The organism is Stenotrophomonas capsici, from assembly GCF_034961085.1.
GTDB classification, from domain to species: domain Bacteria; phylum Pseudomonadota; class Gammaproteobacteria; order Xanthomonadales; family Xanthomonadaceae; genus Stenotrophomonas; species Stenotrophomonas capsici.
On record NZ_JAYFUH010000249.1, the window covers coordinates 320,568 to 378,238 of the forward strand.

Genomic DNA, 57,671 nt, shown 5'->3' on the forward strand with positions numbered 1-57,671 from the left:
TGACTCGATCAGGGCGTGGATCTGTTCGATGCTTGGGTGTGTCACGGCTGTGTGTTCTTCGCGTTGGTGTGTCGGGCCCCTGCGGCGCCCTGCTGGGCTTCGTCCGGGGTGAAGTGATCTGTCAGGACGTTGCGGGGATCAGGTTGACGTGCTGAAAACGGTTGGCGTGCTCAATTCCATGCTTGTCTATCCCGTGAAGTCCGTCGGTGCGGTCAGCAGCTACAAATTGCATCTGACGGACTGGCCCGAGGTCTGCCTGCCGGGTTCGGAGTACTCCAGGGAGAAGCTCAACGCGGCGCTGAGGGCGGCCGTACGCGAGCACATGCGGGTCGGAAAGCTCATCCCGCTGCCACGGAGTCGGCCACGGGACGGTATCGACGCGCGCCTGTCGGCAGCTGAGTCGATGAAGGTGCTGGTCCTCAATGAAATGGTGAGAAGCGGTGCCTCCTGTCATTCCCTGGCGCAGACCCTGTGCATGCCCGTGGATTTCATCAGGGCCGGCCTGGACATCTCGCAGCCGTTGAACATCGACCTGCTCGAGAGAATCGTCGGTGCACTGGGGCGGCGTTGGGTGGCCTACATCGCGTGAGACCGGTGGTCGGGCACGCTGTGCTTGACGCTCCGGATACCACCGCCGGATCATGCGCGGACGCGGGTGTGTCAGGGTTTCGGGGATATCGCTCCTGGCGGGAACTGGGGCGGCTTTAAGCTACAAAAGCGGGTCATTGAATACACGCATCGTTTGTCACCGCGGGGGTGATAAACGGTGAGGAATGGCCTTTGTGTCTGTTCTGTTTCGGTGCCTGGGGAGCGCGCGGCGATGACCGGCGCCGCGCCAGGCCGGTGGATGCCAGGAGACTCCCATCAAGTACGATTTTTTCCTCGGTCGGGTCCGGCGCTGGTTGTCGAACATCCCTGTCGACGATCCGGTTGATCGTCGCAATGCCCCCTTCGTGCAGGTGCTCCTGCTGTTCCTCGGGGTGTTCATCCCGCTCAACAAGTCGCTGTTCCTGTATGCCGTGCTGAGCGGTCGCTGGACGCGGGTCGTGCCGGATGCAACGGCGCTGGCAGCCGACCTGGCCACGGACGTGTTGATGACCTCCGCCGCATGGACAGGCGTGTGGTTGATCCGGCGGGGTCGTTTCCGCCAGGGCGTGCACCTGTTCCTCGGCGTGGTGATGCTGTCGATGGCGATCATCTACATCACCACCGGCATGGCGGGCGTGGGGTTCGATCCCATGCCGATGATCCTGCTGGCGTTGGCAGGCCTGATCCTGGGGCGCCGGACACTGTGGATCACGCTGGCCACGTTGCTGGGGGTCATCGCGGCGACCCTGGTCGCCGACCTCGTGCGCGCGGCGCTCGGCGGCGGGGCGGTCTCGGTCACGGGTCTGGGCAAGGCCGTGTCGCTGGCCGGTATCTGGTTGCTCATCGCCATCGCGCTGGACCGCACCGTGGCCGCACTGCGCAACAGCCTGGAGGAATCCAACGCCCGCGGGCAGGCGCTGGCGCTGGCCTACGAACGGCTCCAGGAAGAAGTCCGCGAGCGCGAACGCACGCGCGACCAGCTCGTCCACGCGCAGAAGATGGAGGCGGTGGGCCGCCTGGCCAGTGGCGTGGCCCACGACTTCAACAACGTGCTGGGCATCATCCTGAGTTATGCCGCGCAGCGGGAACGGTTGGCCGACAGGGGGGCGCCGGCACTCTATGAGGCGCTGGGCGACGTGGACCTGGCCGCCAGGCGGGCGTTGACCATCAGCCGGAAGCTGTTGAGCTTCAGCCGGCAGGAAGTGGCACGGCCGGAGGTGTTCGATGCGGCGGCGTCACTGCGCGAACTGATGCCGATGCTGAAGCAGCTGTTCGGGGCGCGGGTCCGCCTGCAGCTGGAGTGCGCCGATGGCGCGTTGCCGGTGCGGATGGACATCGATCGCTTCGGTCTGGTGATCATCAACATCGCCGCCAACGCGAGGGATGCCATCACCGATACCGGCACGTTCCACATCCAGGCAGGCAGGCTGGACGGGGCCTGGGTATGCCTGGACCTGACCGATGACGGCAAGGGCATGCCGGAAGACGTGCGCACGCAGGCCTTCGAACCCTTCTTCACCACCAAGCCGAGCGGGATGGGGACTGGCCTGGGCTTGTCCGTGGTGCGCGACATGCTGCTGGAGGCAGGCGGAAAGATCGACCTCGTTGGCCCGCCGGCGCAGGGCACGACGGTGCGGATCCTGCTGCCGCTGGCCGTGGATGGGGAGACCGCTCAGCTGGCGAGCACGTAGCCCTTTCCGCGGACCGAGAGCAACGGCAATGGCGGGGCATCGGGCGCGGCGGCGGCGGCCTTGCGGCGGACGCGGTGCACCAGGGCTTCCAGGCGATGCGGGTCGAAGTCCGAAGCGTCATCGGTCAATGCGTCGATCAGCCGCTCCCGCTCCACGGTCTGGCCGCGATGACGGGCCAGCAGGGCCAGCAGTGAACGCTCCGGGGTGGTCAGGGCGATGATCCTGCCGGCGGGCGTTTCCAGGCACCAGCCATCGGAGAGCAGCCGCCACGTGCCGGGCGTTTCCGTTGGCACCGTGCCGGTTGCCGTGCGCGGCAGGCGGCGCGACAGGCTGTGCAGGGTGACGGCGATGATCTCGACGTCCACGGGCTTGGCCAGATAGATGTCCGCCCCGTCGCGCAGGGCGCGCAGGTGGTTCTCGCGGCTCCCGGTGCCAGTCAGCATGACGATGCCCAGCCCGGGCTGGATGCGGCGCAGGTGCGAGGCGATGCTCAGGCCGTCCTCGCCCGGCAGGGCGATGTCCAGGATGACCACATCGAATGCCTCGGCCAGCAGGCCCCGATACAGTTCCGTGGCATCGCCATACCCCTGGACGTTGAACCCATGGTCGCGCAGGCCGGGAAGCAGGACGCGATCACGCAGCAGCGCGTCGTCCTCCGTGACCGCGACCTTCAGCGGTGGTTCCGGAAGGACGGGCGTGGGCGTGGTTCTGTCGTTCAAGTGGGGGCGTGATCGTTGACCGTCGCGCCAGCCTACTGCAGTCACCGGGGCTTTTGTAAGCGACCCGGTCGGCGACCGCGGCAGGCCGGTCGCCGGAGGCGGCGATGACGCCGCGGGGTACCGCGCGTGCCGGACCGGTGGCCGGTCAGCACTCGATGACGTTGACGGCCAGGCCGCCGCGGCTGGTTTCCTTGTACTTGTCCTGCATGTCGCGGCCGGTGTCGCGCATGGTCTTGATGACCTTGTCCAGCGACACCTTGTGCTTGCCGTCGCCACGCATGGCCATGCGGCTGGCATTGATCGCCTTGACCGCGCCCATCGCGTTGCGCTCGATGCAGGGGATCTGCACCAGCCCGCCGATCGGGTCGCAAGTCAGGCCGAGGTTGTGCTCCATGCCGATCTCGGCGGCATTCTCGATCTGGCCCGGGTTGCCGCCCAGCGCGGCCATCAGCCCGCCGGCCGCCATCGAGCAGGCCACGCCCACTTCGCCCTGGCAACCGACCTCGGCGCCGGAGATGGAGGCGTTCTCCTTGTAGAGGATGCCGATCGCCGCGGCGGTGAGCAGGAAGTCGAACACGCCCTGCTCGGTGCTGCCGGGGCAGAAGCGGTCGTAGTAATGCAGCACCGAGGGGATGATGCCGGCCGCGCCGTTGGTGGGCGCGGTGACCACGCGGCCACCGGCGGCGTTTTCCTCGTTGACCGCCAGCGCGTACAGGTTGACCCAGTCCAGCGTGGTCAGCGGGTCGCGCATGGCTGCTTCCGGGCGCGCGGACAGCTCGCGGTACAGCGTGGGGGCGCGGCGGCTGACGTGCAGGCCGCCGGGCAGGGTGCCCTCGGAGCGGATGCCGCGCGTCACGCAGGACTGCATGGCGTCCCAGATCTCGCGCAGGCCGGCGCGGATCTCGTCCTCGCTGCGCCAGCACTTCTCGTTCTCGAACATCATCTGCGCGATGCTCAGGCCGCTGCGCGCGGCCTGCGCCAGCAGCTCGTCGCCGCTCTTGAACGGGTAGGGGATGGGCGTCTGGTCGGGGACGATGCGGTCATCGGCCGCATCGTCCTCGTTGACCACGAAGCCACCGCCGACGGAGTAATAATCGCGGGTGGCGATGATCTGGTCGTCGGCGTCGTAGGCGGTGAAGCGCATGCCGTTGGTGTGGTACGGCAGCTTCTGGCGCTTGTTCATGGGCAGGTCGCGCTTCTCGTCGAAGGCGATTTCGTGCTGGCCCATCAGGTGGATGCGCTTGGTGGTGCGGATGCGCTCGAGCGCGGCCGGGATGATGTCCGGGTCGATCAGGTTGGGACGGTGGCCTTCCAGGCCGAGCAGTACCGCCTTGTCGGTGCCGTGCCCCTTGCCGGTCAACGCCAGCGAGCCGAACACCTCGGCGCGGATGCGCACGGTGTCCTGCAGGCGGCCCGGGTCGAGCAGCCAGCGGTGCACGAAACGCTCGGCCGCGCGCATCGGGCCCACGGTGTGTGACGAACTCGGGCCGATGCCGATCTTGAACAGGTCGAACGTGCTGACGGACATGCGTGCTTCTGCGTACTGCGTGGAGAGGGCCGCTATTCTACGTGCTGGCGGCGGCGGGCCATGCCTGCAGCGCAGCATTCCAACCACAGGGCAGCGGCATGAGCGGATTGGTGTTGTTCCAGCGCGATGATTGTCATCTGTGCGACCAGGCGCTGGCGGTGCTGGCGCAGGCACGCGCACCGGCGTTCGAAAGCGTGTTCATCGATGACGACGCGCCGCTGGAGGCGCGCTACGGGACGCGTGTGCCGGTGCTGCGCGATGGCGCCGGGCGCGAACTGGAATGGCCGTTCGACGCGGCCAGCGTGCAGCGTTGGCTGAAGCAGTAGCGCGCAGCCGGGCCGATGAGGCCCGTGCCGGGCGTGGCTCGGCACGGACAACAGCGGCGCGATGGCCGGCAGCGCGGAGCCACGCTCCGCTGCACCGGCACCACGCAGGGGCGTGGCTTACCTGGCGTTGAGCTTGACGATGGTGCTGATCGCCGTTTCGTTGGGGATGGTCTTGGTATCGGTCCAGTCGCCGCCGCCCACGCCGAAGTCCAGGCGCTTGACGGTGGCCTTGCCGGTCAGCACCGGCTGCGCGCCCGGCGCCCAGGTGAAGGTCAGCGTGACCGGCTTGCTGACGCCCCGCAGTTCCAGCGTGCCATCGGCGGCGAACTGGTTGTTGCCCAGGGCGCGGAAGCCGTTGGCGGTGTAACGGGCCTGGGCGAACTGGGCCACGTTGAAGAAATCCGCCCCCTGCAGGGTGGAGTCGCGGTCGGTGTTGCCGCTGCGGGCGCCGGCCAGCGGGATGCTGACATCGAGCTTGCCGGCGGCCGGGTTGGCCGGATCGAAGCTGACCTGGGTCTGGAAGCCCGGGAAGGTGCCGGTGAAGACTTCGCCGTCGTACTTGGTGGCGAATACCAGGATCGAGCCGGTCCCCGGTGCCTGCACGTAGTCGGCGGCCATGGCCGGGGCGACGGCCAGCATGCCGGCCAGGGCGGCGGCGACGGCGGCCGGGGAGGTGAGTTTGATGTTCATGCGGATTCCTTTTGCGGGGTGCTGAGCCAGCCTTGCGGCAGCATGCGGGTGAGGGTGGCGTCACGCTGGTGAACGTGATGGAAAACGGCGGCGCCGGCATGGCCAAGCACCAACAGGATCAAGGCCCAGAAGCCCCATTCATGGATCAGGTGCGAGACCTGCGCGGCCGATTCGCTCGGCGCGACCAGCTTGGGCATCTCGACCAGCCCGAACAGCTTGAACGGGCGCAGGCCGCTGGCCGAGTCGTACAGCCAGCCCGACAGCGGGATGGCGAACATCATCACGTACAGCAGCCAGTGGGTGAGGCTGGCCACACGCTCCTGCCAGCCCGGCGTGCCCGGCACCGGTTCGGGTGCGCCGGCGTACAGGCGCCAGCCCAGGCGTGCGGCGACCAGCACCAGCACGGTGATGCCGATCGACTTGTGCATCGTGTAGATCCAGAAGTACTTCGGGGTCTTGGGAAACTCGCCCATGACCAGGCCAACGATGCCCAGCGCCAGGATCAGCAGGGCGATCAGCCAGTGCAGGGATTTGCTGACGCTTCCCCATTGCTGGGCGGTGTTCTTAGTGGTCATGGCGTGGTTCCGTCTGTGTGGCGTGTTTCAGCGCGGCATCGGCCGCGTCCTGGAGGGAAGTGTCCTGCGCGTCGGCAGGGGTGTCGGTGTCCGGCGCGGGCGCGGAGGCGTTGTCGTCACGCACCGCTTCGGCCTCGATGCGCAGCTCCACGCGGTCGCCGATGACCGACTTCCATGCGTCGATGCCGAAGTCGGCGCGGCTCAGCGCGGTGGTGGCGGAGAACCCGGCGGTGCGGCGGAATGGCGGCAGCGGGTGACGCTTCACCGCATTGAGGGTGACCTCCAGCACCACCGCGCGGGTGACGCCGTGCAGGGTGAGCTGGCCATGGACGCGCGCATGGGTGGCGTCAACGGCCTCCACGCGGTCGGAGACGAAGCGCGCCCGCGGGAAGCGCTCGCCGTCGAGCAGGTTGCGCGCCAGCGTGGCCTGGTTCCATTTCGCATCCCCCAGGTCGACCCGGGTGAGTGGCACGGTGACGTCCAGCCGGGCGCTGCTCCAGTCCTGCGGGTCGAAGTGCAGCACGCCCTCGCTGCCCGAGACCGTGCCCAGCGCCTGCGAGAACCCGGCGTGCTCGATCGCGAACAGCACCCGCGTATGCACCGGGTCCAGCCGGTACGGCTCGGGTGCCGCAGCGGCCGCCAGCGGCAGCAGCCCCAGTGCCAGCATCAGGATGGGTCGCAACAAGGTCCCGGCTCCCCGGTTTCGGAATGGGCATGATTCTAGGCACAGTTGGGCGGAGGTTTGTGCGTACACGCTGCAACGGTTTGTTACAGCTGTCTGTGGTTCCGGCGGTGACGGGAGGGGAACTTTTTTGCTCCGCCTCCGCATGGACGCTAAAGTCGCAGCCTTGCGCGGGGCTGGGACGGCGGGGAGTGGCCGTTGCAGGGGCGCAAATGGACAGGCGAGGAGCAACGGACGTGTGATGAAGCGGTTCCTGGGAATTACCGGGCTGGCACTGCTGCTGTGGCTGGCCGTCGCGCCGGCGATGGCCGCGGTACTGGCCGAGACGCCGAACATGCGCCGGCTGGGGGTCGCCGAAGGCCTGCCATCGCGGATGGTGCTGGCCCTGGCGCAGGACCGCCAGGGATACGTCTGGGCGGCCACCGATGATGGCCTGGCCCGCTACGACGGCCACCAGCTGCGGGTCTGGCGCCAGGACCCCGACGATCCGGACTCGCTGCCCGGCAACGTGCTGGAGACCCTGCTGATCGACCCGCAGGATCGGGTCTGGCTGGGTGCCAACGGCGCCGGGCTGATCATGCTCGATGCCCAGCGCAAGGCGTTCCAGCGTTTCCAGGCCGTCGAGGAACGCTGCACCGAACAGGTCTGGGCACTGGCCTCGGTGGAGGGCGAGATGTGGGTGGGCAGCTCCGGCACCGGCATCTGCCGGCTGCATGCCGATGGCCGCGTGACCCAGTACCGGCATGTTCCCGGTGACCCGCACAGCCTGCCCGACGACACCATCTATTCGCTGCTGCTCGGCAAGGACGGCGCGTTGTGGATCGGCACCGCCGATGGCCTGGCCCGCCGCGCGCCGGGTAGCGAGCAGTTCACCCGCATCGTCGCGCCGCTGCTGGCCGGCAAGACCATCATCCGCATGAGCGCCGACCGTGACGGCGGGTTCTGGGCCGGCACCGAGAGCGGGCTGTTCCGCGTGCTGGACAATGGACTGGTGTTCCCCGCGCCGTGGCCGCAGGCCCAGCAGTCGCGGGCAGCGGTGCTGCTGCACGACCGCGACGGCGGGTACTGGATGGGAACCTCCAACGGCCTGTACCGCGGTGATGGCAAGCAGTTGACGCTGCTGGCCGGCGGGCGCGGCAGCGACTTCCTGACCGAGCACAGTGGCGTGCTGGACCTGCTGCAGGATCACGAAGGCGGTGTCTGGACGGCCCTGCTGACCCAGGGCCTGGCCTACCTGCGACCGGACTGGAAGCGCTTTTCCACTGTCTCGCGGCTGGACGGCAAACCGCTGGAAAGCCTGTACATGCGCAGCGGTGCGGCCGATGGCGACGGCTTCCTGGTCGGTGGCGCGCACGGGGTCTACCGGCTCGATGGCAGCGGGCAGCTGCAGCAGCTGGCCGACGAGGCGCGGTTGGGCGTGGGCGGGATCTGGTCGGTGCTGCGTGGCGCCGATGGACAGGTCTGGGCGGGGCGGGCCGGCAGCCTGGTGCTGTTCCGGCCCGAAGGCCAGGGGCGCCGGGTCGTGGACCTGGGCGTCGGCAGCGATCCGCAGTTCCGCGCCGACCTGATGCGCCGCGCCGCCGACGGCAGCGTGTGGTTGTCGATCATCGGATACGGCCTGCAGCACCGTGCCGCGAACGGTGAGCTGTTGGCCACCTATCCGGCCGGCGCGTCGCCGGGCCTGCCCGACAAGCTGGTCGAGCAGTTGCTGATCGACCGCAACGGCACGGTGTGGCTGACCGGCGCGGCCGGCGTGCTGTACTTCGACGGCACCCGCTTCATCACGTTGCAGGGCGTGTCGCGGGGGGGCGTGTATGACATCGCCTTCGTCCCGGACGGAACGGTCTGGTTGGCGCGCGACGGCGCGCTGGAGCACTACCGCCGCGAAGGCGACCGCCTCGTGCTGCAGCAGCGGCTGGGCAATGCGGAGGGCGTGCCGGCGGTGATGATGGGCGGGCTGGTACTGGGGTGCTCCGGACAGCTATGGGCCACCACCCCGCGCGGCCTGCTGCTGTGGCAGCCGGGGGCGCGGCGCGTGCGCTTGCTCGGCGGTGCCGATGGCCTGCCGGACGCGGAGTTCTCGCCACGCCCCCCGGCGATGGGCGGTTGCGACGCAGCGCTGGCGGTGCAGGCCAGTGGCCTGGTGGTATTCAACCCGGACCAGGTGGCGCAGCCGCTGCCAGCCTCCAAGCTGGTGATCGGTTCGGTGCATGTGCGCCGCGATGACGCGGTCAGCGAACAGGCGCTCAGCGGGGAGGTGATCCACCTGGGGGCCGGCGACCGTGACCTGCGCGTGCAGGCACGGCTGATGTCCTTCGCCGATCTGGCCAGCCACCGCTTCCGCTTCCGCGTGGAGGGCTACGACCAGAACTGGGTGGAGGTCAGTGCCGAAGGCGAGCGGGTGCTGTCGCGGCTGCCGCCCGGGCACTATCGCCTGGAGGTGCAGGGCGCGGCCGGCGACAGCGGCTGGACGCCGGTGCAGGCATTGACGGTGGAAGTGGCCTCGCCCTGGTGGCTCAGCGGTACGGCGATCGCCGCCTGGGTGGCGGTGATGGCCCTGCTGGTCAGCGCGGCGCTGCTGGCCTACCGTCGCCGCGTGCGCCGGCGTAGTGCATGGCAACTGGCCCTGCACAAGCAGGAGTTGGCCGAACAGGCCTCCCTGGCCAAGACCCGCTTCCTGGCCACGCTGGGCCATGAGGTGCGCACGCCGATGACCGGCGTGCTGGGCATGAGCGAGCTGCTGCTGGACACCGACCTGGATCCCCGCCAGCGGCGCTATGCCGGTGCCATCCAGCAGGCCGGTTCGCACCTGTTGCGGCTGCTCAACGACGCGTTGGACCTGGCCCGCGTCGAGTCGGGCAAGCTCGAGCTGGACAACCAGCCGTTCAATTTCAGCAAGGTGCTGGAGGAAGTGGTGGCGCTGATGGCGCCGATGGCCGAGCGGCGCGGCCTGGCGTTCGAGTACGCGCCGGGCTTCGACGGCACGGTCGAGGTGACCGGCGATGCCATGCGCCTGCGCCAGATCGTGATGAACCTGCTGAGCAACGCCATCAAGTTCACCGAGCAGGGCAAGGTGCGACTGGAGGTGGCATTGCTGCCGGACAACACCGGCCTGCGCCTGACCGTCAGCGACACCGGGCCGGGCATCAACGACGAGCAGCAGGCGCGCCTGTTCCAGCGCTTCGAGCAGGCCGATGGCTGGCGCACCGCCTCGCGTTATGGCGGCAGTGGCCTGGGGCTGGCGATCTGCCAGGAGCTGGCGGCGGCGATGGGGGGCAACATCCGTGTCAGCAGCCGCCTGGGCGAAGGGGCCAGCTTCCAGGTGGAGCTGCCGCTGCACTGGGTGCAGGGCGTGCAGGCCCCGCAGGAGGGCGACGCGGAGGCTGCGGCCGGCAGCGAGCCGCTGCGGATCCTGCTGGTGGAGGACGACCCGACCGTCGCCCAGGTCATCGCCGGCCTGTTGCGCGCGCGCGGGCATACCGTGGTGCATGCGCCGCACGGCCTCGCCGCGCTGGGCGAAGTGGCCGAGCAGGCGTTCGACATCGGCCTGTTCGACCTGGACCTGCCCGCGCTCGATGGCATGGCGCTGGCCCGGCAGTTGCGCGCGTCCGGGCACCTGTTCCCGTTGATCGCGGTCACCGCGCGTTCGGATGGCCAGGCCGAGCAGTTGGCGGCGGCGGCGGGGATGGAAGGGTTCCTGCGCAAGCCGGTCACCGGCCAGCTGCTGGCGACCACCATCACGCAGGTGTTGTTACGCTCACGCGCCCAACGTGGTGGGGGACCGGCCCTGGCCGGGTTGCCGATGCACGAGGAATGACGGGAATGAAAGGGTGCGTACGCGCCGTGCTGCTGGCGCTGTCCGTGTGCCTGCTGGCGCCGGCCAATGCCGAGGTGCCGGCCACGCCGCAGCCGCGCCAGCTCACCGTGGCCGACGGGCTGCCGTCGAGCACCATCAATGCCTTCGCCGAGGACCGCACCGGTTACCTGTGGCTGGCCAGCCGCGATGGCCTGGCGCGCTATGACGGGCGCAGCTACCGCGTGTGGCGGGCCGAGGACGGCCTGCAGGACAACCAGGTCTGGAGCCTGCACGTCGACGCCGCCAACCGCCTGTGGATCGGCACGCAGAATGCCGGGCTGGTGATGCTGTCGGCGGACCGCCGCAGCTTCACCTTCTACAACCGGCGCACCCACCCGGAGATCGGCAGCAACACGATCTGGTCGATCGTCACCACCGCCGACGGCAGCACCTGGTTCGGTACCGCGACCGGCGGCCTGCACCGGCTCGATCCGGACGGGCACATCACCCGCTTCATGCCGATCGACGGTGACCCCAACAGCCTGCCGGCGGCGGCGGTGACCTACATGGCGGTGACACCGGACGGCACCCTGTGGGTCGGCACCAAGGGCGGGCTGGCGCGCTGGACCGGGCATGACTTCGAGCAGGTGGGGGAGTCGGTACTGCCGTCCGAGCGCATCAATGGCCTGAAGGTGGACCGCGAGGGCCGGCTCTGGATCGCCACCAACCTCGGGCTGGTGGTGCGCACCGCCGACGGACGGTTCCAGCGTTCGGTCTGGCCGGGCATGCAGGCCGGCGACGTGCTCAACATGCTGCAGTACTCCAGCGACGGCGATTACTGGCTCGACACGCTGGCCGGGCTGGGGCGTTTCCGCGCCGGCCGCGTACACAACGTGGGCCTGTACAGCATGCAGGAGCGCGGCATGGTGCGGCCGAACTGGTCCAGCGCCTACGAGGACCGCGAAGGAGGCCTGTGGTTCGCCAGCACCAATGCCGGACTCTGGCACCTGCCGCCGAGTTGGCGCCAGTTCTCGGTGCTGTCGCGGCACCTGGACGACCCGGCCTCGCTGCGCAACCCCAACCCGCTGGCATTGGCACCGTCGGCTTCCGGCGGCATCTGGGTGGTGGGCACGCGCGGCGCGCTGGACCGCCTGGATCCGGCCACCGGCGAGGTCGAGCAGCACCTGGAAAAGATCAGCGGCATGAACTGGCCGCAGTCGTTGACCGAAGACAACAAGGGCCGGGTCTGGATCGGCAGCCTGGACGAACTGATCCGCTATACCCCGGCCAGCCACGAGGTGCGCCGCTGGCAGGCCGGCGATGCGTCGGATGCGGCGATGACCGGTGATGCGGACATCGTGCGGCAGTGCGCGGGCGGGCGGATCTGGGTGTATTCCGAGGACGGCGGCATCCAGCAACGCGACGGGGACGGCCACGTGCTGCTGCAGATGCAGCCGGGCACGCACGGGTTGCCGCCGGCGATCGTGGAGGACATGTACTGTGGCCCCGGCGACGACCTGTGGCTGGCCACCGGTGCCGGCCTGTTGACCTGGCAGACGGCGCAGCAGCAGTTCGTGCAGGTGCCCGGCGCCCCCACCGACCGCATTTCCAGCTTCAACCTGACCGACAGCGGCGTGGCCTGGCTCGCCGGCCTGGGGCGGATGGACCGTTACCTGTGGGATGGCCGGCGCATGACCCTGCTCGATTCGGTCGGCCCGGCGCAGGGCTACCCGATGCTCGGCGCGCACGGGTTGGTGGTCGACCCCCAGGGCGTGGCGTGGGCGACCAGCGCACGCGGCCTGATCCGCATCGACCCGGCCAGCCGCTCGGTGCGCATGTATGGCGTGCACGATGGCCTGCCCAGCCAGGAGTTCCGGCGCCGCACGCTGGTGCAGGCGCGCGGTGGGCAGATCGCCGGCGGCACGCCGGATGGCGTGGTGTTGTTCGACCCGCAACGCGTGCGCCTGTCGGCGCGCCAATCGCCGCTGGTCATCGAGCGGGTGAGCGTGCGTCGCGCCGAGCAGGAACAGGACCTGACCCACCAGACCCCGCTGCAGATCCTGCCCGGCGACCGCGACCTGCGGGTGTCGGCGCGGCTGCTGTCCTTCGCCGATTCGGCGATCAACCTGTACCGCTTCCGGCTGGAAGGCTATGACCCGGACTGGGTGGAAGTGGGCGCATCGGGCGACCGGGTGTTCCCGCGCTTGCCGCCAGGCAGCTATCGGCTGCAGGTGCAGGCGGCGACCTCGGACAACGTCTGGTCGACGGTGCAGACGCTGTCCTTCCAGGTGCAGCCGCCATGGTGGCGCAGCACCGGTGGCCTGGCCGGCCTGATCGTGCTGGGCGTCGCGCTGCTGTTGCTGGGCGCCTGGTTGTACCGGCGCCGGTTGGCGCGGCGCCACGAATGGCAACTGGCCAAGCACAAGCAGGAACTGGCCGAACAGGCCTCGCTGGCCAAGACCCGCTTCCTGGCCACGCTTGGCCACGAGGTGCGCACGCCGATGACAGGCGTGCTGGGCATGAGCGAACTGCTGCTGGCCTCGGAGCTGGACGACCGGCAACGCGGCTACACCCAGTCGATCCGCCGTGCCGGCGAGCACCTGCTGCGGCTGGTCAACGACGCGCTGGACCTGGCGCGCATCGAGGCCGGGCGGCTGGAACTGCAGGTCCAGCCGCTGGACCTGCAGCAACTGCTGGACGACGTGCGCGGGCTGATGGAGCCGCTGGCGCAGCGGCGTGGGCTGGCGTTCTCGCTGCACAGCGGGGCCAGTGCGCGCACGCGGGTGACCGGTGACGTGCTGCGCCTGCGCCAGATCCTGCTGAACCTGCTGGGCAATGCGATCAAGTTCACCAGCGATGGGCAGGTGCGCCTGCGGGTGGAGATGGGCGAGGGTGGCAGCGGCATCTGCTTCGATGTCTGCGATACCGGGCCAGGCATCAATCCGGAGCAGCGCAAGCGCCTGTTCCGCCGCTTCGAGCAGGCCGACGGCGCGCGTACCGCGGCCCGTTATGGTGGCAGCGGCCTGGGCCTGGCGATCTGCCACGAACTGGCGGTGGCCATGGGCGGCACCATCGAGGTGGAAAGCACGCCCGGGACCGGCAGCTGCTTCAGCGTGCGCCTGCCACTGGCGTGGGAGGTGGTGCCGGAGACGGCGGCCGACGGCGTCGGCGTGTCGTCGTGGAAGTCACTGCCGCCGTTGCATGTCCTGCTGGTGGAGGACGACCCCACCATCGCCGCGGTGATCCGTGGCCTGCTCGAAGTGCATGGGCACGGCGTGGTGCATGCCGCGCACGGGCTGGCCGCGCTGGCCGAGGTGTCCAATGCGCGCTTCGACGTGGCCCTGCTGGACCTGGACCTGCCCGGCATCGACGGCTTCGGGCTGGCCTTGCAGCTGCGCACGATGGGCTACGAGATGCCGTTGATCGCGGTGACCGCGCGTTCGGATGCCGAAGCCGAGCCGCAGGCACGCAAGTCCGGTTTCGATGACTTCCTGCGCAAGCCGGTGACCGCGCAGATGCTGCTGGAAGCCATCGCCGGGGTGCTGGACGCACACCAGCGCCGTGCGCAGGGACTGGCCCCGCGCGGCTGAGCTCCGGCAAGCCGGGACCGGGATCGTGCGCGGGGCCACGCATGCTGCTCCCGGGGATGTGCCACTGCATGCGGCGCGCTGGCGTGCGCGGTTACTCGGCGACTTCCTCGACCGCCTTGGGATGCGGGCGGTTTTCCGGCAACTGCCAGAACACCAGCGTGGAGCTGAGCGTGATCGCGCCGACGCAGATGAAGGTGGCGTGCAGCGCGGCGGTCGCGCCGTGGCCCACCAGGTGCGTGCCGAAGGTGGCCAGCAGGCTGCCGGCGGTGGCCGCGCCGAAGCCGGTGGCCAGCATCATCACCATCGACAGCAGGCTGTTGCCGCTGCTGGCCTGCTCCATGTCCAGGTCGCGCAGGGTCACGGTGTTCATCACGGTGAACTGCATCGAGTTCACCGCGCCGAAGGCGGTCAGCAGCACCAGCTGCACCCACACCGGCTGGCCCCCGTCGATCAGCGCGAAGCCGGCCATCGCCACGCCCACGCAGACGGTGTTGATCATCAGGATGCGGCGATAACCGAAGCGCTGCACCAGCGACACCGCCGCGCGCTTGGCAGCCATGCCGGCCAGCGCTACCGGGATCATCATCATGCCCGCCCGCATCGGGCTCATGCCCAGGCCGACCTGCAGCAGCAACGGGATCAACAGCGGCATCGCCCCGCTGCCGATCCGTGAGAACAGGTTGCCGAGGATGCCGATGCGGAAGCTGGTCACATGGAACAGCGTCAACGGGAACAATGCATCACGGCTGTTGGCCGCATGCAGCCAGTAGCCCGCCAGTGCGGCGATGCCGATCACCGCCAGCAGGATCACCAGTGCATGCGCCGAGCCCAGCCCGGAGACGCCGTCCAGCGCCAGCGACAAGGCGACCATGCCGAAGGCCAGCATCAGGTAGCCGGCCAGGTCGAAGCGGTGCTTCTGCTGTCCGTAATGGTCGGGCATGATCCGCAGCGCGGCGACCAGCCCGATCAGGCCGATCGGCAGGTTGATCAGGAAGATCCAGTGCCACGACGCCACTTCCACCATCCAGCCGCCCAGCGTCGGGCCCAGTAGCGGGCCGATCAGCGCGGGGATGGCGATGAAGCTCATCGCCGACAGGAATTGTTCGCGCGGTACGGTACGCATCACCGCCAGCCGCCCGACCGGCAGCAGCATCGCCCCGCCGATGCCCTGCAGCACGCGCGCGGCCACCAGCCATTGCAGGCTGGGTGACAACGCGCAGGCCAGCGAGCCCAGGGTGAACAGGATGATCGCCGTCATGAAGGTGCGGCGGGTGCCGAAGCGGTCGGCGATCCAGCCCGAGGCCGGGATGAACGTGGCCACCGCCAGCGCGTAGCTGAACACCACCGACTGCATCTGCAGCGGGCTTTCGCCAAGGCTGCGGGCCATCGCCGGCAATGCGGTGTTGACGATGGTCGAGTCCAGCATCTGCATGAAGATGGCCAGTGACACCAGCCACAACAGCGGCTTGTGGGCGTTGCCGGTGGGCAGCGGGCTGGAAACGGCGTTGGACATCAGGACGGCTCGCAGGGGCAGGCCGTCATTGTCGCTCCTGGCGCGTGCAGGTCACGCGCAGATCGCGCCTGGCCCTCAATCACCGCCGCCGTAGCTGTACAGCGAATGGGCCGGGTTGTCCGGGTCGGCGGCCAGGGTGGCGGTGGTGTTGAGCTCGCCCAGGGTCAGCCTCCAGGTGCCGTCATCCGCTTCCATGGTGCATGTCGGCACCGCGCTGGGATTGACCCTGTGGGTGGGCTCGCAGTCCTTTTCGATCCGCGGGCGCAGGGTCTGCAGCAGCTGTTGCAGCGAGGCGTCGATGACGTAGGTCCGCAGGATATGCATCTCGCCGGCATCCTCGTCGTAGCGCAGCACCGGCAGGTCCAGCAGCGTCACCGCACCCGGCTTGAAGGTCGCGCTGGCCGCATAGGACAGGTAGCCGCTGCCGTCGTCGTAGGCCTCGCGCGTGCACGAGGTGAGCGAGAGCTTGGCGATCACCGCCGACCAGCGTGGGGACAGCTCGTCCTGCTTGACCAGCCGGAGCTGGTCGCAGCGTTGCGGGAAGTCGCCCATCCCGGTGCTGAAGATCGCCAGCTGGGCCAGCGCTTCGTTCGAGGCCAGGCTCGGGAAATCCTCGGGCTGGATCTTCAATGTGCTGCTGGCCGCGTCGGTGGCCAGCACCGCTGCGCCGGCGGCGGCCGGCGTGGCAGCCGGTGCCGGTGCCGGCGTGACATCGGCCGTACAGGCGGCCAATGCGCACGACAGCGGGGCGCACCACAGGATCGGGCGGGGCAGGGGCATGGCGTTCCTCCTTGAAACGGTCCGGGGCCGGCCAGGCCGGCCGCCGGGATCAGCGGCGGCTCAACCGGTGCACGGCGTCCACCAGCACCGCGACGTGGTCCGGGTTCATGTCCGGCGACATGCCATGGCCGAGGTTGAACACATGGCCCTCGCGCGAGCCGCCGTTGCCGGCGGCGTAGCTGTCCAGCACCTTGCCCACTTCCCGGGTGATCGCCTCGGACGAGCCGTACAGGGTGGCCGGGTCCAGGTTGCCCTGCAGCGCGACCTTGCCGCCGGCCGCACGCACCGCGTCCTCCAGGCTGATGGTCCAGTCCACGCCGACGCCGTCGGTGCCGGTGGCGGCCAGTTCGGCCACGTACTGGCCGGTGCCCTTGCCGAACAGGATCAGCGGGGTGCGCTCGGCGCCTTCGCCACGCGGCAGTTCGGCGGCGATGCGCGAGAGGTAGCGCAGCGAGAACTCACGGTACATGGCCGGGCCGAGCACGCCGCCCCAGGTGTCGAACACCTGCAGTGCCTGCGCGCCGGCCGCGCGCTGCGCCGACAGGTAGGCGATGACCGCGTCGGTCACCACGCCCAGCAACTGGTGCAGGGCCCTGGGCTCGTTCAGCGCCATCGCCTTGATGCGCGCGTAGTCCTTGCTGCCGCCGCCCTCGATCATGTAGCAGGCCAGCGTCCACGGGCTGCCGGAGAAGCCGATCAACGGCACCTTGCCGTCCAGCTCGCGGCGGATCAGGCGCACCGCGTCCATCACGTAGCCCAGCTCGGTCTCCATGTCCGGCACCGCCAGCCTGGCGATGGCGGCGGCGTCACGCACCGGGTCCTTGAACTTGGGGCCTTCGCCATCGGCGAAGTACAGGCCCAGGCCCATCGCGTCGGGCACGGTGAGGATGTCCGAGAACAGGATGGCCGCGTCCAGGTCGAAGCGCTCCAGCGGCTGCAGGGTGACTTCGCAGGCGACTTCGGGGTTCTTGGCCATGCCCAGGAAGCTGCCGGCGCGGGCGCGGGTGGCGCGGTACTCCGGCAGGTAGCGGCCGGCCTGGCGCATCAGCCAGACGGGGGTGCAATCCACCGGTTCGCGGCGCAGGGCGCGCAGGAAGCGGTCGTTGCGGAGGGGGCTGGTCACGGTGGAGCTCCTTGGCAGTGGGCGGCGCGGGCGCATCGCGCCCTGCAGGGTCCGCTCAGGGTTGTGGCAGGCCGCTGGTGAACATCACCTGGAAGCCGCGCTTGATCTGTGCGTCGCGTGCCTTCTCGAAGGCGTCGCGGGCTTCGTCGTGCTGCAGGAACAGTTCGCGGCGAAGCTGCACGCGGCCTCCGGTCTGGCCGCTCTCGCGCAGCAGCTCCCAGCCGCCGAGCAGGTCCGGCACCAGGGTGAGCTGTACGTAACGGGGGGCTTCTTTGCCGCTGGGCGGCTGTTGCAGTAGGACGCGCATGGCGGCGATTGTAGCCGTTGCGCGGGATTTGGGCCGCTTTCCGGCGGCATGCCCCGGCATCGCCACGGCGTGTGCTGGTCCTCCGTCCCCGTGGCCGCAGGCCAAGGGGACGGGGAAGGCGCGGGTGCCTCAGCCCTGGCGCAACACCGCCAGCACCGCGGCCTCGTCCACGTCGGCCACGACCTCGGCCTTGCCGATGCCACGCCACAACACCAGGCGCAGGCGCCCGGCGATGTTCTTCTTGTCCAGGCGCATGTGCGCGAGCAGGCCCTCCGGTTCCAGCCCGGCCGGGATCCGCACCGGCAGGCCATAGGCCAGCAGCAGCTCGCGCAGGGTGTCGGTGTCGGCCGCATCGGCCATGCCCAGCGCGGCGGACAGGCGCGCGGCCAGCACCATGCCCACCGCCACGGCCTCGCCGTGGTTGAGGTTGTCATTGCCCGGTGCGCCGTAACCCTGCGCCGTCTCGATGGCATGGCCGAAGGTGTGGCCCAGGTTGAGCAGCGCACGTTCGCCCTTCTCCAGCGGGTCGCATTCGACGATCTCGGCCTTGTGCTCGCAACTGCGGGCGATGGCCTGGGCCAGCGCGGCATCGTCGCCGGCCAGCAGCGCGGCACGTTCGGCCTGCAGCCACTGGAAGAACAGCGGGTCACGGATGGCGCCGTACTTGATTACCTCGGCCAGCCCGGCGCGCAGCTCGCGCACCGGCAGGCTGCGCAGGGCGGCGGTGTCGGCGATGACCGCGCGCGGCGGGTGGAAGGCACCGACCAGGTTCTTGCCCTGCGGGATGTCCACGGCGGTCTTGCCACCGACCGAGGAGTCCACCATCGCCAGCAGCGTGGTGGGCAGCTGCACGCAGTCCACGCCCCGCATCCAGCACGCCGCGGCGAAGCCGGCCAGGTCGCCGACCACGCCACCGCCCAGTGCCAGCACGCAGGCATCGCGGGTGGCGCCCAGCGCCGCCAGCGCGGCGATCGCACCGGCGAAGTTGTCCAGGGTCTTGGACGCCTCGCCGGCCGGGATCACGTACTGGCCGATCTTCAGCTCGGGGCGGGCCGCCTGCAGGGCATCGCGGACGCGTGCCAGGTACAGCGGGGCCACGGTGTCGTCGCTGGCCAGCAACACGTGGCGTCCGCGGATGGCCGCGCCCAGCAGGCTGGCGTCGGACAGCAGGCCGGGGCCGATGTGGATCTGGTACGGGAGTTCGCCGCCAACGGCGACGGTACGGGGGGAAGCGGTCATGCGGTGGGTTCCGAGATCTGCCATTGGCTGGCAAGCCGTACCACCAGTTGGGCGGTGGCTTCGGCGGAGGTGTAGAGGTCGGTGTCGATGATCAGGTCGGCCAGGTCGCGGTACAGCGGGTCGCGCAACGCGGCCATGTCGGCCAGCACCTGTTCGCGGTCGGGACGTTGCAGCAGCGGGCGGGTCTTGTCCTTCTGCAGGCGCTGCAGCTGCGACTGCACGCTGACCCGCAGGTAGACCACGAAGCCGCGTTGGCGGATGCGCTGGCGGTTGTCGGCATCCAGCACCGAGCCCCCGCCGGTGGACACCAATTGGCCGTTGCCCTGCAGCAGGTCGTTCAGTACCCGCTTCTCGTGGGCACGGAAGCCGGCCTCGCCGAGGTTCTCGAAGATGGCCGGGATGCTGGTGCCCACGTCATCGACGATGGCCTGGTCGGCATCGATGAAGGCCAGCCCGAAGCGCTCGGCCACGCGGCGGCCGATGCAGGTTTTTCCGGCGCCCATGGGGCCGATCAGGATGAGATTGGGGGCGGGATTCATCGTAGGGCGATGCTAGCACCTCGTGTCAGTGCCTTAACACGGTAGCAGCCAAGCTCGCGGACTCCACGAATGGTTCGTGGTGCAACCAAGGAGTCGGACATGAGTGTGGCGAAGATCATCGAAGTCAGCGCGTCGTCCAAGACCAGCGTCGAGGACGCCGTGCGCACCGGATTGAAGAAGGTGGCCGAGACCGTCAAGGGCATCCAGGGCGCGTGGATCAACGAAACCAAGGTGGTCACCGACGGCCAGGGCAACATCACCGAATGGCGGGTCAACCTGCGGGTGACCTTCCTGGTGCAGTAAGCCGCCCCCCTACAACGGACGGCGTTGCGCATCCAGCGGGATGACCCGGTCGGCGAGCGTCGGCAGGGTGCGCAGCGCCTGCCGGCTGATGCGCTCGTAGAACTGCACGAAACGTTCCACCTGCGCCCGGCTCATGCTGGTGCGCCCCGGCGAGGCCTGTTGCAGTGCCTGCTCCTGCTGCCAGCGCCAGTGCGGGACCACCGAAAAGCCCGGCGGCTGCAGGAACCACAGCCGGTCAAAGCGCTGCCACAGCGCGGGGTAGTCGTTCGCCAGCGCCTGGTTGCACCAGCGCCGCCAGATACCGTCGCCATCGGCCTCGCGCTCGAGCGCGTTCAACGGTGCCTGCAGCGCGGCGTCCTGCTCGGCCGGCGTGCCCAGGAACCAGCCCTCGAACACCAGCAGGTCCAGTGGGGTGTCCTGCATCTGCCATTGCGCTTCGGGCACCCGTTCGTCGGCCAGCTTGTCGAAGCGGGGCAGGGCGAAAGCCCGGCCTGCCTTGGCGGCATCCAGGGTGGACAGCGCCAGCGGCAGGTCATGCGTGCCCGGCGGGCCGCGCGTGGCCAGCAACGGGTGGATGCGGTCGGCCAGGCGCTGGCGCTGGGCGCGGGTGAGGTAGGTGTCGTCGATGGACAATGCCGCGGCCTGCAGCCCACGCGCACGGGCCAGCTCGACCACCTGCGCGGCCAGGGTGGACTTGCCGCTGCCCTGCACGCCACTGATGGCCAGCACCGGCGTGCGCGCGCCACTGGCCAATGCATCGTCGAGCGCCTGTTCGACCAGCGCCTGCGCGAAGCGTCGTGGGGAAAAACTGTGCGGAACGGGGGACATGCCGCCACAATAGCTCAAACCCCTGCCGTACGAAGCCGCTCATGACCGATCTTTACGCCGAAGCACTTACGACTTTCGCCGCATTGTTTGACGAGGCAAAAGCCGGTGCCGAAATCGATGCCACCGCGATGACGGTGGCCACCGCCGACATCAACGGCCGTCCCTCGGCACGCACGGTGCTGCTGAAGGCCTTCGACGAGCGCGGCTTCGTGTTCTACACGCACCTGGACAGCCGCAAGGGCCGCGAGCTGCACGAGAACCGCGCGCTGGCGTTGCTGTTCCTGTGGCGCAGCCTGCGCGAGGCCGGCATCCAGGTGCGGATCGAAGGCGACGCGCAGCTGGTCGCGCCGGCCGAGGCCGACGCGTACTTCGCCTCGCGCCCGCGCATGAGCCAGATCGGCGCGTGGGCCTCGGTGCAGTCGCAGCCGCTGGCCTCGCGCGAGGCGTTCGAGCAACGCCTGGCCCGGTTCGAGGCCCAGTTCGAAGGGCGGGACGTGCCGCGCCCGGACGGCTGGAGTGGCATCCGCGTGGTGCCGCAGCGCATCGAGTTCTGGTACGGCGCCGACTTCCGCCTGCATGAGCGCTGGTGCTACGAGGCCGATGCGGCCGGGCAATGGAGCAAGCGGATGCTGTTCCCTTGAGTTGCGGTGGCTGACGATGGCGGGGCAATGATGAAGCTGCATCCGGTCTACCGCATCACCGTGTTCGTGCCGCCCGCGCACCTGGAGGCGTTGAAGGCCGGCATCCTGTCCGTGGACCCGTTGGCCGCCGGCGGCTACGCGGCCGGCATGTGGGAATCGGCGCCGGGCCGGGAACAGTTCCGCGTGCTGGACGGCACGGCCAGCGCGTCCGGCCGGTCCGGCGAACTGGTGCGCGAGCCCAGCGTACGGCTGGAGTTCTGCATCCCGCGCGATCCCGGGCGCCTGCAACACCTCCTGACGCAGGGCATTGCCGCCCATCATCCTTGGAACACCCCGGCGGTGTTCGTCGACAGCACGGAGTTCGCAAGCCCATGATTGGCCCGCGTCGCATCGTCTGCCTCACCGAGGAGCCGACCGAAACCCTGTACGCGCTCGGTGAGCAGGAGCGCATCGTCGGCATCAGCGGCTTCACCGTGCGGCCACCGCAAGCACGGCGCGACAAGCCCAAGGTCAGTGCCTTCACCAGCGCCAAGGTGGGGGAGATCCTCAAACTCAAACCGGACCTGGCGATCGGCTTCTCCGACATCCAGGCCGATATCGCCGCCGAATTGATCCGGCATGGCGTGGAGGTATGGATCGCCAACCATCGCAGCGTGGCCGGCATCCTCGATTACATCCGTCGGCTCGGCGGGCTGGTGGGCGTGGCCGCGCGTGCCAATGCCTATGCCGACAGCCTGCAGCGCGGGCTGGATGACATCGCCGCGCAGGCCGCGCGGTTGCCGCAGCGGCCGCGCGTGTGCGTGGAAGAATGGGATGAGCCGATCATCACCGGCATCCAGTGGGGTGCCGAACTGGTGACCATCGCCGGCGGCGACGATGTGTTCCCCGAGTTGTCGCGCGAGCCGCTGGCCAAGGCGCGGATCCTGGCCAACGGTGATCCGGTGATCGCGCGCAACCCGGACATCATCATCGGCTCGTGGTGCGGCAAGAAGTTCCGCCCCGAGCGGGTCGCCGCACGTCCGGGCTGGGCAGCAATCAACGCCGTGCGTGATGGCCAGCTGCACGAAATCAAGTCGCCGCTGATCCTGCAGCCGGGCCCTGCAGCGTTGACCGATGGCGTGCAGGCCATCGCGGCGATCATCCAGGCCTGGAGTCGTCGGTAGGAGCAGCCTCGGCCGCGCCTACGCGGGCTTGCCGGGGACCACGCCGGTGTAACGCGCGCGTGGCCGGATCAGCGTACCCAGCGCCTGCTGCTCCAGGGCGTGCGCCAGCCAGCCGGCCAGCCGGGCGGTGGCGAACATCACCAGCGCGTGCGCGCCGGGCAGGCCATAGGCGTAGCAGATCGCCGCCAGCAGGCCGTCGATGTTGGGGTGCTGGCCACTGTGCTCCTCGGTGGCCGCCAGCACACTCTCGATGTGCTGCATCGCCGGCGTGCCACCGCGTAATCCACGCAGCACGCGCAGGACTTCGGCACCGCGCGGGTCGCCCTGCGGGTACAGCACATGGTTGAACCCCGGCAGGTCGTCGCCGCGCCGCCAGCGACCGGCGATGAACTCCGCCGCCGCGCCGCTGGCCTGTGCATCCAGCAACAGCGCATGCGCACGTGCGGTGGCACCGCCATGGCGCGGGCCGGACATCGCGGCCAGGCCGGCGCACACGGTGGCGTGCAGGTGCGCGCCGGTGGAGGCCACCACGCGCGCGGCGAACGCCGACACATTGAGCTCATGGTCGGCGCACACCACCAATGCGGTGCGTACCACCTCGGCAAAACCCTCGTCCCCGGCGCACCAGCTGTCGGCCAGCAGGCGATGCACCGGGCGCGCATCCGGTTGCACGCCGACCAGCAGCGCGGCGTTCTGGCGCAACAGTGCCGCGGCTACCTCGCGGCGCACCGGCGCGGCGGCGTTGAGCGACTGACGCTGTCCCAATGCCAGCAGCGGCAGGCAGGCCATGGCCCGCTCCAGCGGTGGAAGTGATCCGTCCAGCGCCAGCGGGGCAATCCGCTCCGGCCAATGCGGCGGCGGCTGGGGCGTGAAGGGGTCCAGTTCCTCGCAGTCCCACAGCAGCCGCGCGGTGTCTTCCAGGGTCGCCCCGTCCTGCGCCGCCGCGACCGCCGAGCGGCCGCGGTAATAGGGCGAATCCGGCTGGATCAGCGAGATGCCGGTTTCCAGTACCGGCAGGCCACGGTCCAGGCTCTGCGCAGCCCCCCGCGCCGCGCCACGGCCGGCTCGCTTGCGCTGAGCCAGCCGCTCGACCTCGGCGCGCAGGTACACCCGGCTGCGCTGGTCCGCGCCCGGTCGCGAGCTGAGCTGGCCACGGCTGACATAGGCGTACAGCGTGGCCGGGCTGATCCCTAGCAGGGTGCAGACATCGCTGGCGGACAGCAGCTCGTTCTCGGCGTTATCGGTCATGCGCATTCAATAGGTTGATTTATTGAATCAAGATTGATCAACGGGTCCGATAGTGACAGATTGTTTGTCATAGCGGAATGGCATCGTCGCCTCCGCCACGCAAGGAGCCATGCCATGAGTCTTTCTTCCGCCGGCGCCGCCTTCCGCGCCGCACTGGCTGCCGAATCGCCGCTGCAGGTGATCGGCGCGATCAACGCCAACCACGCCCTGCTGGCCAAGCGCGCCGGCTACCGGGCCATCTACCTGTCCGGCGGCGGCGTCGCGGCCGGCTCGCTGGGCCTGCCGGACCTGGGCATCAACACCTTGGAAGACGTGCTGATCGACGTGCGCCGCATCACCGATGTGTGCGACCTGCCGCTGATGGTGGACATCGACACCGGCTTCGGCCCGAGTGCGTTCAACATCGCGCGCACGGTGAAGTCGCTGATCAAGGCCGGTGCCGCGGCCTGCCACATCGAGGACCAGGTGGGGGCCAAGCGTTGCGGCCACCGCCCGGGCAAGGAAATCGTGTCGCAGGGTGAAATGGTGGACCGCGTGAAGGCGGCGGCCGATGCCAAGACCGACCCGGATTTCTTCCTGATCGCCCGCACCGACGCGATCCAGATGGAAGGCGTGGACGCGGCCATCGAGCGTGCCATCGCCTGCGTCGAGGCCGGCGCCGATGGCATCTTCGCCGAGGCTGCCTATGACCTGGAAACCTACAAGCGCTTCGCCGACGCGGTGAAGGTGCCGCTGCTGGCCAATATCACTGAATTCGGGGCCACGCCGCTGTTCAGCCGCGATGAGCTGGCTGCTTCGGGCGTTGCGATCCAGCTGTTCCCGCTGTCGGCGTTCCGCGCGGCCAACAAGGCGGCCGAGAACGTCTACGAAGCCATCCGCCGTGATGGCCACCAGCGTAATGTGGTGGACACGATGCAGACCCGCGAGGAGCTGTACGACCGGATTGGTTACCACGAATTCGAGCGCAGCCTGGACAGGACGTTTGCTGCGAAGAAGTAGTCCCTGGCCCCTTCTCCCGTTGGGAGAAGGTGGCGCGTAGCGCCGGATGAGGGTGCGATTCCTCGCATTCGTACCCTCTCCCCAACCCCTCTCCCGGTGGGAGAGGGGCTTCCACATCCGCATCTGATCGAGGTTCACACCATGTCTGAATCCACCGCCGCCCCGGCGTTCAAGCCGAAGAAGTCCGTCGCCCTGTCCGGCACCGCCGCCGGCAACACCGCGCTGTGTACGGTTGGCCGCAGCGGCAACGACCTGCACTACCGCGGCTACGACATCCTGGACCTGGCCAACACCAGCGAGTTCGAGGAAATCGCCCACCTGCTGGTGCACGGCAAGCTGCCGAACAAGGCCGAGCTGCGCGCCTACAAGGCCAAGCTGAAGGCGCTGCGTGGCATCCCGGCGGCGGTCAAGGCCGCGCTGGAAGAGCTGCCGCCGTCGGCCCACCCGATGGACGTGATGCGTACCGGCGTGTCGGTGATGGGTTGCGTGTCGCCGGAGAAGGATGACCACAACCACCCGGGCGCGCGTGACATCGCCGACAAGCTGATGGCTTCGCTGGGCTCGATGCTGCTGTATTGGTACCACTGGAGCCACAACGGCAAGGTCATCGACGTGGAGACCGACGACGACTCCATCGGCGGCCACTTCCTGCACCTGCTGCACGGCGAGCCGCCGCGCGAATCGTGGGTCAAGGCGATGCACACCAGCCTGATCCTGTACGCCGAGCATGAGTTCAATGCCTCCACGTTTGCCTGCCGCGTCATCGCCGGCACCGGCAGCGACATGTACAGCGCCATCACCGGCGGCATCGGCGCCCTGCGCGGGCCCAAGCACGGTGGCGCGAATGAAGTCGCCTTCGAGGTGCAGAAGCGCTACGAGACGCCGGACGAGGCCGAGGCCGACATCAAGGCACGCGTGGAGCGCAAGGAAGTGGTCATCGGCTTCGGCCACCCGGTCTACACCGTGTCCGATCCGCGCAACAAGGTGATCAAGGAGGTCTCGCGCGAGCTGTCGGCCGAGCAGGAGAACATGAAGATGTACGACATCGCCGAGCGCCTGGAATCGGTGATGTGGGACATCAAGAAGATGTTCCCGAACCTGGACTGGTTCAGCGCCGTCAGCTACCACATGATGGGCGTGCCGACCGCCATGTTCACCCCGCTGTTCGTGATCGCCCGCACCGCCGGCTGGAGCGCGCACATCATCGAGCAGCGCATCGACGGCAAGATCATCCGCCCGAGCGCGAACTACACCGGCCCGGAAGACCAGACCTTCGTGCCGCTGGAAAAGCGCGCGTAAGGCGCGCATCCAGTCTCCCGCGCGGAAGACAAAGCTCCTCTCCCGCTCGCGGAAAAATTAGCCCCTCTCCCGCTTGCGGGAGAGGGGTTGGGGTGAGGGGAGGCTCCTGGCACGAGGAGCAAGCTTCAAGCCCGTAAAAAAAAGCGAAGCAAAGCTGGAGCTCAAGCAAGAGCAAGAGCAAAGCTCCCCCCATCCGCCCTTCGGGCACCTTCCCCCGCACACGGGAGAAGGGATACCTCAGATTCCAAGTGCTGCTGTGGGTTTGCTGCATTCGCGCACAACCCAAAGCACACCAGCAAGCCCAGACCCTCACAGGCCAGCCATGAACACCGATTACCGCAAGCATCTCCCCGGCAGCACGCTGGACTACTTCGACGCACAGGCCGCTGTGGATGCGATCACGCCCGGTGCCTATGCCACGCTGCCGTACACCGCGCGCGTGCTGGCCGAGAACCTGGTGCGCCGCTGCGACCCGGCCACGCTCACTGATTCGCTCACGCAGCTGATCGAGCGCAAGCGCGACCTCGATTTCCCGTGGTTCCCGGCCCGCGTGGTCTGCCACGACATCCTCGGCCAGACCGCGCTGGTCGACCTGGCCGGCCTGCGCGATGCCATCGCCGACAAGGGCGGCGACCCGGCCAAGGTAAACCCGGTGGTGCCGGTGCAGCTGATCGTGGACCACTCGCTGGCGGTGGAATGCGGCGGCTTCGACCCGCAGGCGTTCGAGAAGAACCGCGCCATCGAGGACCGTCGCAACGAGGACCGCTTCCACTTCATCGACTGGACCAAGCTGGCCTTCGAGAACGTGGACGTGATCCCGCCGGGCAACGGCATCATGCACCAGATCAACCTGGAGAAGATGTCGCCGGTGATCTACCAGCAGGGCGGCGTGGCGTTCCCGGATACCTGCGTGGGTACCGATAGCCACACCCCGCATGTGGATGCGCTGGGCGTGATCGCCATCGGCGTGGGTGGCCTGGAAGCAGAGAACGTGATGCTCGGCCGTGCGTCGTGGATGCGCCTGCCCGACATCATCGGCGTCAAGCTGACCGGCAAGCCGCAGCCCAACATCACCGCCACCGACGTGGTGCTGGCGCTGACCGAGTTCCTGCGCAAGGAGCGCGTGGTCGGTGCGTGGCTGGAGTTCTTCGGTGAAGGTGCGGCGGCGCTGACCATCGGCGACCGCGCCACCATCTCCAACATGTGCCCGGAGTACGGCGCAACCGCGGCGATGTTCTACATCGACCAGCAGACCCTGGACTACCTGCGCCTGACCGGCCGCGAGGAAGCCCAGGTGGCGCTGGTCGAGAATTACGCAAGGACCGCCGGCCTGTGGGCCGATGCACTGGCCACCGCCCAGTACGAGCGCGTGCTGGAGTTCGACCTGTCCAGCGTGGTCCGCAACATGGCCGGCCCGAGCAACCCGCATCGGCGCCTGCCGGTGTCGGACCTGGCAGAGCGCGGCATTGCCGACGAAGCCAAGCTGGAAAGCGGCAGGAACGAGGAAGCCCAGGGGCTGATGCCCGATGGCGCGGTGATCATCGCCGCCATCACCAGCTGCACCAACACCTCCAACCCGCGCAACGTGATCGCCGCCGGCCTGCTGGCGCGCAACGCCAATGCGCGCGGCCTGCTGCGCAAGCCGTGGGTGAAGTCGTCGCTGGCACCGGGTTCCAAGGCAGTGCAGCTGTATCTGGAGGAAGCCGGCCTGCTGCCGGAGCTGGAGAAGCTGGGCTTCGGCATCGTCGCCTTCGCCTGTACCACCTGCAACGGCATGAGCGGCGCGCTGGACCCGAAGATCCAGCAGGAAATCATCGACCGCGACCTGTACTCGACCGCGGTGCTATCGGGCAACCGCAACTTCGATGGCCGCATCCATCCGTACGCCAAGCAGGCCTTCCTGGCCTCGCCGCCGCTGGTCATCGCCTATGCGATCGCCGGCACGGTGCGCTTCGACATCGAGAAGGACGTGCTGGGCGTGGATGCCGATGGCAACGACGTGCGCCTGAAGGACATCTGGCCGAGCGATGCCGAGATCGACGCGGTGGTGAAGGCGGCCGTCAAGCCGGAGCAGTTCCGCAGCGTCTACAACCCGATGTTCAACGTGCGCGTCGAGCACGGCGCGCCGGTCAGCCCGCTGTATGATTGGCGCCCGCAGAGCACCTACATCCGCCGCCCGCCGTACTGGGAGGGCGCGCTGGCCGGTGAGCGTACGCTGCAGGGCATGCGCCCGCTGGCGGTGCTGCCGGACAACATCACCACCGACCACTTGTCGCCGTCCAACGCGATCCTGCGCTCCAGCGCGGCTGGTGAGTACCTGGCCAAGATGGGCCTGCCGGAAGAAGACTTCAATTCCTATGCCACCCACCGCGGCGACCACCTCACCGCGCAGCGCGCCACCTTCGCCAACCCGAAGCTGTTCAACGAGATGGTGCGCAACGACGATGGCAGCGTGAAGCAGGGTTCGCTGGCGCGCGTGGAGCCGGAAGGCAAGGTCATGCGCATGTGGGAAGCCATTGAAACCTACATGGAGCGCAAGCAGCCGTTGATCATCATCGCCGGTGCCGACTACGGCCAGGGCAGCTCGCGCGACTGGGCCGCCAAGGGCGTGCGCCTGGCCGGCGTGGAGGCCATCGCCGCCGAAGGCTTCGAGCGCATCCACCGCACCAACCTGATCGGCATGGGCGTGCTGCCGCTGGAGTTCAAGCCGGGCACCGACCGCAACACGCTGGGCATCGATGGTACCGAAACCTTCGATGTCATCGGCGCGCGGCAGCCGCGCACCGATCTGACGCTGGTGATTCACCGCAAGGACGGCAGCACGGTGAACGTGCCGGTCACCTGCCGTCTGGATTCGGACGAGGAAGTGGCCATCTACGAAGCCGGCGGCGTGCTGCAACGCTTCGCGCAGGACTTCCTGGAAGCTTCCGCCAACTGATGCGCCAGCCCCTGGACGGGGCTTTGCTTGAAGCCCCTCTCCCGCCGGCGGGAGAGGGGTTGGGGTGAGGGCAGCCGCTTCTGCCCTTGTCGTTGATGCACGTCAGGAAACCCAGTCATGTCCCATGTTCCGCAGATCAGAATCCCCGCCACCTACCTGCGCGGCGGCACCTCCAAGGGCGTGTTCTTCCGCCTGGAAGACCTGCCGGCCAGCGCGCAGGTGCCCGGCGCGGCACGCGACCGCCTGTTCCAGCGGGTGATCGGCTCGCCCGATCCGTTCGCCAAGCAGATCGATGGCATGGGCGGGGCGACCTCCAGCACCAGCAAGTGCGTGATCCTGTCGCCAAGCAGCAGGCCCGACCACGACGTGGACTACCTCTATGGCCAGGTCTCGATCGACACCGACTTCGTCGACTGGTCGGGTAATTGCGGCAACCTGTCCACCGGGGCCGGCGCGTTCGCGCTGCATGCCGGCTACGTCGATCCGGCCCGTGTTCCGGAAAACGGCGTCTGCGCGGTGCGAATCTGGCAGGCCAACATCAACAAAACCATCATCGCGCATGTGCCGGTCAGCAACGGCCAGGTGCAGGAAACCGGTGACTTCGAACTGGATGGGGTGACCTTCCCGGCGGCGGAGATCGTGCTGGAGTTCATCGATCCGGCCGATGAGGGCGAAGGCGAGGGCGGCGGTGCGATGTTCCCGACCGGCAACCTGGTCGATGACCTGGAGGTGCCGGGTGTCGGTACGCTGAAGGCTACGATGATCACCGCCGGTATCCCCACCGTGTTCGTCAACGCGGCCGACATCGGCTACACCGGCACCGAGCTGCAGCCGGCCATCAACGAGGACAAGGCGGCGCTGGCCCGGCTGGAAGCCATCCGCGTCGCCGGTGCGCTGCGCATGGGGCTGATCGCCTCGCCGGAGGAAGCACTCAAGCGCCAGCACACGCCGAAGATCGTGTTCGTCGCGCCGCCACAGGACTACGTGTCCAGCGGCAACAAGCCGATCAGGGCCGGTGACATCGACCTCAACGCCCGCGCCCTGTCGATGGGCAAGCTGCACCACGCGATGATGGGCACCGCTTCGGTGGCCATCGCCACCGCGGCATCGGTGCCGGGCACGCTGGTCAACGCGGCCGCCGGCGGCGGCCAGCGCAACGCGGTGCGCTTCGGCCACCCGTCCGGCACGCTGCGGGTCGGCGCCGAGGTGGCGCAGGTCGATGGCCAGTGGACCGTGACCAAGGCGGTGATGAGCCGTAGCGCGCGCATCCTGATGGAAGGCTGGGTGCGGGTGCCGGGCGATATGTTCTGAGGGCGGCGGCCCCATCACCCTCGTTGCCTGTGCCTGTTGGGCGGCGATTGGGCTGACCTGTACACAAGGTCCATGCCGATGGCTGGGTATACTCCGGCCATCTGCAGGAGGACGCCATGGGCAACAGGAAGTCGTGGGGATTGCGGGGGGCAGCGCTGGTTCTGGCGGCGATTGCCTTGATTGCAGGATGCAAGCGCAACGAGACCGGGCAGCTGCCCGGCACCAGTGGCGAGGCCATCCAGGCCAAGCGCGAAGAGGTCAAGGGCTTCGTCATGCTGCGGGCCTATCCGGACCAGCAGCGCGGTGACGGGATGGCGTTGGCGGTGGAGTTCTCGCGGCCGCTGGTCGGCACCCAGGACTTCGACAAGCTGCTGCGCTTCGAGGAGAAGGTCGGCACCGAGGAAAGCAGCTGGTCGCTGTCCGATGACGGCAAGACCCTGCGCTATCCCTACGTGGAGCCGGCCAAGGAATACACCCTGATCATTTCGCCGGACCTGCTGGCCGCCGATGGCAGCCGGCTGGGCACGGAGGTGAAGCAGAAGGTGTTCAGCGGCGAGATGGAGCCGGCGGTCGGTTTCGCCTCGCAGGGCAGCGTGCTGCCGGCCAAGGAGAGCCGCGGCCTGCCGGTGGTGTCGGTGAACGTGCCGGAGGTGGACGTCGAATTCCTGCGCGTGCGCGAATCCGAGCTGCCCAGCTTCTTTGCCCAGTACCAGCGTGGCGGCCGTCGTGGCAGCTGGGAGCTGGACAGCGAGTACAGCGACAATACGCCGCTGTCGCAGCTGGCCGAGCCGGTCTACATGAACCGCTTCGTGCTGGGTGGCAAGCAGAACGAGCGGGTACTGACCTACCTGCCGATCCAGGAAGTGAAGGAACTGCAGCAGCCGGGCCTGTATTTCGCGGTGATGAAGCGCACCGGCAGCTTCGGTGGCGAGTACGACACCGCGTTCTTCTCCGTCAGCGACATCGGCCTGCACACCCGCGCCTACAAGGACACGCTGTTCGTCCACACCGCGTCGCTGGCCGACGGCACGCCGGCCAGGAAGGTCGACCTGAAGGTCATCAACGCCAAGGGCGAGGTGATCCTGAGGGGGCAGACCGACGGTAACGGCAACGCGTTGCTCAACTACACGCTCGATGCCACCCAGGTGCTGGTGGCTTCCAGCGGCAGCGATACCACGATGCTGCCGTTCAACCAGCCGGCGCTGGACCTGAGTGAGTTCGCGGTGGCCGGCCGCCAGAATGCCAACTTCGATGTATTCGCCTGGTCCGGGCGTGACCTGTACCGCCCCGGCGAGACGGTGCGCGTGTCCGCGCTGCTGCGTGACAACGACGGCAAGCCGCTGCCGGCCCCGGCCAATGGCGGGTTGCCGGTGTTCCTGCGGCTCAAGCAACCCGATGGCAAGACCTTCCGCGAAACCCGCCTGCAGGCGGGCGAGCAGGGCTATTTCTCCTTCGAGCAGGTGATCCCGGTCGAGGCGCCCACCGGCCGCTGGCAGGTGGAGTTCCGCACCGACCCGGCCAGCAAGGAAGCGGTGCAGGGCATGACCCTGCGCATCGAGGAGTTCCTGCCCGAACGCATGAAGCTGGACCTGGACAGCGCGCAGAAGACGCTCAAGCCGGGCGAGCCGCTCAAGCTGCAGGCCGACGCGGCCTACCTGTACGGGGCTCCGGCCGACGGCAACCGCTTCACCGCGCGCCTGGCGGTGGCGGTGGAACAGCATCCGGTCGAGGCGATGCCGGGCTGGTTCTTCGGCGATCCCACCGTTGAGCTGCCGCGGCAGGCCAACGACGTGATCGACACCACCCTTCCCGGCGATGGCAAGCTGCGCCAGGACATCCCGCTGCCGGCCGAGGTCGGTAAGGGGACGACGGTGGCGGCGGTGGTGTCGGGCAGCGTCTACGAGACCGGCGGCCGCACCGTCACCCGCACGCTCAAGCGCGTGCTGTGGCCGGCCCCGGCACTGGTGGCGGTGCGCCCGTTGTTCGACGACAAGGACGGTGCCGACGCCAACGCCAATGCGCGCTTCGAGCTGATGCGCGTGGATGCCGAGGGCAATCCGCAGCCGGGCAAGGGCCTGAAGGTCACGCTGGTACGCGAGCTGCGCGATTACCACTGGACCTACACCGACAACCGTTGGGACTACGACTTCACCCGTCGCTTCGAGAACAAGGAAACTCGCACCCTCGATGCCGGCACCACCGCGGCCCGCTTCGACTTCCCGGTGGAATGGGGTGATTACCGGGTGGACGTGTTCGATCCCGCCACCGGCCTGACCACGCGCTATCCGTTCAGTGCCGGCTGGAGCTGGGAGGACGAGAACCGCGGCATGGACGCACGCCCCGACAAGGTCAAGCTGGCGCTGGACAAGACCAGCTACCGCGCCGGTGACACGCTGAAGGTGACGGTGACGCCGCCGCATGCCGGCCGTGGCCTGTTGATGGTCGAAAGCGACAAGATGATCTACGTCCAGGACATCGACGCCAAACCGGGCAGCACCTTCGAAATCCCGGTGACCGCCGACTGGGAGCGCCACGACGTCTACGTCACCGCGCTGGTGTTCCGCGGCGGCAGCGCGCCGAGCAAGATCACCCCGGCGCGCGCCGTGGGCGTGGCCCACGTGCCGATGAACCGCAGCGACCGCCGCGTCGCCGTGGGCCTGGTGGCGCCCAGGCAGATGCGTCCCGAACAGCCGATGACGGTCACCGTCAGTGCGCCGGAGCTGGCCGGCAAGCCGGCCCATGTCACCGTCTCGGCGGTGGACGTGGGCATCCTCAACATCACCCGTTTCCCGGTGCCGGATGCCCCGGCGCATTTCTTCGCGCAGCGACGCCTGGGCGTGGATGCGTATGACATCTACGGGCGCGTGATCGAGAGCTTCGACGGCAACACCGGCAAGCTGAAGTTCGGTGGCGACATGGCGCTGGCGGCATTGCCGCAGGCCAAGCGCCCGACCGCGCGGGTGCAGACCGTGGACCTGTTCTCCGGCCCGGTGGCGCTCGATGCCAAGGGCAACGCCCGGGTGCAGCTGAACGTGCCGGACTTCAACGGCACGCTGCGGGTCTCGGCACTGGTCTACTCGGACCAGCGCTACGGCAACCGTGACGTGGAGACGCTGGTGCGCGCGCCCATCCTGGCCGAGGCCAGCATGCCGCGGGTGATGGCGCCGGGCGACCGCAGCATGGTCACCCTCGACGTGCAGAACTTCACCGGCAAGCCCGGCCAGTTCACGGTACGGGTGGACGGCGAAGGCCCGCTGGGCATCGCCGAGTCCTCGCGCTCGGTGCAGTTGGGCGCGGATGCCAAGAGCACCCTGAGCTTCCCGTTGACCGCGCAGGAAGGCTACAGCGTGGCCAAGGTGCGGGTGCGCGTGGACGGCAACGGTTTCAAGGTCGACCGGCGTTATGACCTGCCGGTGCGCGCGGCCTGGCCGCAGGTGCTGCGCTCGCAGACCCGCACGCTCGATCCGTTGGCAGCGGTCACCCTGGACAGCAGCTTCATCGATGGCCTGATGAGCAACTCGGTCAGCGCCCGCATGCTGGTCAGCGCGCTGCCGCCGATCCCGTTCGCCTCCGCGCTGCAAGGGGCGCTCAACTATCCGTATGGGTGCGCCGAGCAGACCACCAGCAAGGGCTACGCCGCGTTGATGCTCGACCAGGCCACCTCGGCCATGCTCGGCGCCGATGGGCTGGATGCCAAGGCGCGCCGCGAGCGCATGGAAGGTGCGTTCGGCCGATTGGCATCGATGCAGGTGGCCAACGGCAACTTCTCGATGTGGGGCAACGACGACTACATCAACCCGGCGCTGACCCCGTACATTGCCGAGTTCCTGCTCGATGCCAAGGACGCCGGCTTCGCGGTGCCGGAGAACGTGCTGCAGAAAGCGCTGGACCGGATCAGCGAAGACCTGCTCAGCGGTGGCAACCAGTTCTACGGGCAGGACAGCCGGGAGGCACTGAAGTTCGCCAACCAGGCCTATTCGGGCTATGTGCTGGCGCGGGTCAACCGCGCGCCGCTGGGAACCCTGCGCACGCTGTGGGACAACGAGCGCAGCAAGGCGGTGTCCGGCTTGTCGCTGGTGCACCTGGGTGTGGCGCTGTCGCTGCAGGGCGATGGCAAGCGCGGCCAGGCCGCGATTTCCGCCGGCTTCGCCAAGGCTACGAATGACCGTCCGTCCTACTTCGGCGATTACGGCAGCGTGCTGCGTGACGATGCGCTGATGATCGCACTGACCCACGAGCGCGGCCTGGCCAAGCCCGAGTACGACGCACGTGCAGTGTCCATGGGCCGCGAGCTGGAGGCCCGTCGCAACAGCGGCTGGCTGTGGCTGAGCACGCAGGAGCAGGTGGCGTTGGCACGCCTGGGCAAGGCCTTGATGGTCAACCAGAAGAAGCTGGTGTCCGGCGAGCTGGCCGTGGGTGAGCGCCGCGAGACGATCGACGCGCGCAAGGCGTTCGGCCGGGTGTTCGATGCAGCCCAGCTGGCGCAAGGCGTGCGTTTCTCGCCGCAGGGCGAGGCCCCGATGTTCGCCAGCCTGGACGTGGCCGGCATCCCGCGGCAGGCACCGGCGCCGGACAACCGCCATATCGGCATCGAGCGCACCTGGTACGGCACCGACGGCAAGCCGTGGACGCCGCGTCCGTTGAAGGAAGGCGAGGCCTTGATCGTGCGCCTGAGCGTGACCGCCAATACCGCGATGCCCGAGGCATTGGTGACCGACCTGTTGCCGGCAGGCCTGGAGATCGAGAACTTCAACCTCGGTGATGCCAAGCAATGGGCCGACGTGGTGGTGGATGGCGTGGAGATCAGCGACCGTGGCAGCGCCGCCGACATCAAGCACGAGGAGTTCCGTGACGACCGTTACGTGGCGGCGGTGAACCTGTCGCGCGGCCGGACCGCGAACGTGTTCTACCTCGTCCGTGCGGTCAGCCCGGGTACCTATACCGTGCCGCCGCCGCTGGCCGAGGACATGTATCGCCCCGACCTGCGCGGCGTGGGTCGCTCCACCCCGACCACGATCACGGTGGTACAGCCCTGACCCCGCCGCGCCTGTGCAGCAAGGTAGGAGCGGCTTCGGCCGCGAGGCCGGGAATGCCCGGCTTCGCGCCCGGGGTCGCTCCTGCTCCCCAAGGTCACGATTGAAGAACACGCACCAGTGAACACGCGCTTCCCGCGCCTGAAGCAGCTTGGCAAGCGCCTGTGCTCTCCCCGCACCCTGCGCCTGCTGCGCTGGGGCACTGCCACATTGTTGGCGTTGCTGCTGGTGCTGGACCTGGCCTTCCCGCCACCACTGCCGCGGTCGCGGGAGACCAGTACGCTGGTCGTCGCCGCCGATGGCACGCCGCTGCGTGCCTTCGCCGATGCCGAAGGCGTCTGGCGCTATCCGGCCGACGCGAAGACGGTTTCGCCGCTCTACCTGCAGGCGTTGCTGACCTACGAGGACCGCTGGTTCTGGCGACATCCGGGCATCAACCCCTGGGCGCTGCTGCGTGCGGCCAGGCAGATGGTGCTGGAGCGGCGTATCGTCTCCGGCGGTTCGACGCTGACCATGCAGGTCGCGCGCATCCTCGACCCACATACGCGCACGCCATGGGGCAAGCTCAAGCAGTTGTTGCGTGCGGTGCAGCTGGAGGTGCACCTGAGCAAGGCCGAGATCCTCGACCTGTACCTGGAGCGCGCGCCCTACGGCGGCACCATCGAAGGCGTCGAGGCGGCCAGCTGGGCCTACCTGGGCAAGTCCGCCGCGCACCTGTCGCAGGCCGAGGCCGCACTGCTGGCGGTGCTGCCGCAGTCACCGAGCCGGCTGCGTCCGGACCGCCATCCCGAGGCCGCAAGACGAGCCCGCGACAAGGTGCTGGCGCGCATGGCCGAACTCGGCGCGTGGTCGGCCGACGAGGTCGCCGATGCGCGCATCGAGCCGGTCGTTGCGCGCTCGCTGAAGCAGCCGCTGTACGCGGCGCTGCTGGCCCAGCGCCTGCATGCGGCGCAACCGCGCGCCGCGCATATCCAGACCACGCTCGATGCGGGCCTGCAGCGCACGCTGGAGGAGCGCGTGGCGGCGTACTTCTCGCAACTGCCCGAGCGCACCTCCGCCGCGCTGCTTGTGATGGACAACACCACGCTGGAGGCCCGTGCCTACGTGGGCTCGGTCGCGTTCGGTGACAAGGCGCGGCTGGGGCACGTGGACATGGTGCAGGCCTGGCGCTCCCCCGGCTCCACGCTCAAGCCGTTCCTGTACGGCATGGCGCTGGACGATGGCCTTATCCACTCCGAGAGCCTGCTGGTGGATGCGCCGCAGAGTTTCGGCGGCTATCGCCCGGGCAACTTCGATGCCGCGTTCAATGGCCCCATTGGCGCGGCCAGTGCATTGCGCCTGTCGTTGAACGTGCCCTCGGTGGACCTGCTCGACCGTGTCGGCCCGGCGCGCTTCACCGCCCGGCTCGCCAACGGCGGGGTCACGCTGCGCTTCCCGCATGGGGCCAAGCCGAATCTGGCCGTGATCCTGGGCGGCACCGGTGCCCAGCTGGAGGGGCTGGTCGGTGCCTTCTCGGCGTTCAACCGTGGTGGCATCGCCGGTCGCGTGCGTTACACGCCGGACGATCCCCGGCTCGAGCGGCGGATGATGTCCGAAGGCGCGGCGTGGATCGTGCGTGACATCCTCGAATCCAACCCGCGCCCGGGGTACGGCGTGGGCACCTTCGACACCGGCGGCCGCCCGCGCGTGGCATGGAAGACCGGCACCAGCTTTGGTTACCGCGATGCCTGGGCCATCGGCGGTACCCGCCAATACACCGTGGGCGTGTGGGTCGGCCGGCCCGACGGCACGCCGCTGCCCGGCCAGTACGGTGCGGTCACCGCGCTGCCGCTGATGTTCGAGGTCATCGACAGCCTGCCGCGCCAACCGGGCGACAACGCCACCCGGACGGCACCGGCCAGCGTCACTGAAATGGACATCTGCTGGCCGCTGGGCATCGCCGCCGAGCAGACCCCGCCGTCGATGTGTCACCGGCGGTTCCCGGCGATGGTGCTCGACGGCGTGGTGCCGCCCACCTTCGCCGAACGCGATGCCCGCCTGTGGCAATCCGGTCGCCTGCGCTTCGAGGTGGATGCAGTGACCGGGCAGCGGGTATCGGTGGACTGCAATGGCCATCCGGCCCGTGAGCAACGCGAGATCGCCCGTTGGCCGGCACTGGCTTCACCGTGGTTGTCGGCCGCGCAACGTCAGGCACAGCAGTTGCCGGTGCTTGCGGCCGATTGCCCGGACGATGGCCGCCAATCGCGTGGCGTACTGCATATCGACGGCCTGAATGACCAGTCCACGCTGGCCCGGCCACCGGGTGCAACGCATGGTCCGCGCCTGCAACTGCGCGCACTGGGAAGCGATGCCACCGTCCAATGGCTGCTCGACGGCCGCTGGATTGCCCAGACCCAGGGCGCGCGGGTGTTCATGCGCGACTTCGAGGACGCCGGCGAACACACGCTCACCGCCCTGTCGGACGACGGCAGCTGGGCACGCGTGCGCTTCCGCGTCGTCCACTAGCCGGCAGGAGCGACCTTGCCCGCGAAGTCCCGGACCGCCAGGCGGTCATGGCGTCGCAAGCGAGGCCGCTGCCGCCGAGGTTATTCGCCGATCCAGCCGTCCAGCATGTCGGCGAAGTCATCGGCATGGTCCTCCTCCTGCGCCAGGATCTGCTCCAGGATGCGCTTGGTGGTGGTGTCCTTGTCGCCGATGAAGTTGATCATCTCGCGATAGCTGTCGATGGCGATGCGCTCGGCGATGAGGTTCTCGCGGACCATGTCGCGCAGGTTGCCGCCTTCCTTGTACTCGGCGTGGGAGCGCGCGGTGAGGGTGTCCGGGTTGAGGTCCGGTGCACCGCCCAGCTGCACGATGCGGTTGGACAGCAGGTCCGCATGCGCCTGCTCCTGCTGGGCGTGTTCCAGGAACTCGGCCTTCACCGTGTCGGCCAGCATCCCCTTGGCCATGTAGTAATGCCGGTAGTAGCGCAGCACGCAGACCCATTCGGTGGCCAGCGCATCGTTGAGCAGCTTGATCACCGTGGTGCGGTCGGCGCTGTAGCTGGGCGTCACCGCACCGTCTTCCATGCGTTTGCGCGCGTTGGCCCGCAGGGTCTTGCGGTCGGTGAAGCCGGGCGTCGGGGCGGTGGGTTTGCTCGGCTTCGCGGCTGGCTGCTTGCTCATGGCTGGCCTTTCCTTCTGTTGGGGAAACTACTCCGGCAGATGGGCGAGCACGTATTCGGCGGAGGACACCTCGAACTGGCCGGGTTCCTCGACATAGCTGCCGCGTACCACGCCATCTTCCACGTACAACGCGAACCGACGCGAGCGCATGCCCATGCCGGAACTGCTTGCGTCCATCTCCAGCCCCAGCGCACGGGTGAACTCGCCGTTGCCGTCGGACAGCATCTGCAGGCCATCGGGCACCGATTGGCTTCGGGCCCAGGCCTGCATCACGAACGGATCATTGACCGCCATGCAGAACACCTCGATGCCGCGGCTGCGGAAATCATCGAAGTGCTCCACGTAACCGGGCAGGTGACGAGCCGAGCAGGTCGGGGTGAACGCGCCGGGGACGGCGAACAGCACCACCTTGCGGCCGTCGAACAGGGTGTGGGTATCCACCGTTTCCAGGCCCTCGCGCAGGCGCTTGAGGATGACTTCGGGAATGCGGTCGCCGACTTGGATGGACATCAGTAACTCCTGTGCTGAATGTCAGTTTAGTGATCGATTGGAAGTGCCGCGTCAAAAGCTTGAAAACACGGCTTTCACGCAACACCTCGTGGGCATGGGAACGGCATCGCCATTCCGGCAGTCCGGGCCCCCACATTTCAGGAGGACATGATGAGCATCGTACGTTACCGCCAGTGGCCGACGCAGTCCGAAATCCGCAATCTGCTGGGCCCGTTGCTGGAAGCCCCCGCCACCTCGCCGCAGGGCTGGGCGCCGGCGGTGGACATCCGCGAGGAGCCGACGCAGTTCGTGCTGTTGGCCGATCTCCCCGGCGTGGAGCCGTCCAGCATCGAGGTGCAGATGGACAAGGGCGTGCTGGAGATCCGTGGTGAGCGCAGCGCACCGGCCGCCGCCGGGGAAGGCCGCTTCTCGCGCAGCGAGCGACGCCATGGCACGTTCAATCGCCGCTTCGCCCTGCCGGACAGCGCCAACGCCGAGGGCATCGCCGCCCGCAGCCAGAACGGTGTGCTGGAGATCCGCATCCCCAAGCGCGAGGAACCGGCACCGCGCCGCATCCAGGTCCAGGCCGCTTCCCCGGCCGTGTGAGTGCGCCTCCACCAGCACGAGCGCCGTGGCCCGGTAGAATGGCGGCCACGGCGGTCGCCGGTTGCATGACGGCCCGTTGCCGAAAGGTGGCGGGCCTGACTTTTTTGCAGAGGTGTATGGATGGAATTCAAGGATTACTACGCAACGCTGGGCGTGGAGCCCACCGCCGGCGATGCCGAGATCAAGACCGCCTACCGGCGTCTGGCGCGCAAGTACCACCCCGACGTCAGCAAGGAAGCCGGTGCGGAGGAGAAGTTCAAGGCGGTCAATGAGGCCTACGAGGCGCTGCGCGATCCGCAGAAGCGCCAGGCCTATGACCAGCTGCGCGCGCAGGGTTACCGCCCGGGCGAGGAATTCCAGGCACCGCCCAACTTCGGCGGCGGCCAGGGGTTTGATTTCGAGGAGGTGTTCGGCGGCGGCGGTGCCGGCGGCGGCTTCAGTGATTTCTTCGAAAGCCTGTTCGCGCGCCAGCGCGGTGCCGGCGGGGCAGGGGCGCGTGGTCGTCCCGGGTTTGGCGGCGCCGGGCCGCAACCGATGCGCGACACCCGCGCCAAGCTGTCGGTGCCGCTGGAGGCGGCGTACAGCGGTGACAGCCTGCGCATCACCGTCGATGGTCGCCAGCTCGACGTGCGCGTGCCCAAAGGCATCCGCCCGGGCCAGGTGATCCGGCTGGGCGGGCAGGGCAGCGGGGGCGGCAACCTGATGCTGGAGGTGGAATACGCCTCGCACCCGCAGTTCGAGGTGGACGGGCGCAACATCCTGTACACCCTGCAGGTCACGCCGTGGCAGGCGGCGCTGGGCACCAGCATCAGCGTGCCGACCCTGGGCGGGGCGGTGGAACTGAAGGTGCCGGCCGATTCGGACAGTGGCCGCAAGCTGCGCCTGCGCGGCCGTGGCCTGCCGGGCAAGCCCGATGGCGACCAGATCGTGGAACTGGAGGTGGTGGCCCCGGTGGCGACGACCGAGGCCCAGCGCAAGGCCTATCAGGAACTGGCCAAGGCCTTCGGTGACAGTTGAGGCCGGTGCGCCCGGTCCCCGAGCACGAAAAAGGCGAGCTCCCCGGCTCGCCTTTTTCGTTCCGGCCCTCCGGCGTCAGCCGGCCGGCGGGGCCTCGGCGCTGAACACCTGCGCGATCACCGCGGACAGGTCCTCTTCCGAGAACGGCTTGGTGATGTAGGCCTTGGCGCCCTGGCGCATGCCCCACAGCCGGTCGGTGTCCTGGTCCTTGGTGGTCACCAGGATCACCGGGATGTGCTGGGTGGTGGCCTCGCGCTTGAGCGTGCGGGTGGCCTGGAACCCGTTGAGGTTCGGCATCACCACGTCCATCAGCACCAGGTCCGGCAGCACCGACTTGGCCGCTTCCACCCCGGAAGCGCCATCGGTGGCGGTAAAGGTCTCATGCCCCAGCTTCTCTACGATGCGCTGGATGCCCATCAACTGAGACGGCGAATCGTCAACGATCAGGATGCGCGCCATGTTCTTCCCCAAGAGTCAGCGACGAGTGTAGTGCCGGCCCGGGCCCGGCGTGAAGCCGCCAGCGCCGGGTCTGGGCCGGGTCAGGACGGCGGTCAGTCGATTCTTACGACCGTGCGCCCGAAGGACTTGCCGGCGAGCATCGTATCGAACACGCCCGGCAGTTCGCCAAGCCCCACTTCACGGGTACAGATGGTGCCCAGGTGGCGCGGCTTCCAGTCCCCGCCCAGCAGTGCCCAGACCTGCTCGCGGATGTCCCGGGCGGTGCCGGCCGAGGCCACGCCCAGCAGGGATACGCCGCGGATGATGAAGGGCATCACGGTCATGTCCAGCTCCGCGGTGGCCGCCAGGCCGGCCGAGGCCACGTTGCCGTAGGGGCTGGTCTGGGCCAGCAGGCTGGTCAGCATCGCCCCGCCGACGTTGTCCAGCCCGCCGCCGAAGCGGGCCGATTCCATCGGCCGGGTGGTGGCCAAGGCATCGCGGCCCAGTACCTGGCTGGCACCGATCGCGGTCAGGTAGTCGGCCGCCTCGGCCTTGCCGCTGACGGCATGCACCTCGAAGCCGGCCCGGCTGAAGATGTCCACCGCCAGCGAGCCGACCCCGCCGGTGGCGCCGGTCACCGCCAGCGGGCCGAGCGCCGGGGACTGGCGGTTCTCGGTCATCCGGAACAGCGCCAGCGCGGCGGTGAAGCCGGCCGTGCCCAGCACCATGGCTTCACGCAGGTCCAGCCCGGCAGGCAGCGGGATCATCCATCGGGACTCCAGTCGCACGTACTGGCTGTAGCCGCCGTCGCGGGTCTCGCTCAGGCCGCAGCCGGTGGTCAGCACCTTGTCGCCCTCGCGGAAGGCCGGGTCGGTCGAGGCCACCACCTCGCCGGCCACGTCGATGCCGCCGACCAGCGGGAAGCGGCGCAGGATCTTGCCCTTGCCGGTGCCGGCCAGGGCATCCTTGTAGTTCACCGAGGACCAGCGGGCACGGATCACCACCTCGCCGGGGCTGAGCTGGTCCAGCGCCAGCGGCTCCAGGCCGCTGCGGTAGCCCGCCTCGTCGTTGTGGATGCGGAAGGCGGAAAACGGGGCGGAAACGGACATGGCGGCCTGCACTGGAACGGGGGATGTCCAAGATAGCGGTTGCGAAACGGCAGGTCAGCCGCATCTAGTAGAATCGGGATTCGATTGATGGCCGGGTCCGGCGGGAACTCCCGCACCCCGGCCCTTACAGATGGAGCATGCATGGCCTGGAATACACCCGGCGGCAATGGTGGGGGCGCGGACGACCGCGGCCCGCGCAAGCCACGTGGCGGAAATGGCAACGGATGGGGCGGCAACATCCCCGGGCCGTTGCGCGACCTGTTTGATGGCGGCATCTGGCGCTGGGTATTGATCGTGGTGGCCTTGCTGGTGCTGTTCTCCAGCTTCCAGCTGATCGGCGAGCAGCAGCGCGGCGTGGTGCTGCGTTTCGGCGAGTACTCGCGGATCCTGCAACCGGGCCCTAACTTCAAGCTGCCGTGGCCGATCGAGTCGGTGGTCAAGGTCAATGCCACCCAGATCAAGACCTTCAGCAGCAACGTGCCGGTGCTCACCCGCGACGAGAACATCGTCAACGTGGCGGTCAACGTGCAGTACCGCGTGGACGACCCGCGCCAGTACCTGTTCGGTACGGTCGATGCCGACCAGATGCTGGAGCAGTCCGCGCAGAGCGCGGTGCGCGAACAGGTGGGCCGTGCCGACCTGAACACCGTGCTCAACAACCGCGGCCCGCTGGCCTCGGTGGCCGAGCAGCGCCTGCAGGCCTCGCTCAAGGCCTACAACACCGGCCTGAGCGTGACCGGCCTGACCCTGCCCGACGCCCGTCCGCCGGAAGAAGTGAAGCCGGCCTTCGACGAGGTCAACGGTGCCCAGCAGGTCAAGGAACGCCTGATCAACGAAGCCCAGGCCTACGCGGCCAAGGTCGTGCCCGAAGCGCGTGGCCAGGCCTCGCGTGCCCGCACCACCGCCGAAGGCTACAAGCAGGCCGCCGTGGCCAAGGCCGAAGGTGACGCGCGCCGCTTCACCCTGCTGCAGGCCGAGTACAAGAACGCGCCGGAAGTCACCCGCAAGCGCCTGTGGCTGGAAACCGTGCAGCAGGTGCTGGCCGAGAACCGCAAGGTCATCGGTGGCGATGGCCGCCAGCTGATCTACGTGCCGATGCCCGCCGATGCGGCCAAGGGCGCCGGCAACGCCCCGCAGCTGACCCCGGACATGGTCGTGCCGGCCCTGCCGTCGGCCACCGACAGCATTCGCAACGCGGACCGCTCGGTCTCGCGCTCGGCAAGTCGTGAGGAGGCCAGCCGATGAAGAATTCATTTGTGATCGGCCTGCTGGTCGTGGTGCTGCTGGGCCTGCTGGGCTCGGTGTACGTGGTCCGCGAGGACCAGACCGCGATGGTGCTGAACCTGGGCAAGGTGGTGCGTTCGGACATCAAGCCGGGCCTGCACTTCAAGGTGCCGCTGGTGGAAACCGTGCGCGTGTTCGACCGCCGCTTCCAGGTGCTGGACACCGCTCCGGCGCGTTACTTCACCGCCGAGCAGAAGGACGTCAGCGTCGACTTCTTCGCCATCGGCTACATCTCCGACGTGCGTTCGTACTACCGCTCCACCGGCGGTGACGGCAAGGTGGCCAATGCCCGCCTTGCGCCGATCATCACCGACTCGCTGCGCAACCAGATCAACTCGCGCACCCTGCAGGCACTGGTGTCCGGTGACCGCGGCGAGCTGATCGCCGGCCAGCTGAAGGCGATCAACGAGGCGGTCAAGCCGCTCGGCATGCAGATCATCGACCTGCGCATCAAGCAGATCGACCTGCCGACGGACAGCCAGGTGATCACCGACGTGTACGAGCGCATGCGCGCCCAGCGCAAGCAGGAGGCCGCCAAGCTGCGCGCCGAGGGCGAGGAGCAGTCGCTGACCATCCGCGCCCAGGCCGACCGCGAGAGCACCGTGATCGTGGCCGAGGCCGAGCGCGATGCGCAGCAGCTGCGTGGTGAGGGCGATGCCCAGGCCGCCGCCATCTACGGCAAGGCCGGCTCGGCCGACCCGGCGTTCTACTCGTTCTACCGCAGCCTGGAGGCCTACCGCGGCTCGATGACCGACGGCAATGGCGTGATCGTGCTCGACAAGAACGACCCGTTCCTGCAGTACCTGAAGAACGACCGCTGACCCTTGCGGCAGCACCAGGCTCGGCCCGGTGCTGCCAGCTGCCGGTAGCGCCGGGCCATGCCCGGCAGCAACGTGGCGCAGGTTGGCTGCGTTCACGGGGCCGGGTCTGAACGACCGGCCACTGCCGCCGATGGGATGCACCGTCAGGGGTGGTAGCCGTCAGGCAAAACCCGGATAATCCAGAAAAGCCGGTCGGGCCTGCTCCTCACAGAGCGTCCCGTTCGGCTTTTTCCGTGTATGGCCTTGACGTTTGCCGGCGCTCCCCGATGGGGCACCACTGTGGCTGACCATTGGCTCCGCACGGCCCCGTCCGCGGCCCCGATGGCCGCAGCAAATTCAGGAGTTACCCGTCATGGGTCAATCAGTTGTTGTTCTCGGCGCCCAGTGGGGCGATGAAGGCAAGGGCAAGATCGTCGATCTGCTGACCGAGGAGATCGGTGCAGTGGTCCGTTTCCAGGGCGGCCACAATGCCGGCCACACCCTGGTCATCAACGGCAAGAAGACCGTCCTGCACCTGATTCCGTCCGGCATCCTGCGCGATGACGCGCTGTGCCTGATCGGCAATGGCGTGGTGATTTCCCCGGCCGCCCTGCGCAAGGAAATCGAGGAGCTGGAAACGGCCGGCGTGGAAGTGCGTTCGCGCCTGAAGATTTCCCCGGCCGCGCCGCTGATCATGCCGTACCACATCGCGCTGGATCAGGCCCGCGAAAAGGCCGCCGGCGGCAAGGCGATCGGCACCACCGGCCGTGGCATCGGCCCGGCCTATGAAGACAAGGTGGCGCGCCGCGGCATCCGCGTTGCCGACCTGCACTACCCGGAACAGCTGGCCGAGAAGCTGCGTTCGGCGCTGGATTACCACAACTTCGTGCTGACCCAGTACCTGGGCGTGGAACCGGTGGATTTCGACACCGTCTACCAGGAAGCGCTGGCCTTCGGCGAGTACGTCGAGCCGATGAAGTCCGACGTGGCCGGCATCTGCCATGACCTGCGCAAGCAGGGCAAGCGCGTGCTGTTCGAAGGCGCGCAGGGCGCGCTGCTGGACATCGACCACGGCACCTACCCGTACGTCACCAGCTCCAACACCACCGTCGGCGGCGCGCTGGCCGGTGCCGGTGTGGGCGCCGATGCGATCGATTACGTGCTGGGCATCGCCAAGGCCTACGCCACGCGCGTGGGTGGCGGTCCGTTCCCGACCGAGCTGGACGACGAGATCGGCCAGGGCATCCGCGACCGTGGCGCCGAGTACGGCGCCTCGACCGGCCGTCCGCGTCGCTGCGGCTGGATGGACATCGTCGCGCTCAAGCGCGCCGTGGCCATCAACGGCATCTCGGGCCTGTGCATCACCAAGCTGGACGTGCTCGACGGCATGGAAAAGCTCAAGATCTGCATCGCCTACGAATACCGTGGCAAGCGTACCGAGTACGCCCCGCTGGATGCGCAGGGCTGGGAAGAGTGCACCCCGGTGTACCTGGAATTCCCGGGCTGGAGCGAGAACACCCACGGCGTCACCGAGTGGGACAAGCTGCCGCCGGCCGCCCGCGCTTACCTGCGCGCGCTGGAGGAACTGGCAGGCTGCCCGATCTCGATCGTGTCGACCGGTCCGGACCGCGACCACACCATGGTCCTGCAGGATCCGTGGGGCTGATCGCCCGTCACCGCGTTTGATGCGTGAACCAAGGCCCCGCGAAAGCGGGGCCTTGTGTTTGCAGCCTTGCGGTGGATGGTCATGGGAAGGGGCGTCGCCGTCCGCGGGCATGGGCCTGGGAACTGGGCAGTGCCGCGGCCGGTGCTTCCCGCAGGGCCAGTCCAGTTCGGGCGCCTGGATTGTGCCGGTTCCGGCATTCGGGATAATTCATGCCATCAAGGCGCGATGCGCCTGGAGCTGGATCCTGCCTGCAGGGACCGCACGGGTGGTCTGAGGCGGCCCGTCTGTCCGCCCGCCGCCGGGAATGTCTTTTGGCCCTGCGGATTCCATGCCGGATCAGGCATCATCGGATGCCCGGTCGGCTTTTCGCCGACGCCACATGTCGTCCCGATGCGTATTGACCCTGCCGAAATCGAAGCCCTGTTCGACGCCATTCCCAGCGTGCTGTTCTTCGCCAAGGACACCGACGGGCGCTACACGCACGTCAACATGACGATGATGCAGCGGCTCGGCGTGAAGTCGCGCAGCGAGGTGATCGGGCGGCGCGCCGATGAGCTGTACCCGGTGGGCATGAGCGAGGCCTACGTGGCCCAGGACCAGCGCGTGCTGGGGGGGGAGGTGATCGAGAACGTGATGGAGCTGCAGTTGTTCGCCAACCAGCAGCCCGGCTGGTGCCTGACCTGCAAGCGGCCGATCATCGAGGACGGCAGGGTGGTCGGCCTGATCGGCATCTCGCGCGACCTGGGCCAGCGTGGCGGGCTGGAGTCGCAGTACGAGCCGTTGCGGCTGGCGCTGGATTACCTCAACACGCACTACGCCGAGAACGTGCGCATGCAGACCCTGCTGGACATCACCGGGTTCTCGCTGTCCAAGCTGGAGCGCTCGTTCCGCAAGGTGTTCCAGATGACCCCGCAGCAGGTGCTGACCCGGCTGCGCATCCAGATCGCGTTGCACCTGCTGCATGGCGAGGACAGCGTGGCCAGCATCGGGCAGGCCTGTGGTTTCAGCGACCAGAGCGCGTTCACCCGCAAGTTCAAGGCCGAAGTGGGCATGGCGCCGCGCCAGTACCGGGCGATGATCGCCGCGCGCGCGCTGCTGAACTGAGTCCGGGGCGGTGCTGGTCGCAGCCACTGCGACCACCCTCGGCTATCCTGCGGTTCCCCGTCGCAGGAACCTCCATGGCCAAGCCCCGTAACAGCGCCTACGTCTGCACCGAATGCGGTGCCGAGTACAGCAAATGGCAGGGCCAGTGCACCGAATGCGGGGCATGGAACGTCCTGAGCGAGGTCGTGCTGGAGAGCGCGGCCGCCGCCAAGTCACCGGCCGCGCGCCGCAGTGGCTGGGCCGGCAAGGTCGAGGCGCCGAAGATCACCGCGCTGAAGGACGTGCAGCAGACCGAGCACCAGCGCGTGTCCACCGGCATCGGCGAGTTCGACCGGGTGCTCGGCGGCGGGCTGGTGGAAGGTGCGGTGATCCTGGTCGGCGGCGATCCCGGCATCGGCAAGTCCACGCTGTTGTTGCAGGCGGTGGCCAGGATGGCCAGCACGCTACCGGTGCTGTACGTGACCGGCGAGGAATCGCTGGCCCAGGTGGCGGGCCGTGCGGTGCGGCTGGAGCTGCCGCTGGAGGGCCTCAACGGGCTGTCCGAGACCGGCGTGGAGAACATCCTGCAGCACGCGGCCTCGGCGCGGCCCAAGCTGATCGTGGCCGATTCGGTGCAGACGCTGTGGACCGAAACCCTGACCGCCGCCCCCGGCTCGGTCAGCCAGGTGCGCGAAAGCGCGGCGCGGCTGGTGCGCTTTGCCAAGGAAACCGGCACGGCGGTGTTCCTGGTCGGGCACGTCACCAAGGAAGGCGGCATCGCCGGACCGCGCGTGCTGGAGCACATGGTCGATGCGGTGCTGTACTTCGAAGGCGAGAGTGGCAGCCGCTTCCGCGTGCTGCGCGCGTTCAAGAACCGCTTTGGCGCGGTCAACGAACTGGGCGTGTTCGCGATGGGCGAGAAGGGCCTGAAGGAAGTGCCCAACCCGTCGGCGATCTTCCTGTCCGGTGGCAGCACCCGGCAGCCGGGCAGCTGCGTGATGGTTACACGGGAGGGCACGCGGCCTCTGCTGGTGGAAGTACAGGCGCTGGTGGATTCCTCGCCGCTGTCCAACCCGCGCCGGGTCGCGGTGGGCCTGGAGCAGAACCGCCTGGCGATGCTGCTGGCCGTGCTGCACCGGCACGGCGGGGTGCTGGTCGGCGACCAGGACGTGTTCGTCAACGTGGTCGGTGGCATCCGCGTGCAGGAAACCGCGGTCGACCTGCCGGTGCTGCTGGCGGTGTTGTCCTCGCTGCAGGACCGGCCGCTGGCGGAGAAGACCATCGCCTTCGGCGAGGTCGGCCTGTCCGGCGAGATCCGGCCGGTGCCGAACGGCGAGGACCGCCTGCGCGAGGCGGCCACGCACGGCTTCAAGCGCGCCATCGTGCCCAAGGCCAATGCCCCCAAGACCGGCTCGGTGAAGGGCATGGAAGTGATTGCGGTGGAGCGGCTGTCCGAGGCGCTGGAGGCGGCATCGGAATGATCCGTAGCGCTCTGTAGAGCGGAGCCATGCTCCGTTGGGGCCTTGCCGACGATTCCTGCTGATGCCCCAATCCCGCTGCCGCGCCTGGCGCGGCAGTACCGGGCGTGTTTAGTTCTTTCCCAACACCAGCTCGATCACGAAGCGGCTGCCGAAGAACGCCAGCAGCAGCAGCGCCATCGCGCTCAGGGTCCAGTGGACGGCCTTGCTGCCGCGCCAGCCGTAACGGCGGCGGCCGATCAGCAGGGTGCCGAACACGATCCACGACAGCACGCTGAGCACGGTCTTGTGCACCAGCTTCTGCGCCAGCAGGTCATCGACGAACAGCACGCCGGTGACCAGGGTCAGGGTCAGCAGGCTGAAGCCCACCGCGATCGTGCGGAACAGCAGGGTTTCCAGGTCCGCCAGCGGCGGCAGGGCGCGCAGCCAGGGACGGAAATCGCGACGGCGCAGGGCACGCTCCTGCAGCCACAGCATGATCGCCAGCAGCGCGGCCACGCTCAACGTGGCGTAGGCCAGCAGTGCCAGCCAGGCGTGGGTGGCCAGGCGCCAGCCCAGTACCTTGCTCGGTTCGTGGCCGTAGCCGTGGTAGGCGAGCAGGCCGATGGCGGCCAGCGGGAACACCACCACACCCAGTGCGGCCATGCGCCCGCGCGCGCCGACCAGGGTGGTCAGCACCGCCATGCCCAGCCCGACCAGGGACAGCGCCGCGAAGAAGTGCATGTCCGGACCGCCGCTGGTCTGCATCGCCACCATCAGGTGGTAGCCGGCATGCAGGACGACGGCGCTGACCGCCGGCAGCAGCCAGGTGCGCGGCAGGGCGTTGCGATCCATCGCCAGTCCGCGCACGAGCAGGGCCGTTGCCAACAGGTAGAGGACGGCGGCGATGAGAACGATTGTCATCGGCACAGTTTCGCACACGGGCCCGCCGCTGGCGACGTGAACCGGCGGGCTCGCGGGCGGGTCGCTATACTTGGCGGCTCTGTATCCACGATTCCCGCAGGTTGCACCGCATGTTCGAGTCACTGACCCAGCGCCTTTCCGGCACCATCGAGCGCCTGCGTGGGCGCGGCCGCCTGACCGAGGAGAACATCCGCGAGGCCACCCGTGAAGTCCGCATCGCGCTGCTGGAGGCCGACGTGGCCCTGCCGGTGGTGCAGGCCCTGGTCGAGAAGATCAAGGTGCGCGCGGTCGGCCAGGAAGTGCTCAAGTCGCTGACCCCCGGCCAGGCGCTGATCAAGGTCGTGCGCGACGAGCTGACCGCGGTGATGGGCTCCCAGGCCACCGACCTGAACCTCAATGTCCCCGCGCCGGCCATCATCCTGATGGCGGGCCTGCAGGGCGCCGGCAAGACCACCACGGTCGGCAAGCTGGCCAAGCACCTGAAGGAAAAGCGCAAGAAGAAGGTGATGGTGGTCTCGGCCGACGTCTACCGCCCGGCCGCGATCGAGCAGCTCAAGACGCTGGCCCAGCAGGTGGATGTGCTGTTCTTCCCGTCGGCCCCGGACCAGAAGCCGGTGGACATCGTGCGCGCTGCCATCGATGACGCGCGCAAGTCGTTCGTCGACGTGCTGCTGGTGGACACCGCCGGCCGCCTGGCCATCGACGAAGCGATGATGGCCGAGATCAAGGCCCTGCACGCGGCGATCAACCCGGTCGAGACCCTGTTCGTGGTCGACTCGATGACTGGCCAGGACGCGGCCAACACCGCCAAGGCCTTCGGCGAGGCACTGCCGCTGACCGGCGTGGTGCTGACCAAGACCGACGGCGACGCCCGTGGCGGTGCCGCGCTGAGCGTGCGCTACATCACCGGCAAGCCGATCAAGTTCACCGGTACCGGTGAAAAGGTCGATGGCCTGGACGTGTTCCACCCCGAGCGCGTGGCCAGCCGCATCCTGGACATGGGCGACGTGCTGTCGCTGGTGGAGCAGGTCGAGCAGCAGGTCGACAAGGACAAGGCGCAGAAGCTGGCCGAGAAGGTCGCCAAGGGCAAGAAGTTCGACCTGAACGACATGCGCGACCAGCTCGAGCAGATGCAGAACATGGGCGGCATCGGCGGCCTGATGGACAAGCTGCCGGGCCTGGGCCAGATCCCGGACCACCTCAAGCAGCAGGTCACGCAGAGCAAGGAAGTGCCGCGCATGATCGCCATCATCAACTCGATGACCAAGAAGGAGCGCCGCAACCCGGGCCTGCTCAATGGTTCGCGTCGTGCCCGCATCGCGCGCGGCTCCGGCACCCAGCCGGCCGACGTCAACAAGCTGATGAAGCAGTACATGCAGATGGAAAAGATGATGGGCAAGCTCGCCGGCGGCGGCATGAAGGGCATGCTGCGCAACATGAAGGGCATGCTCGGCGCGATGGGCGGTGGCAAGGGCGGCTTGCCTTTCCGCTGAAATGTGAAGCCGGCGCTGGAGGCGCCGGAATGCTCCCGATACAAGGCTTGCGGCGCGTGGGAAGCCACGATGTTTCGCCGTCATCCGAACGATCAGGAGTACATGCATGAAGAAGGGAATCTGGCTGCTTGCAATGGCCTTGGGCTTGGCGGCGTGCGGCGATGACCGCTCGCCGTCCCAGCGCATGGGAAGTGCCGTTGACGGAAGTGCCATGGATTTCGTGGCCGGCCCTGGCGAGGGTGTGGACAGGCGCACGTCGCTCACGCTCGAGGTCGCGCCGGCGATGGCCGCGCGCGGGCTGACGGTCACCCTGGGCAAGAGCCGCGGGATGGGGGCCAGGGACGCGTCCATCTACGTGATCGCGTCCCATTCGTTCACTGGCACCTTGGTGGCCAGGGCGCTGGATGCCGAGGGCCGCGAGATCGGCCGGGCCTTGGTCGAGGTGGCAATGGCTGCCGATGACGCTCAATATGTGGACTTCACCTTCAGCGAAGAGATGGACAGCCAGCGGGTGCGGAGCTACGCCCTTTCGGTGCGCTGATCCGGGGGGCCGCTGGTGTCGTGATCGCCATGCACAACCCTGCAATCGCCGCGCGTGTTGCTACCTTCTGCCAACGCTTCGGCGTTGATGTCCCCATCCTGCTGGCGCCGATGGCCGGCGCCTGCCCGGTGCCGTTGTCGGTGGCGCTGGCCAACGCCGGCAGCATGGGGGCGATGGGCGCGGTGCTGTCCACGCCGGGGCAGGTCGGGGAATGGATGGAGGCCTTCCGCGCGCAGTCCGCGGGGCCGGCGCAGGTCAATGTCTGGATTCCCGATCCAGCGCCTGCCCGCGACGTGGCCGGTGAGGCCGCGACCCGGACGTTCCTTGCGCAGTGGGGGCCGGAGGTGCCGGCCAGTGCCGGTGATGCCGGCCCGGCGGATTTCGATGCGCAGTTCGAGGCCCTGGTCCAGGCGCGACCGGCGGTGGCATCCAGCATCATGGGAGTGTTCTCGCCGGCACAGGTGCAGCGCCTGAAGGACGCTGGCATCGCTTGGCTGGCTGGTGCCACCACGCTGGCCGAAGCCCTGCAGGCGCAGGCCGCCGGAGCCGATGCGGTGATCGCGCAGGGTGCCGAGGCCGGTGGCCATCGCGGCGCATTCGAGGCTGACCAGGCCGAGCAACAGCTGGTCGGGTTGTTCGCGCTGCTGCCGCGTCTGGCCGACCGGCTGGAGGTGCCGGTGATCGCCGCCGGAGGCATCGCCGATGGACGTGGCGTAGCCGCCGCGTTGGTGCTCGGTGCCAGTGCGGTGATGGTCGGCACGGCCTTTCTTGCAGCGGATGAATCCGATGTCCCCGATGCCTGGAAGCAGGCCCTGCAGGACGCCGAGCCGGAAGGCACGCGCACTACCCGTGCCTTCAGCGGCCGGCTGGGGCGCGCATTGGATACCGCGTATGTGCGCGCCGCGGCCGCTCCCGATGCACCTGCGCCGCGTCCTTACCCGGTGCAGCGGGGGCTGACCGCCGCCATGCGCCGGCAGGCCGGTGCCGATGGCCGGATCGACGCGATGCAGGCCTGGGCCGGGCAGTCGGCGTGGATGGCGCGACGCGAACCGGCGGCACGTATCCTGCAGTCGATGTGGGCACGGGCGCAGGTGCTGCTGTGATGCGATTGTTCTGCAATGGCCGGCCGGTGGACGTGGACGTGCTCGCCCCGGCGCTGGTCAACTATGGCCACTTCACCTCGTTGCAGGTACGCGGTGGGGCGGTGCAGGGCTGGGCGCTGCACGTGCAGCGGTTGCGGCAGGGCACGCGTGAACTGTTCGATGCCGACCTGGACGCGGCCAGCCTGCAGCGCTGGCTCAAGCGCGCCCTGGAGGCCTGCGAGGTGGGCGATGCATCGGTGCGGATCACCGTGTTCTCGCGTGCCTTCGACTTCCGGCAGCCGCAGCAGGCCGTGCCCATCGATGTCCTGATCGGGATCGGCGTGCCGGCGACGATGCCGGTGGCCGGACGCGCAGTGCTGCCGGTGTCCTACCAGCGCGAGCTGGCGCATGTGAAGCATGTGGGGACCTTCCCGTTGTTCCATTACCGGCGGCAGGCGATGGCGGCCGGGTATGACGATGCCTTGTTCGTCGATGCGGCGGGCTGCATCAGCGAGGGCAGCACCTGGAACGTGGCGTTCTGGGATGGTGGCCGGGTGATCTGGCCGCAGGCAACGGCGCTGCGCGGGGTCAGCGAGCTGCTGTTGATGGATGGGCTGGCGGCGTTGGGCCAGGGGCAGGTGCGGCGCGAGGTGCACGTGCCGATGCTGGCGGGGATGAGCGGCGCGGTGGCCTGCAATTCCACCGGCCTGTGGCCACTGGCGCGGATCGGGGAGCAGGTGTTCGAGCAGTCAGACCTGCTGCTGGAGCTGCTGCAGCGGGCGCTGGGCGAGGCGCCGTGGGCGGTGCTTTAGGGCGGTTGGGGCGTGAAGGCTTGAACGTCTGTTCAGCTTCGGCGGAGGCCCAAGACTTGGAATGCCCCGGACCCATCGCTATAATCGCCGGCTTACCGCGCCATCCTGGCGACTGGGCAACATAGGAAAACACCACCATGGTCAAGATTCGACTGACCCGCGGCGGCGCCAAGAAGCGTCCGTTCTACCACATCATCGTGACCGACGTCCGTAGCGCCCGTGACGGCCGCAACATCGAACGCGTCGGCTACTACAACCCGGTCGCCCAGGGCGCCGAGCAGCGCGTTGTCCTGGACATCGCCGCCGTCGACAAGTGGGTTGCCAACGGCGCCCAGCTGACCGACAAGGTTCGCAACCTGTACAAGGAAGCGACCAAGGCCCAGGCCGTCGCGGCCTGATCCTGGCGGGGCCCGCGCAAACGCGGCCCGACTGCTTCATATGAATAAAGATTCCGAGCGCCGGATCCTGCTGGGCAGGGTTGCCGGCGCTTTTGGTGTGCGCGGCGAGCTGAAGCTCGAGTCCTGGACCGAGCCCCGTTCCGCCATCTTCAAGTACCAGCCGTGGATCCTGCGCTCCCCCTCGGGGCAGGAATCGGAGCTGACCGGCGTGCGTGGCCGCGAGTCGGGCAAGGCCCTGATCGCCACCTTCCCGGGCGTGGACGACCGCAACGTGGTCGAGGCCATGCGCGGCACCGAGATCTACATCCTGCGCAGCGCGCTGCCACCGCCCAAGCCGGACGAGTACTACTGGGTCGACCTGGAAGGCCTGGACGTGCAGACCGTGGAGGGCGTGAAGCTGGGCCAGGTCTCGCACCTGTTCAACACCGGCTCCAATGACGTGCTGGTGGTGCGCGGCGACCGCGAGCGCATGGTGCCGTTCGTGATGGACGACTTCATCAAGTCGGTGGACTTCGAGGCCAACCTGGTCGTGGTCGACTGGGATCCGGAGTTCTAGCCCGCGTGCGCGTCGACGTCATCAGCCTGTTCCCCGAATTCCTGGCGCAATCCGCCGCGCTGGGCGTGGTAGGCCGTGCGCAGGAGCGCGGGTTGCTGGAGCTGCATGGCTGGAACCCGCGTGACTACGCCGAGGGCAACTACCGGCGGGTGGACGACCGACCGTTCGGGGGTGGCCCGGGCATGGTGATGCTGATCGAGCCGCTGCGTGCCGCGCTGGCGGCCGCCCGCGCGGCCGACCCGCAGCCGGCGCCGCTGATCTATCTGAGCCCGCAGGGCCGCCCGCTGACCCAGGCCAAGGTCCGGGAGCTGGCGGCGCTGCCGCGCATGATCCTGCTGTGCGGGCGCTACGAGGGCGTGGACGAGCGTTTCCTGGCGTCGGAGGTGGACGAGGAGATCTCCATCGGGGATTACGTGCTGTCCGGCGGCGAGCTGGGTGCGGCGGTGATCATCGATGCGGTCACCCGCCTGCAGGACGGTGCCCTGAATGACGCCGAGTCGGCGGTGCAGGACAGCTTCGAGGGCGACGGCCTGCTCGACTGCCCGCATTACAGCCACCCGTCCAGCCACGCGCTGGGTGACGTGCCGGACGTGCTGCGCTCGGGCAACCACGCGGCCATCGCGCGCTGGCGCCGGCAGCAGTCGCTGCTGCGCACCGCGTTGCGTCGGCCGGACCTGCTCGACGAGGCGGGGCTGAACAAGACCGACCGGAAGCTGCTGGCCGAGGCCCGGGAGGCGCAGGCCGCTGGCCTGCAGCCAACCACTGGCGCCGAGGGTAATCAGTAGGTTAGAATTGCGAGTTCCCACCAGCCATTCAGGCTGGCATGGGGCGCCAGAACAACAAACGTGCAGCGCAATTCGGCGACTGCATAAGCCCACGTTGTCGGATACCGACACGCCCACCCCGAATAATCGGTGTAATCCAATGAGCAAGCTGAACAAGTCCATCGTCGCGGAGTTTGAATCCGCCCAGATCACCCGCGAACTGCCGAAGTTCAGCCAGGGCGACATCGTCGTGGTGAACGTGAAGGTGAAGGAAGGCAACCGTGAGCGCGTGCAGGCTTACGAAGGCGTCGTGATCGGCACCAAGAACGCCGGCCTGAACTCCTCGTTCACCGTGCGCAAGATCTCGCACGGCTACGGCGTCGAGCGCGTGTTCCAGACCCACAGCGCCCTGATCGACTCGGTTGAAGTGAAGCGCCGCGGCAAGGTTCGCGCCGGTAAGCTGTACTACCTGCGTGGCCTGGAAGGCAAGGCTGCTCGCATCAAGGAAGATCTGGCTGCTGCCCAGCAGGCCAAGGCTGCCCGCCTGGCTGCCAAGGCTGCCGCCGCCGAGTAATACCCGCGCGCAGGTCCGCCTGCATGCACAAACGGCCACCTTCGGGTGGCCGTTTGCGTTTGTGCGGTATGGATGTGTTGCGTTGCCCTCATCCGCCCCCTTTGGGGCACCTTCTCCCGTAAACGGGAGAAGGGAGGTCTGCGCGAGGTTTCGGGGTCACCGGCCAACGGCCGGATCGCGGTAACCCCATCCCTTCTCCCGCGCGCGGGAGAAGGTGCCCCAAAGGGGCGGATGAGGGCCGCTTCGCTTTATCAGCGGAAATGCGCCTCGATCTGCTCCAGCGTCTTGCCCTTGGTTTCCGGCAGCCAGAACGTGGCGACCAGGAAGAACACGAACGTGCAGCCGGCCCAGAACAGGAACATGCTGGCGTAGCCGTGCTGGCCGACGGTGGGCAGGAAGATCGCGGCGATGCTGGTGGAGACGAACTGGTTGATGAGCAGGGCGATGCTCATCCCGTTGGAACGGATGCGGTTGGGCATCAGCTCGGACAGCGCCAGCCAGACGCAGACGCCGGGACCGACCGCGAAGAAGGCGACGAACACCAGGATGCAGGTGGCGACCATCCAGCCATGCTGCGCCGACGGCACCGGGCCGATCCAGGCCTGGTCGATGTGCAGCGGGGCGTCGGCCGCGGCGGCCGGGTCCGGGAAGGGATTGAGATGCAGGCGGCGGAAGAAGCTGCCGATCACGCTGTCCGCGCGCACGGTGGCGTCGCGCTGGATGCCCAGCAGGTGGTCGCTGGGGTTGTCACTGCGCAGTGAGCGCACGTCGCTGAAGCCGCCGTAGGCATAGGACACCGTCAACTGCATCGGTTGGTCGCCGCGCATGTGGGTGCCGGCCAGTTGCCGCCATTGCGAGGGATCCAGCTCCAGCTGCAGGCCGTCGGCGAGAACCATCTGCTGGATGCGCGGTTGCACGTCCAGCCGCCCCTGCTCGGCCTTGAAGAACAGCATCGCCGCGCCCAGCAGGGCCACGCAGATGCCACCGCTGCCAAGCATCAGCAGGAACTTGCGGCCCTTGCGGTCGACCAGCAGCAGCGCGACCACGGTCATCACCGCGTTGAGCAGCTTGATCGCCACGTCGGCACCGTTGGCCGCCGCGCCGGGCAGGCCGGCCTGGTTGAGGATGTTGACGGCGTAGGCCAGCACCGAGTTGATGCCGGTGGCCTGGGTGCAGGCCAGCACCACGCAGGCGAGCAGGAACGGCACCATGTAGCGCCTGCTGAGCAGGCGGTCGCGCTGGCCGTCGGCACGTGCGGCCACCGGTGCCTGGATGTCGGCCAGGGTGCGCTCGACCTGGCTGGCCGGCAGCGTGCGCTGCAGGCTGCGGCGGGCGGCGTCGAGGCGGCCGCGGCGTACCAGCCAGCGCGGCGATTCGGACAGCCACAGCACGCCGGCGCAGAACACCACGCCCGGCAGCAGACAGCTCCAGAAGATGGTGCGCCAGGCGTGGTCCTTCACCGCGAACAGTTCCTGCGCCTGCTGCGCCAGCGGCAGGTGGCCGACCGCACGCGTGGCATCGTCCACCGCGTGCGCCTGGTACAGGCCGATCAAGGCGGCCAGCACCAGGCCGATGGTCAGCAGCAGCTGGAACATCGCCGCGCCACGGCCGCGCCGTTCCGGTGCCAGCACTTCGGCCAGGTACAGCGGGATCACCACGCCGATCAGGCCGCCGCTGATGCCCTGCAACAGGCGGCCGAGCAGCAGCGGCGTGTAGCCCGAGGCCAGCGCCATGATCGGGATGCTGGCGGTGAACAGCACGCCGGCCAGCAGCATCGCGCCGCGGCGGCCGATCAGGTCGGCCACCAGCCCGGCGAACAGCGAGGACAGCACGCTGCCCAGCAGTACCGCGGCGACCACGAAGCCCAATTGCTGGCTGCTCAACTGCCAGGCGTGGCTGGCGGTGGCCTCCAGGTAGGGCAGGGCGCCGGCGATGATGCCGATGTCGATGCCGTACAACAGCCCA

50 protein-coding genes (2 of these 50 cut by a window edge) are annotated in these 57,671 nt (G+C 68.5%); 30 read left to right on the forward strand and 20 right to left on the reverse strand.

Annotated features, from left to right (window positions below):
- Positions 1-45, reverse strand: the 5' portion of a protein-coding gene (locus VA603_RS14625) for a hypothetical protein (RefSeq protein ID WP_323439285.1). 177 nt of this gene lie to the left of the window's left edge; 45 of the gene's 222 nt are visible here — the first part of the coding sequence; its start codon is at positions 43-45; the stop codon falls past the left edge of the window.
- A gap of 103 nt (positions 46-148) precedes the next feature.
- On the opposite strand from VA603_RS14625, the gene VA603_RS14630 reads away from it, so the two are divergent.
- Together VA603_RS14630 and VA603_RS14635 are read left to right on the forward strand one after the other, a co-directional pair.
- Complete coding sequence (locus VA603_RS14630; RefSeq protein ID WP_132865260.1) at positions 149-589, forward strand: hypothetical protein; 441 nt, start codon at positions 149-151, stop codon at positions 587-589.
- Between the two features lie 313 nt (positions 590-902).
- Positions 903-2,279: a sensor histidine kinase gene (locus VA603_RS14635; RefSeq protein ID WP_323439286.1), complete on the forward strand. Its 1,377-nt coding sequence runs from the start codon at positions 903-905 to the stop codon at positions 2,277-2,279.
- Here VA603_RS14635 and VA603_RS14640 read toward each other — a convergent pair.
- Together VA603_RS14640 and VA603_RS14645 are read right to left on the reverse strand one after the other, a co-directional pair.
- Positions 2,261-2,998, reverse strand: a complete 738-nt coding sequence (locus VA603_RS14640) for a response regulator transcription factor (protein WP_323439287.1) — start codon at positions 2,996-2,998, stop codon at positions 2,261-2,263. The two genes, VA603_RS14635 and VA603_RS14640, sit on opposite strands and share 19 nt — an antisense overlap.
- A gap of 145 nt (positions 2,999-3,143) precedes the next feature.
- Positions 3,144-4,526, reverse strand: coding sequence for an L-serine ammonia-lyase (locus VA603_RS14645; protein ID WP_323439288.1), 1,383 nt, complete (start codon positions 4,524-4,526; stop codon positions 3,144-3,146).
- Between the two features lie 98 nt (positions 4,527-4,624).
- On the opposite strand from VA603_RS14645, the gene VA603_RS14650 reads away from it, so the two are divergent.
- Positions 4,625-4,852: a glutaredoxin family protein gene (locus tag VA603_RS14650; RefSeq protein ID WP_132865257.1), complete on the forward strand. Its 228-nt coding sequence runs from the start codon at positions 4,625-4,627 to the stop codon at positions 4,850-4,852.
- 117 nt (positions 4,853-4,969) lie between these two features.
- Here VA603_RS14650 and VA603_RS14655 read toward each other — a convergent pair whose 3' ends face one another.
- The 3 genes from VA603_RS14655 to VA603_RS14665 are packed head-to-tail and all read right to left on the reverse strand — an operon-like array spanning position 4,970 to position 6,784.
- Positions 4,970-5,542, reverse strand: coding sequence for a YceI family protein (locus VA603_RS14655; RefSeq protein WP_313251698.1), 573 nt, complete (start codon positions 5,540-5,542; stop codon positions 4,970-4,972).
- A complete protein-coding gene (locus VA603_RS14660; RefSeq protein WP_192287382.1) occupies positions 5,539-6,117 on the reverse strand; it encodes a cytochrome b in 579 nt (192 codons plus the stop codon). Before VA603_RS14660 ends, VA603_RS14655 begins: the two co-directional genes overlap by 4 nt.
- A complete protein-coding gene (locus VA603_RS14665) occupies positions 6,107-6,784 on the reverse strand; it encodes a YceI family protein (protein WP_132866198.1) in 678 nt (225 codons plus the stop codon). Before VA603_RS14665 ends, VA603_RS14660 begins: the two co-directional genes overlap by 11 nt.
- A 256-nt stretch (positions 6,785-7,040) precedes the next feature.
- On the opposite strand from VA603_RS14665, the gene VA603_RS14670 reads away from it, so the two are divergent.
- Both VA603_RS14670 and VA603_RS14675 read left to right on the forward strand, forming a co-directional pair.
- A complete protein-coding gene (locus VA603_RS14670) occupies positions 7,041-10,616 on the forward strand; it encodes a hybrid sensor histidine kinase/response regulator (protein WP_323439289.1) in 3,576 nt (1,191 codons plus the stop codon).
- Positions 10,617-10,621: 5 nt separating this feature from the next.
- Positions 10,622-14,185, forward strand: a complete 3,564-nt coding sequence (locus VA603_RS14675; RefSeq protein WP_323439290.1) for a ligand-binding sensor domain-containing protein — start codon at positions 10,622-10,624, stop codon at positions 14,183-14,185.
- 91 nt (positions 14,186-14,276) lie between these two features.
- On the opposite strand, the gene mdtD is transcribed toward VA603_RS14675, so the two are convergent.
- From mdtD to VA603_RS14705, 6 genes are all read right to left on the reverse strand, one after another.
- Complete coding sequence (gene mdtD, locus VA603_RS14680; protein WP_132865252.1) at positions 14,277-15,698, reverse strand: multidrug transporter subunit MdtD; 1,422 nt, start codon at positions 15,696-15,698, stop codon at positions 14,277-14,279.
- Between the two features lie 75 nt (positions 15,699-15,773).
- Positions 15,774-16,478: a hypothetical protein gene (locus VA603_RS14685; protein WP_323439291.1), complete on the reverse strand. Its 705-nt coding sequence runs from the start codon at positions 16,476-16,478 to the stop codon at positions 15,774-15,776.
- Between the two features lie 49 nt (positions 16,479-16,527).
- On the reverse strand, positions 16,528-17,601 hold the full coding sequence (hemE, locus tag VA603_RS14690) for a uroporphyrinogen decarboxylase (protein WP_323439292.1): 1,074 nt from the start codon (positions 17,599-17,601) through the stop codon (positions 16,528-16,530).
- A gap of 55 nt (positions 17,602-17,656) precedes the next feature.
- Positions 17,657-17,908, reverse strand: coding sequence for a WGR domain-containing protein (locus VA603_RS14695; RefSeq protein WP_132865249.1), 252 nt, complete (start codon positions 17,906-17,908; stop codon positions 17,657-17,659).
- 129 nt (positions 17,909-18,037) lie between these two features.
- Positions 18,038-19,147 (reverse strand): 3-dehydroquinate synthase, encoded by a 1,110-nt coding sequence (gene aroB / locus VA603_RS14700; RefSeq protein ID WP_323439293.1) that lies wholly within the window; start codon positions 19,145-19,147, stop codon positions 18,038-18,040.
- Positions 19,144-19,686, reverse strand: a complete 543-nt coding sequence (locus tag VA603_RS14705; protein WP_132865247.1) for a shikimate kinase — start codon at positions 19,684-19,686, stop codon at positions 19,144-19,146. The genes aroB and VA603_RS14705 overlap by 4 nt, the downstream gene beginning before the upstream one ends.
- 99 nt (positions 19,687-19,785) lie before the next feature.
- On the opposite strand from VA603_RS14705, the gene VA603_RS14710 reads away from it, so the two are divergent.
- On the forward strand, positions 19,786-19,989 hold the full coding sequence (locus tag VA603_RS14710) for a dodecin family protein (protein WP_132865246.1): 204 nt from the start codon (positions 19,786-19,788) through the stop codon (positions 19,987-19,989).
- Between the two features lie 9 nt (positions 19,990-19,998).
- Here the strand turns inward: VA603_RS14710 and VA603_RS14715 are convergent, their stop codons facing one another.
- Positions 19,999-20,817, reverse strand: coding sequence for a kinase (locus VA603_RS14715; protein ID WP_132865245.1), 819 nt, complete (start codon positions 20,815-20,817; stop codon positions 19,999-20,001).
- 41 nt (positions 20,818-20,858) lie between these two features.
- On the opposite strand from VA603_RS14715, the gene pdxH reads away from it, so the two are divergent.
- From pdxH to VA603_RS14730, 3 genes are read left to right on the forward strand one after another with little or no spacing between them, the layout of a single operon-like run.
- Positions 20,859-21,458 carry a pyridoxamine 5'-phosphate oxidase gene (pdxH, locus tag VA603_RS14720; protein WP_132865244.1) on the forward strand — a complete coding sequence of 200 codons (600 nt, stop codon included), beginning with the start codon at positions 20,859-20,861 and terminating at the stop codon, positions 21,456-21,458.
- Positions 21,459-21,488: 30 nt separating this feature from the next.
- Complete coding sequence (locus VA603_RS14725) at positions 21,489-21,833, forward strand: YqfO family protein (RefSeq protein ID WP_323439294.1); 345 nt, start codon at positions 21,489-21,491, stop codon at positions 21,831-21,833.
- Positions 21,833-22,621, forward strand: coding sequence for an ABC transporter substrate-binding protein (locus tag VA603_RS14730; RefSeq protein WP_323439637.1), 789 nt, complete (start codon positions 21,833-21,835; stop codon positions 22,619-22,621). The genes VA603_RS14725 and VA603_RS14730 overlap by 1 nt, the downstream gene beginning before the upstream one ends.
- A gap of 18 nt (positions 22,622-22,639) precedes the next feature.
- Here VA603_RS14730 and VA603_RS14735 read toward each other — a convergent pair whose 3' ends face one another.
- Complete coding sequence (locus tag VA603_RS14735; protein WP_323439295.1) at positions 22,640-23,869, reverse strand: citrate synthase family protein; 1,230 nt, start codon at positions 23,867-23,869, stop codon at positions 22,640-22,642.
- Between the two features lie 114 nt (positions 23,870-23,983).
- Here VA603_RS14735 and prpB point away from each other — a divergent pair, with 114 nt between their 5' ends.
- The 6 genes from prpB to pbpC all read left to right on the forward strand — a co-directional run bounded on the left by prpB (position 23,984) and on the right by pbpC (position 37,954).
- Positions 23,984-24,868 (forward strand): methylisocitrate lyase, encoded by an 885-nt coding sequence (gene prpB / locus VA603_RS14740; protein WP_132865242.1) that lies wholly within the window; start codon positions 23,984-23,986, stop codon positions 24,866-24,868.
- 141 nt (positions 24,869-25,009) lie between these two features.
- Positions 25,010-26,167: a bifunctional 2-methylcitrate synthase/citrate synthase gene (gene prpC / locus VA603_RS14745; protein WP_323439296.1), complete on the forward strand. Its 1,158-nt coding sequence runs from the start codon at positions 25,010-25,012 to the stop codon at positions 26,165-26,167.
- Between the two features lie 322 nt (positions 26,168-26,489).
- Positions 26,490-29,105, forward strand: a complete 2,616-nt coding sequence (gene acnD / locus VA603_RS14750; protein ID WP_323439297.1) for a Fe/S-dependent 2-methylisocitrate dehydratase AcnD — start codon at positions 26,490-26,492, stop codon at positions 29,103-29,105.
- A gap of 117 nt (positions 29,106-29,222) precedes the next feature.
- Positions 29,223-30,416 (forward strand): 2-methylaconitate cis-trans isomerase PrpF, encoded by a 1,194-nt coding sequence (prpF, locus tag VA603_RS14755; RefSeq protein ID WP_323439298.1) that lies wholly within the window; start codon positions 29,223-29,225, stop codon positions 30,414-30,416.
- 116 nt (positions 30,417-30,532) lie between these two features.
- Complete coding sequence (locus VA603_RS14760; protein ID WP_323439299.1) at positions 30,533-35,452, forward strand: alpha-2-macroglobulin; 4,920 nt, start codon at positions 30,533-30,535, stop codon at positions 35,450-35,452.
- Positions 35,453-35,569: 117 nt separating this feature from the next.
- Positions 35,570-37,954, forward strand: a complete 2,385-nt coding sequence (gene pbpC, locus VA603_RS14765; protein WP_425603718.1) for a penicillin-binding protein 1C — start codon at positions 35,570-35,572, stop codon at positions 37,952-37,954.
- Positions 37,955-38,034: 80 nt separating this feature from the next.
- Here the strand turns inward: pbpC and VA603_RS14770 are convergent, their stop codons facing one another.
- Together VA603_RS14770 and VA603_RS14775 are read right to left on the reverse strand one after the other, a co-directional pair.
- Positions 38,035-38,613 (reverse strand): ferritin-like domain-containing protein, encoded by a 579-nt coding sequence (locus VA603_RS14770; protein ID WP_132865236.1) that lies wholly within the window; start codon positions 38,611-38,613, stop codon positions 38,035-38,037.
- Between the two features lie 27 nt (positions 38,614-38,640).
- Positions 38,641-39,123, reverse strand: a complete 483-nt coding sequence (locus VA603_RS14775; RefSeq protein WP_132865235.1) for a peroxiredoxin — start codon at positions 39,121-39,123, stop codon at positions 38,641-38,643.
- Between the two features lie 150 nt (positions 39,124-39,273).
- Between VA603_RS14775 and VA603_RS14780 the strand changes: the two genes are divergently transcribed.
- Together VA603_RS14780 and VA603_RS14785 are read left to right on the forward strand one after the other, a co-directional pair.
- Entirely contained in the window at positions 39,274-39,708 is a 435-nt protein-coding gene (locus VA603_RS14780; RefSeq protein WP_323439300.1) for an Hsp20/alpha crystallin family protein, read from the forward strand.
- Positions 39,709-39,828: 120 nt separating this feature from the next.
- Positions 39,829-40,725 (forward strand): DnaJ C-terminal domain-containing protein, encoded by an 897-nt coding sequence (locus VA603_RS14785; RefSeq protein WP_132865233.1) that lies wholly within the window; start codon positions 39,829-39,831, stop codon positions 40,723-40,725.
- Between the two features lie 75 nt (positions 40,726-40,800).
- Here VA603_RS14785 and pilH read toward each other — a convergent pair whose 3' ends face one another.
- Entirely contained in the window at positions 40,801-41,184 is a 384-nt protein-coding gene (pilH, locus tag VA603_RS14790; protein ID WP_132865232.1) for a twitching motility response regulator PilH, read from the reverse strand.
- A 92-nt stretch (positions 41,185-41,276) separates the two neighbouring features.
- Positions 41,277-42,272: a YhdH/YhfP family quinone oxidoreductase gene (locus VA603_RS14795; RefSeq protein WP_323439301.1), complete on the reverse strand. Its 996-nt coding sequence runs from the start codon at positions 42,270-42,272 to the stop codon at positions 41,277-41,279.
- Between the two features lie 141 nt (positions 42,273-42,413).
- On the opposite strand from VA603_RS14795, the gene hflK reads away from it, so the two are divergent.
- The 5 genes from hflK (at position 42,414) to radA (ending at position 48,586) form a co-directional block, all read left to right on the forward strand.
- The gene (gene hflK, locus VA603_RS14800; RefSeq protein WP_323439302.1) at positions 42,414-43,517 is read left to right on the forward strand and encodes an FtsH protease activity modulator HflK; all 1,104 of its coding nucleotides are present in this window, start codon (positions 42,414-42,416) and stop codon (positions 43,515-43,517) included.
- A complete protein-coding gene (gene hflC / locus VA603_RS14805; protein ID WP_132865229.1) occupies positions 43,514-44,377 on the forward strand; it encodes a protease modulator HflC in 864 nt (287 codons plus the stop codon). The genes hflK and hflC overlap by 4 nt, the downstream gene beginning before the upstream one ends.
- Positions 44,378-44,729: 352 nt before the next feature.
- Positions 44,730-46,022 (forward strand): adenylosuccinate synthase, encoded by a 1,293-nt coding sequence (locus tag VA603_RS14810; protein ID WP_132865228.1) that lies wholly within the window; start codon positions 44,730-44,732, stop codon positions 46,020-46,022.
- Positions 46,023-46,412: 390 nt separating this feature from the next.
- Complete coding sequence (locus tag VA603_RS14815) at positions 46,413-47,126, forward strand: AraC family transcriptional regulator (RefSeq protein ID WP_132865227.1); 714 nt, start codon at positions 46,413-46,415, stop codon at positions 47,124-47,126.
- 74 nt (positions 47,127-47,200) lie between these two features.
- Entirely contained in the window at positions 47,201-48,586 is a 1,386-nt protein-coding gene (radA, locus tag VA603_RS14820; protein WP_313251662.1) for a DNA repair protein RadA, read from the forward strand.
- 108 nt (positions 48,587-48,694) lie between these two features.
- On the opposite strand, the gene VA603_RS14825 is transcribed toward radA, so the two are convergent.
- A complete protein-coding gene (locus VA603_RS14825) occupies positions 48,695-49,486 on the reverse strand; it encodes a cytochrome C assembly family protein (protein WP_132865225.1) in 792 nt (263 codons plus the stop codon).
- A gap of 110 nt (positions 49,487-49,596) precedes the next feature.
- On the opposite strand from VA603_RS14825, the gene ffh reads away from it, so the two are divergent.
- From ffh to rplS, 8 genes are all read left to right on the forward strand, one after another.
- Positions 49,597-50,979, forward strand: a complete 1,383-nt coding sequence (gene ffh / locus VA603_RS14830; protein ID WP_192287362.1) for a signal recognition particle protein — start codon at positions 49,597-49,599, stop codon at positions 50,977-50,979.
- A 106-nt stretch (positions 50,980-51,085) separates the two neighbouring features.
- The gene (locus VA603_RS14835) at positions 51,086-51,520 is read left to right on the forward strand and encodes a hypothetical protein (protein WP_323439303.1); all 435 of its coding nucleotides are present in this window, start codon (positions 51,086-51,088) and stop codon (positions 51,518-51,520) included.
- Positions 51,521-51,549: 29 nt separating this feature from the next.
- Entirely contained in the window at positions 51,550-52,623 is a 1,074-nt protein-coding gene (locus VA603_RS14840) for an NAD(P)H-dependent flavin oxidoreductase (RefSeq protein ID WP_323439304.1), read from the forward strand.
- A complete protein-coding gene (locus VA603_RS14845; RefSeq protein ID WP_132865221.1) occupies positions 52,623-53,414 on the forward strand; it encodes an aminotransferase class IV family protein in 792 nt (263 codons plus the stop codon). The genes VA603_RS14840 and VA603_RS14845 overlap by 1 nt, the downstream gene beginning before the upstream one ends.
- A gap of 137 nt (positions 53,415-53,551) precedes the next feature.
- Positions 53,552-53,812, forward strand: a complete 261-nt coding sequence (rpsP, locus tag VA603_RS14850) for a 30S ribosomal protein S16 (RefSeq protein WP_132865220.1) — start codon at positions 53,552-53,554, stop codon at positions 53,810-53,812.
- A gap of 40 nt (positions 53,813-53,852) precedes the next feature.
- Positions 53,853-54,368 (forward strand): ribosome maturation factor RimM, encoded by a 516-nt coding sequence (rimM, locus tag VA603_RS14855; RefSeq protein ID WP_132865219.1) that lies wholly within the window; start codon positions 53,853-53,855, stop codon positions 54,366-54,368.
- Positions 54,369-54,373: 5 nt separating this feature from the next.
- Entirely contained in the window at positions 54,374-55,153 is a 780-nt protein-coding gene (gene trmD / locus VA603_RS14860; protein WP_323439305.1) for a tRNA (guanosine(37)-N1)-methyltransferase TrmD, read from the forward strand.
- A 139-nt stretch (positions 55,154-55,292) separates the two neighbouring features.
- Entirely contained in the window at positions 55,293-55,706 is a 414-nt protein-coding gene (gene rplS, locus VA603_RS14865; RefSeq protein ID WP_132865217.1) for a 50S ribosomal protein L19, read from the forward strand.
- 251 nt (positions 55,707-55,957) lie between these two features.
- On the opposite strand, the gene VA603_RS14870 is transcribed toward rplS, so the two are convergent.
- A protein-coding gene (locus VA603_RS14870) for an MFS transporter (RefSeq protein WP_323439306.1) crosses the window boundary here: on the reverse strand, positions 55,958-57,671 show its 3' portion. Its footprint extends 86 nt past the window's final position; only the last 1,714 of its 1,800 coding nucleotides appear in the window; its start codon lies off the right edge, out of view — the gene reads right to left on this strand; its stop codon occupies positions 55,958-55,960.

Coding starts and splice junctions, on each gene's coding strand:
- VA603_RS14645 (WP_323439288.1), bottom strand. CDS start 4,526: ATGTCCGTCAGCACGTTCGACCTGTTCAAGATCGGCATCGGCCCGAGT.
- VA603_RS14650 (WP_132865257.1), top strand. CDS start 4,625: ATGAGCGGATTGGTGTTGTTCCAGCGCGATGATTGTCATCTGTGCGAC.
- VA603_RS14655 (WP_313251698.1), bottom strand. CDS start 5,542: ATGAACATCAAACTCACCTCCCCGGCCGCCGTCGCCGCCGCCCTGGCC.
- VA603_RS14660 (WP_192287382.1), bottom strand. CDS start 6,117: ATGACCACTAAGAACACCGCCCAGCAATGGGGAAGCGTCAGCAAATCC.
- VA603_RS14665 (WP_132866198.1), bottom strand. CDS start 6,784: ATGCTGGCACTGGGGCTGCTGCCGCTGGCGGCCGCTGCGGCACCCGAG.
- VA603_RS14670 (WP_323439289.1), top strand. CDS start 7,041: ATGAAGCGGTTCCTGGGAATTACCGGGCTGGCACTGCTGCTGTGGCTG.
- VA603_RS14675 (WP_323439290.1), top strand. CDS start 10,622: ATGAAAGGGTGCGTACGCGCCGTGCTGCTGGCGCTGTCCGTGTGCCTG.
- mdtD (WP_132865252.1), bottom strand. CDS start 15,698: ATGTCCAACGCCGTTTCCAGCCCGCTGCCCACCGGCAACGCCCACAAG.
- VA603_RS14685 (WP_323439291.1), bottom strand. CDS start 16,478: ATGCCCCTGCCCCGCCCGATCCTGTGGTGCGCCCCGCTGTCGTGCGCA.
- VA603_RS14695 (WP_132865249.1), bottom strand. CDS start 17,908: ATGCGCGTCCTACTGCAACAGCCGCCCAGCGGCAAAGAAGCCCCCCGT.
- aroB (WP_323439293.1), bottom strand. CDS start 19,147: ATGACCGCTTCCCCCCGTACCGTCGCCGTTGGCGGCGAACTCCCGTAC.
- VA603_RS14705 (WP_132865247.1), bottom strand. CDS start 19,686: ATGAATCCCGCCCCCAATCTCATCCTGATCGGCCCCATGGGCGCCGGA.
- VA603_RS14710 (WP_132865246.1), top strand. CDS start 19,786: ATGAGTGTGGCGAAGATCATCGAAGTCAGCGCGTCGTCCAAGACCAGC.
- VA603_RS14715 (WP_132865245.1), bottom strand. CDS start 20,817: ATGTCCCCCGTTCCGCACAGTTTTTCCCCACGACGCTTCGCGCAGGCG.
- pdxH (WP_132865244.1), top strand. CDS start 20,859: ATGACCGATCTTTACGCCGAAGCACTTACGACTTTCGCCGCATTGTTT.
- VA603_RS14725 (WP_323439294.1), top strand. CDS start 21,489: ATGAAGCTGCATCCGGTCTACCGCATCACCGTGTTCGTGCCGCCCGCG.
- VA603_RS14735 (WP_323439295.1), bottom strand. CDS start 23,869: ATGACCGATAACGCCGAGAACGAGCTGCTGTCCGCCAGCGATGTCTGC.
- prpB (WP_132865242.1), top strand. CDS start 23,984: ATGAGTCTTTCTTCCGCCGGCGCCGCCTTCCGCGCCGCACTGGCTGCC.
- prpC (WP_323439296.1), top strand. CDS start 25,010: ATGTCTGAATCCACCGCCGCCCCGGCGTTCAAGCCGAAGAAGTCCGTC.
- acnD (WP_323439297.1), top strand. CDS start 26,490: ATGAACACCGATTACCGCAAGCATCTCCCCGGCAGCACGCTGGACTAC.
- prpF (WP_323439298.1), top strand. CDS start 29,223: ATGTCCCATGTTCCGCAGATCAGAATCCCCGCCACCTACCTGCGCGGC.
- VA603_RS14760 (WP_323439299.1), top strand. CDS start 30,533: ATGGGCAACAGGAAGTCGTGGGGATTGCGGGGGGCAGCGCTGGTTCTG.
- VA603_RS14770 (WP_132865236.1), bottom strand. CDS start 38,613: ATGAGCAAGCAGCCAGCCGCGAAGCCGAGCAAACCCACCGCCCCGACG.
- VA603_RS14775 (WP_132865235.1), bottom strand. CDS start 39,123: ATGTCCATCCAAGTCGGCGACCGCATTCCCGAAGTCATCCTCAAGCGC.
- VA603_RS14780 (WP_323439300.1), top strand. CDS start 39,274: ATGAGCATCGTACGTTACCGCCAGTGGCCGACGCAGTCCGAAATCCGC.
- VA603_RS14785 (WP_132865233.1), top strand. CDS start 39,829: ATGGAATTCAAGGATTACTACGCAACGCTGGGCGTGGAGCCCACCGCC.
- pilH (WP_132865232.1), bottom strand. CDS start 41,184: ATGGCGCGCATCCTGATCGTTGACGATTCGCCGTCTCAGTTGATGGGC.
- VA603_RS14795 (WP_323439301.1), bottom strand. CDS start 42,272: ATGTCCGTTTCCGCCCCGTTTTCCGCCTTCCGCATCCACAACGACGAG.
- hflK (WP_323439302.1), top strand. CDS start 42,414: ATGGCCTGGAATACACCCGGCGGCAATGGTGGGGGCGCGGACGACCGC.
- hflC (WP_132865229.1), top strand. CDS start 43,514: ATGAAGAATTCATTTGTGATCGGCCTGCTGGTCGTGGTGCTGCTGGGC.
- VA603_RS14810 (WP_132865228.1), top strand. CDS start 44,730: ATGGGTCAATCAGTTGTTGTTCTCGGCGCCCAGTGGGGCGATGAAGGC.
- VA603_RS14815 (WP_132865227.1), top strand. CDS start 46,413: ATGCGTATTGACCCTGCCGAAATCGAAGCCCTGTTCGACGCCATTCCC.
- radA (WP_313251662.1), top strand. CDS start 47,201: ATGGCCAAGCCCCGTAACAGCGCCTACGTCTGCACCGAATGCGGTGCC.
- VA603_RS14825 (WP_132865225.1), bottom strand. CDS start 49,486: ATGACAATCGTTCTCATCGCCGCCGTCCTCTACCTGTTGGCAACGGCC.
- ffh (WP_192287362.1), top strand. CDS start 49,597: ATGTTCGAGTCACTGACCCAGCGCCTTTCCGGCACCATCGAGCGCCTG.
- VA603_RS14835 (WP_323439303.1), top strand. CDS start 51,086: ATGAAGAAGGGAATCTGGCTGCTTGCAATGGCCTTGGGCTTGGCGGCG.
- VA603_RS14840 (WP_323439304.1), top strand. CDS start 51,550: ATGCACAACCCTGCAATCGCCGCGCGTGTTGCTACCTTCTGCCAACGC.
- VA603_RS14845 (WP_132865221.1), top strand. CDS start 52,623: ATGCGATTGTTCTGCAATGGCCGGCCGGTGGACGTGGACGTGCTCGCC.
- rpsP (WP_132865220.1), top strand. CDS start 53,552: ATGGTCAAGATTCGACTGACCCGCGGCGGCGCCAAGAAGCGTCCGTTC.
- rimM (WP_132865219.1), top strand. CDS start 53,853: ATGAATAAAGATTCCGAGCGCCGGATCCTGCTGGGCAGGGTTGCCGGC.
- rplS (WP_132865217.1), top strand. CDS start 55,293: ATGAGCAAGCTGAACAAGTCCATCGTCGCGGAGTTTGAATCCGCCCAG.